This is a genomic window from Pseudoxanthomonas suwonensis (assembly GCF_010093235.1).
GTDB classification, from domain to species: domain Bacteria; phylum Pseudomonadota; class Gammaproteobacteria; order Xanthomonadales; family Xanthomonadaceae; genus Pseudoxanthomonas; species Pseudoxanthomonas suwonensis.
This window is the reverse complement of sequence record NZ_PDWP01000008.1, coordinates 54,539-111,797: the sequence shown is the minus strand read 5'-3', so window position 1 is coordinate 111,797 and position 57,259 is coordinate 54,539. Positions and strand designations below refer to the sequence as shown.

The 57,259-nt window shown below is 68.1% G+C and carries 49 protein-coding genes and 1 pseudogene (2 of these 50 cut by a window edge); 31 read left to right on the top strand and 19 right to left on the bottom strand.

The annotated features are described in order from the left end of the window. From queF to CSC68_RS05430, 4 genes are all read left to right on the top strand, one after another. A protein-coding gene (gene queF / locus CSC68_RS05445; protein WP_162202513.1) for an NADPH-dependent 7-cyano-7-deazaguanine reductase QueF crosses the window boundary here: on the top strand, positions 1-68 show its end. 751 nt of this gene lie to the left of the window's left edge; only the last 68 of its 819 coding nucleotides appear in the window; its start codon lies beyond the left edge, outside the window; the stop codon is at positions 66-68. A gap of 287 nt (positions 69-355) precedes the next feature. Beyond that, entirely contained in the window at positions 356-1,129 is a 774-nt protein-coding gene (locus CSC68_RS05440; protein WP_162202512.1) for a rhomboid family intramembrane serine protease, read from the top strand. A gap of 74 nt (positions 1,130-1,203) precedes the next feature. Continuing rightward, on the top strand, positions 1,204-2,058 hold the full coding sequence (locus CSC68_RS05435) for an acid phosphatase (protein WP_162202511.1): 855 nt from the start codon (positions 1,204-1,206) through the stop codon (positions 2,056-2,058). A gap of 98 nt (positions 2,059-2,156) precedes the next feature. Next, a complete protein-coding gene (locus CSC68_RS05430; protein WP_162202510.1) occupies positions 2,157-3,179 on the top strand; it encodes a TIGR00266 family protein in 1,023 nt (340 codons plus the stop codon). A gap of 52 nt (positions 3,180-3,231) precedes the next feature. Here CSC68_RS05430 and CSC68_RS05425 read toward each other — a convergent pair whose 3' ends face one another. The 3 genes from CSC68_RS05425 to CSC68_RS05415 all read right to left on the bottom strand — a co-directional run bounded on the left by CSC68_RS05425 (position 3,232) and on the right by CSC68_RS05415 (position 4,896). Continuing rightward, positions 3,232-3,636, bottom strand: coding sequence for a GFA family protein (locus tag CSC68_RS05425; RefSeq protein WP_162202509.1), 405 nt, complete (start codon positions 3,634-3,636; stop codon positions 3,232-3,234). Between the two features lie 242 nt (positions 3,637-3,878). Continuing rightward, a complete protein-coding gene (locus CSC68_RS05420) occupies positions 3,879-4,274 on the bottom strand; it encodes a cupin domain-containing protein (RefSeq protein ID WP_162202508.1) in 396 nt (131 codons plus the stop codon). A 142-nt stretch (positions 4,275-4,416) separates the two neighbouring features. After that, positions 4,417-4,896 (bottom strand): Lrp/AsnC family transcriptional regulator, encoded by a 480-nt coding sequence (locus tag CSC68_RS05415; protein ID WP_162202507.1) that lies wholly within the window; start codon positions 4,894-4,896, stop codon positions 4,417-4,419. 128 nt (positions 4,897-5,024) lie between these two features. Between CSC68_RS05415 and phhA the strand changes: the two genes are divergently transcribed. After that, on the top strand, positions 5,025-5,921 hold the full coding sequence (gene phhA, locus CSC68_RS05410) for a phenylalanine 4-monooxygenase (protein ID WP_162202506.1): 897 nt from the start codon (positions 5,025-5,027) through the stop codon (positions 5,919-5,921). A 14-nt stretch (positions 5,922-5,935) separates the two neighbouring features. On the opposite strand, the gene CSC68_RS05405 is transcribed toward phhA, so the two are convergent. Beyond that, a complete protein-coding gene (locus tag CSC68_RS05405; RefSeq protein ID WP_162202505.1) occupies positions 5,936-7,366 on the bottom strand; it encodes an FAD/NAD(P)-binding protein in 1,431 nt (476 codons plus the stop codon). A gap of 203 nt (positions 7,367-7,569) precedes the next feature. Between CSC68_RS05405 and CSC68_RS05400 the strand changes: the two genes are divergently transcribed. Both CSC68_RS05400 and CSC68_RS05395 read left to right on the top strand, forming a co-directional pair. After that, positions 7,570-9,663, top strand: coding sequence for a TonB-dependent receptor family protein (locus CSC68_RS05400; protein ID WP_162202504.1), 2,094 nt, complete (start codon positions 7,570-7,572; stop codon positions 9,661-9,663). Between the two features lie 124 nt (positions 9,664-9,787). After that, the gene (locus CSC68_RS05395; protein ID WP_162202503.1) at positions 9,788-10,987 is read left to right on the top strand and encodes an amino acid aminotransferase; all 1,200 of its coding nucleotides are present in this window, start codon (positions 9,788-9,790) and stop codon (positions 10,985-10,987) included. A 76-nt stretch (positions 10,988-11,063) separates the two neighbouring features. Here CSC68_RS05395 and CSC68_RS05390 read toward each other — a convergent pair whose 3' ends face one another. Next, complete coding sequence (locus CSC68_RS05390; protein ID WP_162202502.1) at positions 11,064-11,243, bottom strand: hypothetical protein; 180 nt, start codon at positions 11,241-11,243, stop codon at positions 11,064-11,066. A 157-nt stretch (positions 11,244-11,400) separates the two neighbouring features. Between CSC68_RS05390 and ku the strand changes: the two genes are divergently transcribed. The 3 genes from ku (at position 11,401) to CSC68_RS05375 (ending at position 14,133) form a co-directional block, all read left to right on the top strand. After that, on the top strand, positions 11,401-12,315 hold the full coding sequence (gene ku, locus CSC68_RS05385) for a non-homologous end joining protein Ku (RefSeq protein ID WP_162202501.1): 915 nt from the start codon (positions 11,401-11,403) through the stop codon (positions 12,313-12,315). 85 nt (positions 12,316-12,400) lie between these two features. Further along, a complete protein-coding gene (locus CSC68_RS05380; protein WP_162202500.1) occupies positions 12,401-13,498 on the top strand; it encodes a sensor histidine kinase in 1,098 nt (365 codons plus the stop codon). After that, a complete protein-coding gene (locus CSC68_RS05375; RefSeq protein ID WP_019397414.1) occupies positions 13,495-14,133 on the top strand; it encodes a response regulator in 639 nt (212 codons plus the stop codon). The genes CSC68_RS05380 and CSC68_RS05375 overlap by 4 nt, the downstream gene beginning before the upstream one ends. A gap of 72 nt (positions 14,134-14,205) precedes the next feature. Here the strand turns inward: CSC68_RS05375 and CSC68_RS05370 are convergent, their stop codons facing one another. Beyond that, positions 14,206-15,225 (bottom strand): sugar kinase, encoded by a 1,020-nt coding sequence (locus CSC68_RS05370; protein ID WP_162202499.1) that lies wholly within the window; start codon positions 15,223-15,225, stop codon positions 14,206-14,208. A gap of 300 nt (positions 15,226-15,525) precedes the next feature. Between CSC68_RS05370 and CSC68_RS05365 the strand changes: the two genes are divergently transcribed. The 4 genes from CSC68_RS05365 (at position 15,526) to CSC68_RS05350 (ending at position 26,770) form a co-directional block, all read left to right on the top strand. Next, positions 15,526-18,270, top strand: coding sequence for a TonB-dependent receptor (locus CSC68_RS05365; protein WP_162202498.1), 2,745 nt, complete (start codon positions 15,526-15,528; stop codon positions 18,268-18,270). Positions 18,271-18,569: 299 nt separating this feature from the next. After that, complete coding sequence (locus CSC68_RS05360; RefSeq protein WP_246193452.1) at positions 18,570-21,728, top strand: TonB-dependent receptor; 3,159 nt, start codon at positions 18,570-18,572, stop codon at positions 21,726-21,728. A gap of 120 nt (positions 21,729-21,848) precedes the next feature. Next, complete coding sequence (gene pelA, locus CSC68_RS05355; protein WP_013533724.1) at positions 21,849-22,898, top strand: pectate lyase; 1,050 nt, start codon at positions 21,849-21,851, stop codon at positions 22,896-22,898. 62 nt (positions 22,899-22,960) lie between these two features. Continuing rightward, entirely contained in the window at positions 22,961-26,770 is a 3,810-nt protein-coding gene (locus CSC68_RS05350) for a LamG-like jellyroll fold domain-containing protein (protein ID WP_162202496.1), read from the top strand. A gap of 193 nt (positions 26,771-26,963) precedes the next feature. Here CSC68_RS05350 and CSC68_RS05345 read toward each other — a convergent pair whose 3' ends face one another. Beyond that, positions 26,964-27,851 carry a rhamnogalacturonan acetylesterase gene (locus CSC68_RS05345; protein WP_162202495.1) on the bottom strand — a complete coding sequence of 296 codons (888 nt, stop codon included), beginning with the start codon at positions 27,849-27,851 and terminating at the stop codon, positions 26,964-26,966. A 227-nt stretch (positions 27,852-28,078) separates the two neighbouring features. Between CSC68_RS05345 and CSC68_RS05340 the strand changes: the two genes are divergently transcribed. Then, positions 28,079-29,683, top strand: a complete 1,605-nt coding sequence (locus tag CSC68_RS05340; RefSeq protein WP_013533721.1) for a family 43 glycosylhydrolase — start codon at positions 28,079-28,081, stop codon at positions 29,681-29,683. 14 nt (positions 29,684-29,697) lie between these two features. Further along, entirely contained in the window at positions 29,698-30,924 is a 1,227-nt protein-coding gene (locus CSC68_RS05335) for a sialidase family protein (RefSeq protein WP_162202494.1), read from the top strand. Between the two features lie 17 nt (positions 30,925-30,941). Here the strand turns inward: CSC68_RS05335 and CSC68_RS05330 are convergent, their stop codons facing one another. Beyond that, positions 30,942-32,588 (bottom strand): carboxylesterase/lipase family protein, encoded by a 1,647-nt coding sequence (locus tag CSC68_RS05330; RefSeq protein WP_013533719.1) that lies wholly within the window; start codon positions 32,586-32,588, stop codon positions 30,942-30,944. 26 nt (positions 32,589-32,614) lie between these two features. Next, the gene (locus CSC68_RS05325; RefSeq protein ID WP_162202493.1) at positions 32,615-33,586 is read right to left on the bottom strand and encodes an alpha/beta hydrolase; all 972 of its coding nucleotides are present in this window, start codon (positions 33,584-33,586) and stop codon (positions 32,615-32,617) included. Between the two features lie 156 nt (positions 33,587-33,742). On the opposite strand from CSC68_RS05325, the gene CSC68_RS05320 reads away from it, so the two are divergent. The 8 genes from CSC68_RS05320 (at position 33,743) to CSC68_RS05285 (ending at position 41,768) form a co-directional block, all read left to right on the top strand. After that, positions 33,743-34,582 carry a 2-keto-4-pentenoate hydratase gene (locus CSC68_RS05320; protein ID WP_211365689.1) on the top strand — a complete coding sequence of 280 codons (840 nt, stop codon included), beginning with the start codon at positions 33,743-33,745 and terminating at the stop codon, positions 34,580-34,582. After that, positions 34,579-35,595 (top strand): TRAP transporter substrate-binding protein, encoded by a 1,017-nt coding sequence (locus CSC68_RS05315; RefSeq protein WP_162202492.1) that lies wholly within the window; start codon positions 34,579-34,581, stop codon positions 35,593-35,595. Before CSC68_RS05320 ends, CSC68_RS05315 begins: the two co-directional genes overlap by 4 nt. 20 nt (positions 35,596-35,615) lie before the next feature. Further along, entirely contained in the window at positions 35,616-36,140 is a 525-nt protein-coding gene (locus tag CSC68_RS05310) for a TRAP transporter small permease (protein ID WP_013533715.1), read from the top strand. After that, entirely contained in the window at positions 36,140-37,423 is a 1,284-nt protein-coding gene (locus CSC68_RS05305; protein WP_162202491.1) for a TRAP transporter large permease, read from the top strand. Before CSC68_RS05310 ends, CSC68_RS05305 begins: the two co-directional genes overlap by 1 nt. A 115-nt stretch (positions 37,424-37,538) precedes the next feature. Further along, positions 37,539-38,591, top strand: a complete 1,053-nt coding sequence (locus CSC68_RS05300) for a LacI family DNA-binding transcriptional regulator (protein ID WP_125165261.1) — start codon at positions 37,539-37,541, stop codon at positions 38,589-38,591. Between the two features lie 136 nt (positions 38,592-38,727). Continuing rightward, positions 38,728-39,576 (top strand): 5-dehydro-4-deoxy-D-glucuronate isomerase, encoded by an 849-nt coding sequence (kduI, locus tag CSC68_RS05295; protein WP_013533712.1) that lies wholly within the window; start codon positions 38,728-38,730, stop codon positions 39,574-39,576. A 134-nt stretch (positions 39,577-39,710) separates the two neighbouring features. Further along, entirely contained in the window at positions 39,711-40,469 is a 759-nt protein-coding gene (gene kduD / locus CSC68_RS05290) for a 2-dehydro-3-deoxy-D-gluconate 5-dehydrogenase KduD (protein ID WP_162202490.1), read from the top strand. A gap of 168 nt (positions 40,470-40,637) precedes the next feature. Then, a complete protein-coding gene (locus tag CSC68_RS05285) occupies positions 40,638-41,768 on the top strand; it encodes a GDSL-type esterase/lipase family protein (RefSeq protein ID WP_162202489.1) in 1,131 nt (376 codons plus the stop codon). Between the two features lie 16 nt (positions 41,769-41,784). Here the strand turns inward: CSC68_RS05285 and CSC68_RS05280 are convergent. Continuing rightward, a pseudogene (locus CSC68_RS05280) lies at positions 41,785-42,624 on the bottom strand (PA0069 family radical SAM protein); the annotation flags it as partial. 263 nt (positions 42,625-42,887) lie between these two features. Between CSC68_RS05280 and CSC68_RS05275 the strand changes: the two are divergent. The 5 genes from CSC68_RS05275 to CSC68_RS05255 are packed head-to-tail and all read left to right on the top strand — an operon-like array spanning position 42,888 to position 46,004. Beyond that, on the top strand, positions 42,888-43,169 hold the full coding sequence (locus tag CSC68_RS05275; protein WP_162202488.1) for a hypothetical protein: 282 nt from the start codon (positions 42,888-42,890) through the stop codon (positions 43,167-43,169). After that, positions 43,138-43,524: a helix-turn-helix domain-containing protein gene (locus tag CSC68_RS05270; protein ID WP_211365688.1), complete on the top strand. Its 387-nt coding sequence runs from the start codon at positions 43,138-43,140 to the stop codon at positions 43,522-43,524. The genes CSC68_RS05275 and CSC68_RS05270 overlap by 32 nt, the downstream gene beginning before the upstream one ends. A gap of 3 nt (positions 43,525-43,527) precedes the next feature. Continuing rightward, positions 43,528-44,532: an ImmA/IrrE family metallo-endopeptidase gene (locus tag CSC68_RS05265; RefSeq protein WP_162202487.1), complete on the top strand. Its 1,005-nt coding sequence runs from the start codon at positions 43,528-43,530 to the stop codon at positions 44,530-44,532. Then, the gene (locus tag CSC68_RS16150; RefSeq protein WP_425501205.1) at positions 44,529-45,164 is read left to right on the top strand and encodes a C1 family peptidase; all 636 of its coding nucleotides are present in this window, start codon (positions 44,529-44,531) and stop codon (positions 45,162-45,164) included. The genes CSC68_RS05265 and CSC68_RS16150 overlap by 4 nt, the downstream gene beginning before the upstream one ends. Positions 45,165-45,167: 3 nt before the next feature. After that, the gene (locus CSC68_RS05255; RefSeq protein WP_162202485.1) at positions 45,168-46,004 is read left to right on the top strand and encodes a thymidylate synthase family protein; all 837 of its coding nucleotides are present in this window, start codon (positions 45,168-45,170) and stop codon (positions 46,002-46,004) included. Positions 46,005-46,668: 664 nt separating this feature from the next. On the opposite strand, the gene CSC68_RS05250 is transcribed toward CSC68_RS05255, so the two are convergent. Next, positions 46,669-47,871: a nucleoside triphosphate pyrophosphohydrolase family protein gene (locus CSC68_RS05250; protein ID WP_162202484.1), complete on the bottom strand. Its 1,203-nt coding sequence runs from the start codon at positions 47,869-47,871 to the stop codon at positions 46,669-46,671. Between the two features lie 32 nt (positions 47,872-47,903). Beyond that, positions 47,904-48,167: a DUF4031 domain-containing protein gene (locus CSC68_RS05245; protein ID WP_162202483.1), complete on the bottom strand. Its 264-nt coding sequence runs from the start codon at positions 48,165-48,167 to the stop codon at positions 47,904-47,906. A gap of 41 nt (positions 48,168-48,208) precedes the next feature. Here CSC68_RS05245 and CSC68_RS16145 point away from each other — a divergent pair, with 41 nt between their 5' ends. Continuing rightward, entirely contained in the window at positions 48,209-48,577 is a 369-nt protein-coding gene (locus CSC68_RS16145; RefSeq protein WP_162202482.1) for a helix-turn-helix domain-containing protein, read from the top strand. A 201-nt stretch (positions 48,578-48,778) separates the two neighbouring features. Here the strand turns inward: CSC68_RS16145 and CSC68_RS05235 are convergent, their stop codons facing one another. The 4 genes from CSC68_RS05235 to CSC68_RS05220 form a co-directional block, all read right to left on the bottom strand. Continuing rightward, the gene (locus CSC68_RS05235; RefSeq protein WP_281353807.1) at positions 48,779-49,360 is read right to left on the bottom strand and encodes an HAD family hydrolase; all 582 of its coding nucleotides are present in this window, start codon (positions 49,358-49,360) and stop codon (positions 48,779-48,781) included. Positions 49,361-49,727: 367 nt separating this feature from the next. Continuing rightward, positions 49,728-50,195 (bottom strand): antitoxin Xre/MbcA/ParS toxin-binding domain-containing protein, encoded by a 468-nt coding sequence (locus tag CSC68_RS05230; RefSeq protein WP_162202480.1) that lies wholly within the window; start codon positions 50,193-50,195, stop codon positions 49,728-49,730. Between the two features lie 254 nt (positions 50,196-50,449). Then, positions 50,450-51,370 carry an SOS response-associated peptidase family protein gene (locus CSC68_RS05225; protein WP_162202479.1) on the bottom strand — a complete coding sequence of 307 codons (921 nt, stop codon included), beginning with the start codon at positions 51,368-51,370 and terminating at the stop codon, positions 50,450-50,452. 422 nt (positions 51,371-51,792) lie between these two features. Beyond that, positions 51,793-52,050 carry a helix-turn-helix domain-containing protein gene (locus tag CSC68_RS05220; RefSeq protein WP_162202478.1) on the bottom strand — a complete coding sequence of 86 codons (258 nt, stop codon included), beginning with the start codon at positions 52,048-52,050 and terminating at the stop codon, positions 51,793-51,795. 115 nt (positions 52,051-52,165) lie between these two features. Between CSC68_RS05220 and CSC68_RS05215 the strand changes: the two genes are divergently transcribed. Next, on the top strand, positions 52,166-52,594 hold the full coding sequence (locus tag CSC68_RS05215; RefSeq protein ID WP_162202477.1) for a hypothetical protein: 429 nt from the start codon (positions 52,166-52,168) through the stop codon (positions 52,592-52,594). Positions 52,595-53,073: 479 nt separating this feature from the next. Here the strand turns inward: CSC68_RS05215 and CSC68_RS05210 are convergent, their stop codons facing one another. The 3 genes in view from CSC68_RS05210 to CSC68_RS05200 are tightly spaced (at most 38 nt apart) and all read right to left on the bottom strand, a layout consistent with a single transcriptional unit that may run on beyond the window. Next, on the bottom strand, positions 53,074-55,104 hold the full coding sequence (locus tag CSC68_RS05210; RefSeq protein WP_162202476.1) for an integrase: 2,031 nt from the start codon (positions 55,102-55,104) through the stop codon (positions 53,074-53,076). Between the two features lies 1 nt (position 55,105). After that, complete coding sequence (locus CSC68_RS05205; protein ID WP_162202475.1) at positions 55,106-56,917, bottom strand: hypothetical protein; 1,812 nt, start codon at positions 56,915-56,917, stop codon at positions 55,106-55,108. Between the two features lie 38 nt (positions 56,918-56,955). Beyond that, positions 56,956-57,259: the 3' portion of a tyrosine-type recombinase/integrase gene (locus CSC68_RS05200; protein ID WP_162202474.1), read on the bottom strand. The gene runs 959 nt beyond the window's last position; 304 of the gene's 1,263 nt are visible here — the last part of the coding sequence; the start codon falls outside the window, past its right edge; its stop codon occupies positions 56,956-56,958.

Below are 57,259 nucleotides of genomic sequence, written 5' to 3'. Positions count from 1 at the left end.
ACATCAATCCGTGGCGGGCCACTCCCGGCCAGCCGGCCCCGGCGCCGGCCCGCGACCTGCGCCAGTAGGCCGCCCACGACGTCCAAATGCGCGCTTCACGGCGCGAAGATGGAACGTTAACAGCCGATGTGACAACGTTCGGGCCGTAGTCTCGGCCGGCCTGCGCTTCGCCGCGCAAGCCTGGCCAACCGGCCCGGCCGGGCTTCTCAGGTCGGCCCTGGCACGGACCGGTGTTTTGTTTATTACCTGTCTCTCTCTCCCGGCAGGGTGAGCAATCCTTGGGCGCGCCCTCCCGCGCCCATCTTTTTTTGTCCGCCCGGTTGATTCGCCTGGGCGCAGGCGCCATGCAGGGGCAATGGACGCCTCTACCCATCCCGCACCCCAGCCCGACCGCGGCCGGGTGCTGCGTGCCTTCAATGCCAGCCTGGCCTTCGTGTTCCTGCTGCTGGTGGTGTTCGTCTCCCAGCCCACGCTGGACGTGGGCGCGCTGGCGGTATCGCCACGCGACTTCGGCCAGTGGCTTGGCCTGATCGCCGCACCGTTGCTGCACGGATCGGCCGAACACCTGGCGGCCAATGCCGGCGCGATCCTGATCCTGGGCACCCTTGCCGGTGCGGTGTATCCACGCGCCACCCTGCGTGCCCTGCCGCTGCTGTGGCTCGGCTCGGGCCTGGGCGCGTGGCTGCTGGGCGAAGCCGGCAGTCGCCACCTGGGCGCCAGCGGACTGACCCACGGCCTGATGTTCATGATCGCGGTGCTGGGCCTGCGCCGCCGCGACCGTGCCTCGATCGCGGCCGGCATGATCGGCTTCCTGTTCTACGGCGGCATGCTGTTGACCGTGCTGCCGCACGAGCCCGGGATTTCCTGGCAGTCGCACCTCGGTGGCGGGCTGGCCGGCGTGCTTGCCGGCCTGCTGTGGTGGCGTGCCGATCCGCTGCCGCCGCGCCAGCGCTACAGCTGGGAGGACGAGGAGGAGGAAGCCATGACCCTGGCGGCGCGCGATGCCGGCGAGCTGGAACCGGTCGCCCCGCGCGAGGTGCCGGTGCTGTGGCAGCGCCCGCAGCCGCCCAGCCGCGGGGTGGTACTGCGCTTCACCCCGCGGCCGCGCCCAGGCCCGCCGGAGGAATAGGCGGACCGACGCTTCGTTGCTGGCGCATGGCGCGCGGATAATGGCGGCAGCTCCCGTGTCCGCAGGACCCCCTCATGCACCGCACCGCGCTGGCGCCTCGCCGCCCCGTCCTTGTCCTCGTCCTGCTGGCCACGGCACTGGCCGGCTGCAGCTCGCGCCCCACCCCTCCGGCGCCCGGCCTTGCCGCCGACGGCGTGCCCGAAAGCCGCCCCGGCCGCGCGATCGGTTACCTGGCCAACGATGCCATCCCCGACAGCGCCGCCCTGCTGCCGCCGCCGCCCGCAGGCGATGCCGCGGGCCTGGACCAGGCGCGGATGCGCGCCGCCCTGGCGCTGCGCGATACCCCACGCTTCGCCCAGGCCACCGTCGATGCCGGACTCGACTTCCCGCAGGCCGCCCCCCTGTTCGCCTGCGCGCTGGGCGTGGAGATCGACCTGGAACACACCCCGGCGACCTGGCGCCTGCTGCGTCGCACCCTGGCCGATGCCGCGCGCTCGACCCGCAGCGCCAAGGACCTCTACAGGCGCCCGCGCCCGTTCCTGGCCAACGGCGCGCCCACCTGCACCCCCGGGGACGAGCCGCAACTGGCCCACAGCGGGTCCTATCCGTCCGGGCATACCGCGATCGGCACGCTGTGGTCGCTGGTGCTGGCCTCGGCCGCGCCCGAACGCAGCCAGGCGCTGCTGGCGCGCGGCCGCGCCTTCGGCGAAAGCCGGGTGGTGTGCAATGTCCATTGGACCAGCGACGTGGCCGAAGGCCAGTTCATGGGCATGGCGACCTTCGCCCGCCTGCAGTCCGACCCGGCCTCCCTCGCCGACCGGGAGGCCGCCCGCCGGGAGCTGGCCGCGGCGCGCGCCGCGGGCCGCGCGCCTGCGCGCGACTGCGACGCAGAGGCTGCCGCCCTGGCCTGGCCCGCCCCCGCCAGCTGAACAGGGCGCGCTACCGCCGGGCGCACCAACCTCCGGCACCCCCGCGGCGTGCCGATACGCCCCTAGACTCGGCCTGCCGATTCCCCCCGGAGGCCGCCATGACCCAGTGGTACCTGCACGACCCCGCCAGCAACGTCCGCCTCGGCCCGCTCGATACCGATACCGCCCGCCTGGAGGCCGCGCGCAATCCCGACCTCCTCGCCTGGCGCGAGGGCATGGGCGACTGGTTGCCGGTACGCAACATCGCCGAGCTGTTCGATGGTGCCGTCGCCGGCGGACCGGCCGCGGTGCCCCCGCCGGTTCCGCGCCAGGCGCGCGGCAGCGCCGACGACATCGATTTCCGCATCCACGGCCAGGAGATGCAGTTCGTCGAGATCGAACTGGACCCGGGCGAGAGCGCGATCGCCGAGGCCGGCGCGCTGATGTTCAAGGACGCGTCGGTGCAGATGGACACCATCTTCGGCGACGGCTCGCACCAGGGACAGGGCGGCTTCATGGACAAGCTGCTGTCGGCCGGCAAGCGCGTGATCACCGGCGAGAGCCTGTTCACCACCATGTTCACCCATACCGGCGCGGGCAAGGCCAGGGTCGCCTTCGCCGCGCCCTATCCGGGCACGGTGCTGGCGATGAAGCTGGACGAGCACGGCGGCCGCATCATCTGCCAGAAGGACAGTTTCCTGGCCGGCGCGCGCGGCGTGCAGATCGGGGTGCACTTCCAGCGCCGCATCCTCACCGGCCTGTTCGGCGGCGAGGGCTTCATCATGCAGAAGCTCGAAGGCGACGGCTGGGTGTTCATCCACGCTGGCGGCTGCGTGGTCGAGCGCGAACTGGCCGCGGGCGAGCGCATTGACGTGGATACCGGCTGCGTGGTCGGCTACCACGCCAGCGTGAGCATGGACGTGCGTCCGGTCGGCGGCATCAAGAGCATGCTGTTCGGCGGCGAGGGCGTGTTCCTGGCCACCCTGACCGGGCCGGGCAAGGTGTGGCTGCAGTCGCTGCCGTTCTCGCGCCTGGCCGGGCGCATGCTCGCGGCCGCGCCACAGGCCGGCGGCCAGAACCGCGGCGAAGGCTCGGTGCTGGGCGGGCTCGGCCGCCTGCTCGATGGCGACAACCGGTTCTGACCGGCCTTGCGGCGACGCGGAGGTTCCGCGTCGCCGCCTCTCCGGCCGTGGATCAGGCCTGCCTGCGGTCGGAAGGATGGTTCACGCCGTCGCTGGTCGGCACCTCGCCCAGGTCGAAGGGATTGATCCCTTCCAGGCAGGCGACATTGAGGCCGTATTCGTTTGGATCCGAGCGCCGCTGGTGGTGGGTGTGGATGCCGCAGGTACCGCAGAACCAGTGGCGCGCGGTCATGGTGTTGAACTGGTAAAGGCGCAGCTGGTCCTGGCCCGCGACCACGCGCAGCCGGCCAAGCGGCACCGAGGCGACGATCGTGCCCTTGCGCCGGCATAGCGAGCAGTCGCAGCGGCGCGGATCGACCACGCCGTCAGGCAGCTCCACTTCCAGCCGCACCGCGCCACAGTGGCAGCTGGCGCGATGCACCGGCTGGATGGGTACGCCTCCGATGGTCTTGAACATCAGGCCTCCTTCCTCGCGGCCTGCACGCCGCCGTTTGCGAAAGATGCGGCCGGCTTGGATGCTGGCCGGTGCGCGGCGCCAGTCCCGGATACACGCGGATGTCCCGCCGGGCGGTGCCACGCACCCAGGGGGCCTGCCTTCGCACGCCCGGCAATGCCGGTGGCCGGCGGCCGCTCCGTCTCCATGGTGTCCGCGGGTGCGGTGCACGCGCGCAACGGAACCAGTCGCGCCGTGGGCGTGGGTCAGGCCGGGCCATCGACGAACACGGTTTCCGCCGCCTGCCGCTCGAAGGTCAGGTTGACGGTGCGGCCCACTGCGCGGGTGCGGTGCACGGTGCCGGCGGGCACGACCGCGCATTGCGAGGGATGCAGGACCGGTTCGGCGCCGTCGTCGAATTCGATGTGCAGTTGCCCTGCCACCACCAGGAACAGTTCGTCGGTGGCGGGGTGGTGGTGCCAGCGGTACTGCCCTTCGAACACCGCCATGCGCAGGCAGGCGTCGTTGCAGTCGAGCACGACCTCGTTGCGGTACGCCTCCGTGGCCTCGCGCTGCAGCGCCTGCAGGTCCACCACCTGGCGCGCGGGAAAGCGGGCGCGTTCGGCCGCGTACGCCTGCGCCGTGGGAAACGCCTTGTCCATCGCGGCCTGCCTGCGGGAGCTGATGCGGTGGTTTTACGCCTCCGCTGCGGCCGCGTGCAAACCGGGACAGGGCTGGACTGGTACGCGGGCTTCCTTCGACACACCAGACCGGGAATACGGTAGCCCAGGCCCGGAACGCCGCTCAGCCCCCGGGCAACGGCAGCCCGGCATGGGCCTTGACCGTTCGCAGGACGAAGCTGGAGTTGACGTCGGCCACGCCGGAATCGTTGAGCAGGCGGTCGAGCAGGAAACGGGAAAAGTGCTCCAGGTCCTCGACGTAGACGTGGAGCAGGTAATCCATGTCGCCGGTCAGGGCGTGGCACGCCACCACCTCGTCCCAGCCCTGCACGCGCTCGACGAAGCGCTCGATCACGGCGCCGCCGTGCTTTTCCAGCTGTACGCGCACGAAGGCCTGCAGTCCCAGGCCCAGCGCCTGCGGCTGCAGGCGCGCGCCGTAGCCGGCAATCACGCCGGTGGCCTCCAGCCGCTGGATGCGGCGCAGGCAGGCCGACGGACTGAGGTTCACCCGTGCGGCGAGCTCGGCATTGGGCGCGCGGCCCTCCCGCTGGAGCAGGGCGAGCAGGCGCAGGTCGGTGCGGTCGAGCTGGACGGAGGCGGCCATCGTTGCGGTGCACCATGGTTTCGACGCAACAACATTGCGCCATAAGCCGGGCGGCCGGCAACTTCGCAACCCGGTTGCGTGGCATCGGCCCTAGTCTGGCCATTGCCCTGCCAGCCTGGAGACCCGCCATGGCCACGCCCCGCCGAGTCGAATCCGAACGCCTGCAGACCGACAAGGGCTACGTGCCGGTCTACACCACCGCGATCGTCGAGCAGCCGTGGGACGACTACAGCGCCGACGACCACGCCACCTGGGGCACGCTCTACGAGCGCCAGCGCAGGCTGCTGGTGGGCCGCGCCTGCGACGAGTTCCTGCAGGCGCAGGACGCGATGGGCATGGACGCGCGCGCGATCCCGCGCTTCGACCAGCTCAACGAAGTGCTGGGCGCGGCCACCGGCTGGACCCTGGTCGGCGTGGAAGGCCTGCTGCCGGAACTGGACTTCTTCGAGCACCTGGCCAATCGCCGCTTCCCGGTGACCTGGTGGATCCGGCGCCCGGAGCAGATCGACTACATCGCCGAACCGGACCTGTTCCACGACCTGTTCGGACACGTCCCGCTGCTGATGAACCCGTTGTTCGCCGACTACATGGAGGCCTACGGACGCGGCGGGGTGAAGGCGCATGGCATCGGCCCGGAAGCGCTGCAGAACCTGACCCGGCTGTACTGGTACACGGTCGAATTCGGCCTGATCCGCCAGGCCGACGGCCTGCGCATCTACGGCGCCGGCATCGTGTCCTCGGCCGGCGAGTCGAAGTATTCGCTGGAGTCGGACGCGCCCAACCGGATCGGCTTCGACCTGGAGCGGATCATGCGTACCCGCTACCGGATCGACACCTTCCAGAAGACCTACTTCGTGATCGACAGCTTCCAGCAGCTGATGGAAGCCACCGCCCCGGACTTCACCCCGATCTACGCGCGCCTGGCCGGGCTGCCGGCGCTGCCGGCCGGCGAGGTGCGCGACGGCGACCGGGTCCTGCACCGCGGCAGTGGCGAAGGCTGGGCGGCGGAGGACGGCGACGTCTGAGCGCGTGCGGCGCCTCAGTGCGCCGCACGCATCGTCCGCGCGGTCCGTGGCAGGCCACCTTCGCGCGCTACCCGCGCCGAATGCGAAGGCGCCCGCAGCAACTGCTGGGCCAGGTCGCGCGCCGCCACCCGCAGTTCCGGCACCGCGGTGATCTCCCACAGCCGCCCGCGCAGCAGCGGACCGATGCAGTAGAGCCCGCGCACCGCCGCGCCCTTGCGGTCCAGCACCTCGAACTGGGCGGTGGTACGCAGGCCCAGCCCGAACGGATCGGCGCTGATGATGCCGGCATCGCGCAGCTGCCCGACCAGTGGATGGCTGGTGCGCTCGGCGTCGGTGTCCAGGCCGGTGGCGCGCACCAGCACGTCGTACTGCTCGGCCAGGGCATGGCTCTGGCCGCGTTCGCGGATCACCACCTCCACCGCCTCGTGGCCGCGGCTGGCACGCAGCAGGCGGCCGGCGCGGATGGCCAGCCTCCCTTCGCTGCGCAGCTGTTCCAGCTCCTCGTGCAGGCTCGGCGCCAGGCGATGCCGCACCACCTCCCAGTACGCACGCAGGTGGCGCAGGAAGCGGCCACGCTGCACCTGCGACAGGCTCTGCCAGTAGCCCTGCAGGAACGGCCGCAGCGCATCCACCAGGCTGCGCCAGTCCGGGACGATCGGCGCCAGGCTGCGCAGCGCGCGCAGCAGCAGGCGCACGTCGCCGCTGTTGAGCGCGTGCAGCACGGTCGGCGGCAGAGCGATCGCGGGACTGGGCTCGGCCAGGTGCGGGCGGGGCAACAGGCCGTGGCGCGAGATCGCGGTGATCGGGCCCTGGTGGCCGCGACGCACCAGGGTCACCACGGTATCGGCCATGGTCAGCCCGGTGCCGACGATCAGCACCCGTGCCTGCGTCGGCACCCGCGCCAGCGCATCCTCGCCACGCAGGTTCTTCTGCCACGGCCAGGCGATGTAGGCCGGATCCACCAGCAGCCGCGGGCCCACGCCCTGCAGCCGCTGCGGCGGCAGGGTACCCACCGCCAGGACCACGCGGTCGGTGAGGAAGTCGGTGCCGTCGGCCAGCAGCACGCGGAAGGCGTCGCCCTCGCGCTCGACCGCCACCGCCTCCTGCTGCACCTGGCTGAAGCCGGCCAGCGAGACCTGGGCGGCCGACTGCAGGCGCGAATAGAGGTACTCGCCATAGACCAGCCGCGGCAGGAAGCTGTCCTCGGCGCGCCGGGTGAGGTTGAGCCAGCGCGCGAACTCCGCCGGCTGGTCCACGGTCGCGCCCATCTCCCGGGCACGCACGTTGAGGAGGTGCTCGGGCCGGGCTTCGCCGTAGGCCACGCCGCGGCCGAAGCCATCGGCATTGCCGACCAGGCACAGGTCCACGCCGGTGGGGGCGACGCGGGCCAGTTCGGTGGCCAGGACGCTGCCGGTGAAGCCGGCCCCGATGATGGTGATGCGCATGGCGTTGCCTCCCGTGGATCGTCCGCCGTCGAGTAGAACGGCCACTGGCCGCACGAGGGTAAAGATGCGGTTATCCCGGCATCACCGGCTCGCTACGGTTCGGCACAAGCACATGGCGCATCGGCATGAGCGGCCCATGGCGGACGCCTAACGCGCCTGCGCCTAGACTTGCGCCACCCGCCTTCCCCCACGCGACTGGCTCGATGAAATCCGCCTCCCTGTTCCTGGCCGGTGCCACCGGCGCGATCGTCCCCGCCACCGTCCTCGCCGCGCCGGAACCGGCGGGCGCGGCCGTGGAACTGCCGGGCGTGGTCGTCACCGCGCGGGTGGAATCGGCGCCGGCTTTCGACCTGCCCGCCTCGCTGGACGTGGTCGACCTGCAGGCAGATTCGGCGCGTGCGCGCACCGATGTGTCGGACGTGCTTGCCGGCATCCCCGGGCTGCTGGCGCGCGACCGCCAGAACCGCGCGCAGGACACCCAGCTTTCGATCCGCGGTTTCGGCGCGCGTTCGACCTTCGGCGTGCGCGGCGTACGCCTGTACGCCGACGGGATTCCGGCGACCATGCCCGACGGTCAGGGCCAGGTCTCGCATTTCGCCCTGGCCGCCGGCGACCGCATCGAGGTGATGCGCGGGCCGTTCTCGGCGCTTTACGGCAATTCCTCCGGCGGCGTGGTCCAGCTGTGGAGCGCCGACGGCACGCCCGCGCCAAGCCTGGACCTGCGTGCCACCGCGGGCCGCTACGGCCATCTGGCCGGCAGCGCGCGCCTGCGCGGCACCGCCGGCGGCAACGGCTACAACGTCTCGGCACAGGTGCTCGACAGCGATGGCTACCGCGAGCACAGCGATGCCCGGCGTACCTCGCTCAACGCGCGGGTGCATCGCGAGCTGGAGGGCGGCGGCCGGATCGAGCTGGTCGGCAACCACTTCGACGCGCCTGACGCGCAGGATCCGCTGGGCCTGACCCGCGCGCAGATGGACGCCGATCCGCGCCAGGCGACGGCGGTCGCGCATACCTACGACACCCGCAAGTCGGTGCGCCAGGACCAGCTGGGCCTGCACTGGCGCCAGCCTCTGGGCGGCGGCTGGAACCTGCGGGCCAGCGGCTGGGCCGGACAGCGCGAGGTGGTGCAGTACCTGGCGGTGCCGGCGGCGGCGCAGGCCAATCCGCTCCATTCCGGTGGCGTGATCGACCTCGATGGCGCCTACGGCGGCGTCGACGCGCGCGTGGCCTGGCAGGACGCTGAAGGCCGGCTCGAAGTCACCGCCGGCGCCAGCGTCGAACGCCAGCGCCAGGACCGCCTCGGCTACGAGAACTTCCTGCCCGGCGACGGCGGCCCGCGCCTGGGCGTGCGCGGTGCCCTGCGCCGCAATGAGCTCAACACCACCCGCAGCCTCGACCAGTACCTGCAGGCCTGGTGGAAGCTGGCGCCGCGGTGGGCACTGCAGGCCGGCGCCCGCCACAGCCAGGTGCGCTTCGAGGCCGACGACCGCTACATCACCGCCACCAACCCCGACGACAGCGGTTCGGTGCGCTATTCGGCCTTCACCCCGGTGGCGGGCGTGGTGTTCAGCCCGGCCGAGGACCTGCGGATCTACCTGTCGGCCGGGCGCGGCTTCGAGACGCCGACCTTCAACGAGCTGTCCTACCGCGCCGATGGCGGGCCCGGCCCGGCCTTCGACCTGCGTCCGGCGCGCAGCGACACCCTGGAGCTGGGCCTGAAGTGGCGCGCCGATGGCGGCGCCGCGCTCGAGGCGGCGCTGTTCCGGGTCGATACCGACGACGAGCTGGCGGTGGCCAGCAACAGCGGCGGCCGCCCCCGCTTCCGCAACGTGGGCGGGGCGCGGCGCGAGGGTGCCGAAATTTCGGCGCGGCCGCCGCTGTCGGCGGCCTGGTCGCTGCAGGTCGCCGCGACCTGGCTGGATGCGCACTTCACCGACGGCTTCGGCCAGGTGGCGGCCGGTGCGGCGATCCCGGGCGTGGCCCGGCGCCAGGGCTGGGCGCGGCTGCAGTGGCGGGGCCAGGCATGGGAGGCGGCGCTGGAAGGCCTGGCCCTGGGTGGGGTCCCCGTCAACGACGCCGGCACCGAATCGGCCCCGGGCCATGGCCTGCTGCACCTGGAGACCGCGCGCACCTGGGCCGCCGGCGGCGACACCCGGCTGCGCGCGTTCGCCCGGGTCGACAACCTGCTCGACCGCCAGTACGCAGGCTCGGTGATCGTCAACGAATCCAACGGGCGCTACTACGAACCGGGCCCCGGCCGGGGGGTGCTGCTGGGACTGGAGCTGCGGCGCTAGGAAGCCGGACCGTCTCCGCGGAAACGGTCGAGCCGCCGCCGGCACCCTGCTACGATTGGGCGGTTTTTGCGGGCGCCGTGCCGCGCGCGCCGCAAACCGTCTCCCTCCATCGCAGAGCCAAGCCGTGTCCTTCTTCTCGAACGTCGAACTGGTCCCCGGCGACCCGATCCTGGGCCTGACCGAGGCGTACAACGCCGATACCCGTGCCACCAAGGTCAACCTGGGCGTCGGCATCTACTACGACGAACAGGGACGGATTCCGCTGCTCAAGGCGGTGCAGCAGGTCGAGCAGACCCTGGCCGCCGCGGCGCGGCCGCGCGGCTACCTGCCGATCGACGGCCTGCCGGCCTACACCCAGGCCACCCGCGAGCTGCTGTTCGGCAAGGACTCGCCGCTGCTGGCCGCCGGCCGGGTCGCCACCACCCAGACCGTGGGCGGTTCCGGCGCGCTGCGCGTGGGCGCCGAACTGCTGCGCAAGGTGCTGCCGCACGCCACCGTGGCGCTGAGCAACCCGAGCTGGGAGAACCACCGCGCGGTGTTCTCCGCCGCCGGCTTCGAGGTCAAGGACTACACCTACTTCGACGCGGCGACGCACGGCGTGGACTTCGCCGGCATGCTGGCCGACCTGCAGCAGCTGCAGCCGGGTACCACCGTGCTGCTGCACGCCTGCTGCCACAATCCCACCGGCGCCGACCTGACCGTCGAGCAGTGGAAGCAGGTGGCACAGGTGCTCAAGGAGCGCCAGCTGTTCCCGTTCGTGGACATGGCCTACCAGGGCTTCGACAAGGGCATCGCCGAGGACGCGGCCGCGATCGGCGTGCTGGTCGATGCCGGCATCGACAGCTTCGTCGTCGCCAGTTCCTACTCCAAGTCGTTCTCGCTGTACGGCGAGCGCGTCGGTGCCCTGTCGGTGGTCGCCGCCACCGCCGAGCAGGCCAGGGCGGTGCAGTCGCAGATCAAGCGCATCATCCGCACCATCTACTCCAGCCCCTCGGCGCACGGCGCCTCGCTGGTGGCCGGCGTGCTCACCAGCCCCGAGCTGCGCGGCCTGTGGGAAGAGGAGCTGCGGCAGATGCGCGAGCGCATCCACGCCCTGCGTGCCGGCCTGGTGTCCAAGCTGGCCGAGCTGGGCCGGCCGGAGTTCGGCTTCATCTCCCAGCAGGCGGGCATGTTCTCGTACTCGGGCCTGAGCAAGGCCCAGGTCGACCGCCTGCGCGACGAGTACGGCATCTATGCGGTGGGCACCGGCCGCATCTGCGTGGCCGCGCTCAACCAGGGCAACCTGGAATACGTCGCCAGGGCGGTGGCGGCGGTCAGCGCCTGACCCAGCCCCTGCCGGGAGTGCACGAAGGCCCCGCGATGCGGGGCCTTCTGCGTTGCGGCCCGGGCGCCGCGGGTGGTTATTCGGGCACCTTGGCCGGCACGAACGGCGATACCGGGTCGCTGGCCGGGAAGGTCTCCTCCAGCGCCTCGTCCTGGTTCTGGTCCTCGTGCCGCTTGCGCTTCTGCTCCTCGGCGGGCGTGGGCGGCTGCCGCTCCTTGCCGGGCGGCGGCGGGTCCTTGCGGTCTCGGTTGGACATGCTCTGCCTCGTGGGTCTGTCCGGCGGGAACGCCCATGCTTGCGCCACGCCGCTAAAGGGCGCGTGAGGAGCCGCGCGCGCCTGCTTTGCGCATTGCTCACGATCGCGCCACGGGCGGCGTGCTAACGGTTCATTCCCCGTCGCCCGAGGCTCCGCCATGGCCCGCCCGATCTGGACCGGCACCCTTTCCTTCGGCCTGCTCAACGTGCCGGTCTCGCTGATGTCCGGCGAGCGCCGCACCGACCTGCACTTCCGCATGCTCGACTCGCGCGACCACAAGCCGGTGCGCTACGAGCGGGTCAACGCCGACACCGGCGAGGAAGTGCCGTGGAAGGAGGTGGTCAAGGCGTTCGAGTACGACAAGGGCAGCTACGTGGTTCTGGAGGAATCGGACATCAAGGCCGCCGCCCCGGAAAGCCACGAGACGGTGGAGGTGGAGACCTTCATCGATGCGGCCGAGATCGATCCGCGCTACTACGAGAAGCCGTACATCCTGGTGCCCGGCAAGAAGGCGGAAAAAGGTTACGTGCTGCTGCGCGAGACCCTGCGCAACAGCGGTCGCGCCGGCATCGCCCGGGTGGTGATCCGCACCCGCGAATACCTGGCCGCGGTGCTCCCGCACGGCGATGCGCTGATCCTGATGCTGCTGCGCTATCCGCAGGAACTGGTGGATCCAGCCGAGCACAAGCTGCCGGAGGGTTCGGCCTCCGACTACCGGATCAGCGCCAAGGAACTGCAGATGGCCGAGCAGCTGATCGACTCGATGAGCGGCAAGTGGACCCCGGACGACTACCGCGACGAGTTCCGCGAGCGGCTGCAGGCCATCATCCGCAAGCGGATCAAGAGCGCCGGCGGCACCACCCAGGTGGACGACGAGCCCGATGCGCCGGAGGAGACCACCACCAACGTGGTCGACTTCATGTCCCTGCTGGAGCAGAGCCTGAAGGCAAAGAAGCGCACCCCGGCGAAGAAGGCTTCGCCGGCCAAGAAGGCGCCGGCGAAGAAGGCTGCGCGCAAGTCCACCGCCAAGAAGGCGGCGAAGAAGGCCCCGGCGCGGCGCAAGGCCGGCTGAGCCGCCCCCACCTGCCGGAAGTCACTTCCTGCGCCGGGACCATTGCCTCGGCGCCGGGCAGGACCGAGCATGCGCCCATGCGCGCATGCTCGAACCCCTGCTGCGCCCGCTGCCGTTGGCCGGGTTGCTGACCATCCTCACCGTGGGCTACGCGCTGCGCTTCGCCACGCCGGAGCAACAGCCGCTGGCGCTGGCGCTGCTGGGCGCGTTCCTGCTGCTGTTCCTCGCCCTGCAGCTGCTGCCCGAGCACTGGCGCCGCAGCCGCGACCTGGTGCTGGTGGCGATGGCGCCGGTGATCCTGGCGCTGGGCGGGCTCAGCTACCGGGTCAATGCCTCGCAGGTACTGCTGGTGATCTGGGTGGCGTGCATGTTTTCGGCCTGGCCGGCTCGCACCTGCCTGGCCGCGGCGGCGGTGGCCAACATCGCCTTCTGCATCGCCCTGCGCCGCGCCGGCTTCCAGGAGCCGGAGCCGATGGTCCTGATCAACATGGGGTTCCAGGCCCTGGCCGCGATCTGCGTGCACTACGCCACCTCGGCCGAGCGCTCGCGCGACGCCCTGGCCCGGGTCAATGCCGACCTGCTGGCCACCCGCGCCCTGCTGGCAGACAGCGCGCGCGACGCCGAGCGCCTGCGCATGGCCCGCGAGCTGCACGACGTGGCCGGCCACAAGCTGACCGCGATGCGCCTCAACCTGCGCTCGCTGCTGGCCGATCCGCAGCTGGCCGGCCGCCACGAGCTGGCGGTGGCCGAGCGGCTGTCGGGGGAGCTGATGGCCGACATCCGCCAGGTGGTGCAGTCGCTGCGCGACGACCGTGGCCTGGACCTGGCCACCGCGCTGCGCGCGCTTGCCGCGCCGTTCCCGCGCCCGCGGCTGGAGCTGGAGATCGACCCGGGCGTGCGGGTGGCCGATCCGGCCGTGGCCGAGACCCTGCTGCGCGTGGTGCAGGAGGCGCTGACCAATGCCGCCCGCCATTCCGGCGCCGGCACGGTGCGGGTCCGGCTGCAGCGCGAGGACGGCGGGCTGGCCATCGACATCCACGACGACGGCCAGTGCCGCGGCCCGGTGCGCGAGGGCAACGGCCTGTCCGGCATGCGCGAACGCCTGGCCGCGCTGGGCGGGCGGCTGGACGTCGGCCTGACCCCGGGCGGCAGCCTGCGCCTGCAGGCGAGGCTGCCGGCATGAGCGGATCCGCGCTGCGCCTGGCCCTGGCCGACGACCAGGCCCTGGTCCGCGCCGGCCTGCGCGCCCTGCTGGAGCGGCTGGACCTGGTCGTGGCGCTGGAGGCCGAGGACGGCCATGCCCTGCTCGAGGCGGTGGCCGCGCAGCCGGTGGACGTGATCCTCAGCGACGTGCGCATGCCCGGCCTGGACGGCATCGCCATGGTCCACGCCCTGCGCGGGCGCGGCGACCCCACCCCGGTGCTGCTGCTGACCACCTTCGACGAGGCCGACCTGCTGCTGCACGCGCGCGAGGCCGGGGCCCAGGGTTTCCTGCTCAAGGACGCCGCGCCGGAGCAACTGCACGAGGCGATCCGGCATGTGGCCGCCGGCGGCACCCTGCTGGCGCCGGTCTCCACCGAGCCGGTGCGCGCGCGCTTCCGCTTCCGCGACGACACCCCTCCTGAGGAGGGCTTCAGCCCGCGCGAGGTGGCGATCCTGCGGCTGCTGGCCGGCGGCTATTCCAACAAGGAAATCGCGCGCAGCCTGTTCCTGGCCGAGGGCACGGTGAAGAACTACGTCTCCGCCATCCTCGACAAGCTCGGCACCCGCGACCGCACCCGCGCGGTGCTGAAGGCCATCACCCTGCGCATCATCTGAAGCCGGGCCCAGCAGGTCCGGCCCGCCCTGCGGTACCCGGAAGGGCCCGGCCCACGCCCGCGCCGGCGCCGCTCAGCGCCTGACGTCGTAGCGGCCTTCGCCGACCAGGGCCTCGACCTCGGCCTCCGACACCAGGTTGAAGTCGCCCGGGATCGAATGCTTGAGGCAGCCGGCGGCCAGGCCGAAGCGGATCGTGCGCTGCGGCTCCCAGCCGCGCAGCAGGCCGTGCAGCACCCCGGCGGCGAAGGCGTCGCCGCCACCGATGCGGTCCACGATCGGCCCCACTTCCTCCTGCGGCGCCAGCGCGGTGCCGGACTGGCGGCCGACCAGCACGCCGGCCAGGGCGTGGTGGTCGACGTTGCGCGGGGTGCGCAGGGTGCAGGCCAGCCATTGCAGGTGCGGGAAGGCGGCAAAGGCGTCGGCCGCGGCCGCCTGCACCCGCTGCAGCGGTTCGGCCTGCGCGTACTGCCCGCCCAGCACCACGCCCATGTCGCGGTGGTCGGCAAACAGCACGTCGGCCTCGGCCATCAGCTCGCGCAGGATCGACGGTGCATCGCCCTGCCAGGCCTCCCACAGCTTCGGCCGGAAGTTGCCATCGAAGGACACCCTGGCCCCCGCGGCACGCGCGGCACGCGCGGCGGCCAGCGCCGCGGCGGCGGTATTGGCGCCCAGCGCCGGGGTCACGCCCGACAGGTGCAGCCAGTCGGCGCCGGCCAGCAGCGCCGGCCAGTCGTAGGCATCGGCCGGGGCCAGGGCGAAGGCCGAGCCGGCGCGGTCGTACAGGACCTCGGCCGGCCGGTGGATGGCGCCGGGGGCCAGGAAGTACAGGCCCATGCGCCCGGGCACGTGGCGCACGGCGGAGGTGCCGACCCCATGGCGCCGCAGCTCGCCGGCGACGGCCTCGCCCAGGGCGTTGTCGGCCACGGTGCTGACCATGTCGACGCGGTGGCCGAACCGGGCCAGCGACACCCCGACGTTGGCCTCCGCGCCGCCTACCCGGACTTCCAGCTGCGGGCTCTGCAGCAGCTTCTCGCGGCCAGGCGCGCTCAGGCGCAGCAACAGTTCACCGAAACACACGACACGCGCGGACATCGCGACTCCTTGGCTCTGGCTGGGGGACCGCCCGGCGGGCGGGGGGATGGATGGTGGCATGGGCGGCGGCGCAGGCGCGGCCGTTGGCCGGAAATAGTGGCTATCGGTGTCATTGTAATGCTGGCGCGGGTTTCGGCGTATCCGCGGATGTGACCGCTACCAAGGTTGATCGTGCTGCGGCGCAAGATGCCCCATGCCCGGACGCGGTGTTAGCGTCCCGTTTGACCAGCGGTGTCATGCCGCTTGGCCCCTTAGTCCAACGCACAACGCATTCCGAGATAGTCAGCCCTGGGAGGGGATATGCACACTCGTAGCAACCGCCGTAAGACACCGGTTACCTTGCTGGCCGCATCCATCGGCCTCGCGCTGCATGCACCTGTGTTCGCGCAAGAGACCGGGCAGGCGGTGGAACTGGACACCATCGTGGTGACCGGCTATCGCGCCAGCCTCGAGCGCGCCATCGACATCAAGCGTGGCGAGGCCGGCGTGGTCGACGCCATCGTCGCCGAGGACGTGGGCAAGTTCCCCGACCTCAACCTGGCCGAATCGCTGCAGCGCATTCCCGGCGTGGTCATCACCCGTGACGCCGGCGAGGGCCGCAACATCTCCGTCCGCGGCCTGGGCCCGGACTTCACCCGCGTGCGCATCAACGGCATGGAGGCGCTGACCACGGTCGGCTCCACCGACCAGAACGGCGGCACCAACCGCACCCGCGGCTTCGACTTCAACGTCTTCGCCTCGGACCTGTTCTCGCAGATGATCGTGCGCAAGACCGCGCAGGCCGACGTCGAGGAGGGCTCGCTGGGCGCCACGGTCGACCTGGTCACCGCGCGTCCGTTCGACTACAGCGGCTTCACCGTCGCCGCCAGCGCGCAGGCCTCCTACAACGACATGTCCGGCGACGCCACCCCGCGCGTGGCCGGCCTGATCGCCAACACCTGGGCCGACGGCAGGTTCGGCGCCCTGCTGTCGGTGGCCCACACCAAGCGCAAGGCGCTGGAGCAGGGCACCGGCACCGGCCGCTGGGCCAACGGCACCAGCAACGGCGGCTTCAATCCGGCCTCGACCTTCACCGATGCCATGTCCGCCGACGTGTTCCACCCGCGCTTCCCGCGCTACACCTGGATGGAGCACGACCAGGACCGCACCGGCGTGACCGCCTCGCTGCAGTTCAAGCCCGGCGACAACACCCAGTTCTCGCTGGACGGCCTGTACTCGAAGATCGACGCGACCCGCCGCGAGCACTACATCGAGGCGATCTCCTTCAGCCGCTCGGCCTCGCAGGGCGGCAAGCCCGAGACCATCGTCCGCGACGGCTACATCGACCCGGCCACGGGTGCGCTGCTGTACGGCCGCTTCGACGACGTCGACGTGCGCGCCGAGCACCGCTACGACGAGTGGGATACGGTCTTCAAGCAGGTCAGCCTGTCCGGCGAGCACGAGTTCAGCGACAGCTTCAAGCTGACCGGCAAGCTCGGCACCTCCTCGTCCCGGCACGACAATCCCGTGCAGGCGACGATCATGATGGACAAGCTCAACGTCGACGGCTACAGCTACGACTACCGCGGCGACAAGTGGGCGCCGGTAATCGACTACGGCATCGACCCGACCGATCCGGAAGGCTGGACCCTGTCCACCATCCGCATGCGCGCCAACAAGGTCGAGAACGACTTCGACGTCGGCCAGCTCGACTTCAACTGGAGCATCAGCCCCGGCTTCCGCCTCAAGGGCGGCGTGCTGGCCAAGGACTACGGCTTCAAGTCGATGGAGTGGCGCCGCACCGCCACCGAGACCATCGTGCCGGCGTTCTCGGACGGCACCCGGATCGTGCCGGTGGACATGGTGCAGATGGCGCGCCTGAGCGGCATGTCCGGTTCGCCGGGCCAGTGGGTGGTGCCGGACTTCGACGCCATCGCCGACCACTTCGACATCTTCAGCGGCGACGGCACCTTCGCCCTGTCGCCGTACGCGGCCAGCAACCGCAGCGTCGAGGAGAAGGACCGCGGCGCCTACCTGATGGGCGAGTTCTCCACCGACCTGGGCAACATCCCGTTCTCGGGCAACTTCGGCGTGCGCTACGTCAAGACCAAGCAGGCCTCGACCGGCATCGCCACCATCGCCGGCACGCCCACCCCGTTGACCGTCTCGCGCGAGTACAGCGACACCCTGCCGTCGCTGAACCTGGTCGCCGAGGTCGCGCCCGACCTGCTGGTCCGCTTCGGCGCGGCCAAGGTCATGAGCCGCCCGGGACTGGGCAGCCTGACCCCGGGCGTGACCGTCAGCGTCAGCGGCGGCTCGCGCAACGTCACCGGCGGCAACCCGGGCCTCGACCCGATCCGCGCCGAGACCTACGACCTGTCGGCCGAGTGGTACTTCCAGGACAGCGCGATGCTGAGCCTGGGGCTGTTCTACAAGGACATCGAGAGCTTCGTGCAGACCACCCGCGAGGTGCGGCCGTTCTACACCAGCGGCCTGCCGGCCAGCGTCGCCGAGGGCTTCGGCGTCAGCGCGAACGACGACTTCGTGTTCTCGGTGCCGGTCAACACCCCGGGCGGCCCGCTCAAGGGCGTGGAGGCGAACTTCATCCAGCCGTTCACCTTCCTGCCGGGCAACTGGGCCAACCTGGGCGTGCAGCTGAACTACACCTTCGTCGATTCGAAGATCCAGTACCTGACCAGCTCCGGCGCCGCTTCGCTGCGCACCGACCTGACCGGCCTGTCGCGGCACTCGTGGAACGCCACCCTGTTCTACGAAGGCCAGACCTTCTCCGGCCGCGTCTCGGCGACCAACCGCGACAACTACCTGATCCAGGTCCCGGGCACCGAGCAGGGCTTCACCAGCGACGTGCATGGCCAGAACGGCATCACCTACGTCGACGCCTCGCTGCGCTACAAGGTCAGCGAGCAGATCGAGCTGAGCCTGGAAGGCATCAACCTCACCAACGAGCCGTCGCTGCAGTCCTGGGTCGGCGCCGCCTCGCAGCTGCCGCTGGATTACAGCCTGACCGGACGCCAGTACCTGATGGGCATCCGCTACAAGTTCTGAGCATCCACGCCTGGACCCTGGAACCGGGGCGGCCCTGCCGCCCCGGTTTTCTTTTGCGTGCGGCCGACGCTTCCGCGGCACGCCTCCGCCGGTGCGCTCGACGGCGTCCACGGGAGACCCAGGCACCGCGTGCATCCAGGCCCCGCCTGCCTGCATGCGCTGTTGCGGCGCACGATGCGGGGCCGTGCAGGGGCTGCTACCTTCGGTTTGACTATCGGTGTCATCCGCATCGCCATGCGGTTCCCGACGACGGCGCCGACGGTTCCAAGCCACCACTGCATATGTCTTGGGAGGGACCCATGTCGCCGTACGTCCGTTTCGGAAAGACACCGGTTACCATGCTTGCCGCGGCCATCGGCCTTGCCCTGTCCGCGCCGCTCGCCGCACAGCAGGCTTCGCCCGATCCGACCGAGCTCGACGCGGTCACCGTCACCGGCTATCGCCAGAGCCTGCAGAAGTCGCTGGACGAGAAGCGCTACTCGACCGAGCAGGTCGACGCGATCTACGCCGAGGACATCGGCAAGTTCCCCGACCAGAACCTGGCCGAATCGATGCAGCGCATCGCCGGCGTGTCGATCGACCGCGAAGGCGGCGAGGGCCAGCGCATCTCCATCCGCGGCCTGGGTTCGGACTTCACCCGGGTCCGCCTCAACGGCCTGGAGGCGCTGGCCACCGCCGGCACCGGCACCGGCGGCGTGAACCGCAGCCGCGGCTTCGACTTCAACACCTTCGCCTCCGAGCTCTTCAGCCAGGTCAAGGTCAACAAGACCCAGTCGGCGCAGATGGACGAGGGTTCGCTGGGCTCGACCGTGGACCTGCGCGGTTCGCGCCCGTTCGACTTCGACGGCTTCCGCGCCTCGGCCAGCGCCCAGGCCGGTTACGGCGAGCTGGCGCGCGAGGTCGACCCGCGCGTCTCCGGCCTGGTGTCCAACACCTGGAACGACGGCCGCTTCGGCGCCCTGCTGTCGGCCTCCTACAGCCGCCGCAACGTGTACGAGGAAGGCTACAACCCGGTGCGCTGGGAACACGGCAACCACCGCAACTCCAACCAGTCCAACGCCAACAACAACGGTACCTACGGCTTCTGCTCGCCGGTCGGCTACGACCCGCAGACCCCGCGCAACCCGCTGCCCAACGAGACCCCGGCCGGCACCGGCTCGCAGGCCAACCAGGACCGCAACAGCGGCTGGGGCAGCTACGGCATCGACGCGGAGAACTGCGGCACCGGGCTGCCGCGCCCGGCGGCCACCCCGGAGAACATCGCCGCCTACGAGACCGCGACCAACGCCTGGATCCCGCGTTACCCGCGCTATATCCGCACCGCCAGCGAGATCGAGCGGCTGGGCCTGACCGGCGCCCTGCAGTGGCGCGCCAGCGACGACACCATCGTCAGCTTCGACGCCATGTACTCGGAACTGTCCAAGGACCAGCGCGAGGACTCGCTCGGCGCCAACCTGCACCGCGCCGCCAACCTCGGCGGCAAGACCCAGATCGTGGTGCGCGAGGCCGAGGTCGACGACCGCAACCGCCTGACCTATGGCGTGTTCGACAACGTCGACTTCCGCACCGAGGCCACCAGCATCGAGGAGACGACCAGGTTCCAGCAGTACAGCCTGTCGCTGGAGCACCACTTCAACGATGCGGTGCGGCTGGACGCGCAGCTGGGCCACTCCAGCTCCGACTACGAGCGTCCGGTGTTCTCGCTGGTCAGCTTCGACAATTCCAACCTCGACGGCTTCGTCCTGGACCTGCGCGGCAACCCGGACATGCCGCGCATGGGCTTCCCGTTCGCGCTCAACGATCCGGCGGCCTGGTCCTGGCGCGGATACGGTGTGGTACCGGTCAACAGCAACGGGACCGCGCGCGGGGCCAACATCAGCGAGGTCCGCCTCAACCCGCAGTCAGTCGAGAACACGTTCGACACCGCCAAGGTCGACCTGCAGTTCATCCTCAACCCGACGTTCTCCCTGCGCGCCGGCCTGGCGTACAAGGACTACGACATGCGCTCGGAGGAATACCGGCACATCAGCTACGGCCGCCTGGCCCAGGCCCTGCCGGACGGGGTGGGCGTCGGCGACCTCAGCACCACCCTGGACGGCTTCGGCCGCAACCTGTCCGGCGCGCCTTCGAGCTGGCTGACGCCGGACTTCGGCAAGGTCGCCGAGCTGCTGGACATCTACTGCAACTGCGACAACGGCCTGCAGGGCGGCGATTACCGCCTGGCGGGGGTCGGCCACTTCGGCTCCTCGAACAACAACTTCGAGGTCAACGAGCGCAGCATGGCCGGCTACCTGCAGCTGGATTTCAATACCGACCTGCTGGACCGCCCGCTGCGCGGCAACATCGGCGCGCGCCTGGTGGAAACGAAGATCACCGCCTCCGGCTGGGCGCCGTGCGCGGCTTCGGACCCGGCGCTCAACGCGTCCAACTGCGAGGCCTTCTTCGGCGTGGCCAACGCCACCTCGGCGCCGGGCGAGCGCTACCTGGTGCGCAGCGTCGTGAACCACAGCTACCAGGACGTGCTGCCCTCGCTGAACGTCGCCTGGGACCTCACCGACGAGCTGGTCCTGCGCTTCGGCGCGGCCAAGACCATGGCCCGCCCGACGCTGACCTACCTATCGCCCAGCGTCAGCGGCGGCCCGACCCAGTACTTCGATGACGGCCGGGTGTTCTCGATCAACCTCGGCAACCCGAAGCTGGACCCGTACCGCTCCACCAACTACGACCTCGGCCTGGAGTGGTACTTCGCCGAGGGCGCGCTGCTGTCCGGCGCGCTGTTCTACAAGGACATCGACAGCTACATCCAGCGCACCCGCCTGATCTCCACCTGGGGCGGCACGGGCTACTCGCTGGACCTGCTGCCGGCCGGTTTCGGCCCGGACACGCTGTTCAACGTGCAGAGCTACTACAACACCCCGGGCGGGCCGCTGAAGGGCTACGAGCTGACCTACCAGCAGCCCTTCACCTTCCTGCCCGGCATCTGGAGCAAGTTCGGCGTGCAGCTGAACTACACCCACGTGGAGTCCAGCATCAAGTACTGGTTCAGCACCTCGTCCAACGGCAACGCCACCGTGGTCACCACGGTCACCGAGAACGACCTGCTCAACCTGTCGCCGAATTCGTACAACGCCACCCTGTACTACGACGACGGCCGCTTCAGCGCGCGCGTTTCAACCAGCTACCGCGACGGCTACATCAGCGAGATCCTCAGCCGCGAGAACGTGTGGGACCTGGACGGCAACCAGCTGGCCACCGCCGACGTCACCGGCAAGCACTCGGTGGAGAACGTGGACTTCAACATGTCCTACCGCATCAACCCGCGCCTGACCGCGACCTTCGAGGCGATCAACCTGCTCGATACCCCCGACAGCCGCTACGTCGACTCCTCGCTCGAGCTGCCGGACCGCTACACCGTCAACGGCCGCCAGTACTACGTCGGCCTGCGCTACAGGTTTTGAGCCGTGCCACTCCGGTCGCCCTGCCCCTCCCGACTGAACGCGTGCGACCGGAACTTCCGGCCGCGCCCGGCCGCCATGGTTCCGCATGGCGACCGGGCGCCGGCCGGCTTTCGGCGACGGATGGCCCGCTGCCTGCGCGTGGCGGCGCTCGCCCTGGGGCTGGCGACCGCGCTGCCGGCCGGAGCGGCCACGGCCACCGTGCGCAGCGATCCGGTCGCGGAGAACATGCTGCGGCTGCAGACCGCCTCCGGAGGCTGGTCCAAGCATTACCGCGGGCGCGCGGTCGACTACCGCCAGCCGCTCGACGAAGCGGCGCTGCGCCAGCTGCGCGATCCGGCGCGGGTGGACGACGCCACCATCGACAACAACGCCACCACCAGCGAGATCGCCTACCTGGCCCGGGCGTACCGCGACACCGGCAACCCGGCCTACCTGGAGGCGGCGCGGCGCGGCGTCGATTACCTGCTCGCCGCGCAGTACCCGGGTGGCGGCTGGCCGCAGTTCCATCCGGACCACAGCGGCTACCGCAGCCAGGTCACGCTCAACGACGACGCCATGGTGCACGTGGTCGGCCTGCTGCAGGACGTGGCCGAAGGCCGCGATGGGCTTGATGCGCTGGGCCCGGACCATGCCCGCCGCGCGGCGCAGGCCGCCACCCGCGGCCTGGACTGCCTGTTGCGGCTGCAGGTCGTGCTGGATGGCCGCCCGACGATATGGGCCGCGCAGTACGACCGCGACACCCTGCAGCCGGCGCGTGCGCGCAGCTACGAGCTGCCGTCGCTGGCCTCGGCCGAGTCGGTCGGCGTGCTGCGCCTGCTGATGCGCCAGCCACGGCCGGATGCGCGCATCGTCGCCGCGGTCGAGGCCGGCGCGGCCTGGCTGCAGGCGCACCGCATCGACGGCCTGGCGCTGGAGCGCTTCGACGGTCCGGACGGACGCGACGCGCGCCTGGTGCCACGGCCGGGGGCCGGCCTGTGGGCGCGGTTCTACGACCTGCAGCGGCAGCAGCCCCTGGTGGTGGAACGCGACGGCAGCATCGTGCCGTTCGAGCAGCTGTCCCGTGAACGCCGCGCCGGTTATGCCTGGTATGGCACATGGCCGCAGCGCCTGCTGGAATCCGAGCTGCCGCAGTGGCGTCGTCGCCACGGGCTGCCCGCGCCCGGCCGTTGACCCGTGCGGCCTCCGGGCCCGGCAACGGGGATACTTCGATCCATCGTGGAAACGCACAACGCATGAACAAACCCAGCCGTCCGCTCCTGCTCGCCACCGCCGTCGCCCTGGCCCTCGCCCTGCCGCCGGCCCTCGCCCATGCACAGGAAGCACGACTGCTGTTCCGGGTCGCCGCCGACGAAGGCTTCGTCGCCGACCAGGCCGCCGGCGACCCGGTGCCCAACTTCCAGGACCGGGTGGAAATCGTGCCCGACGGCGTGCACGGCGGCGCGATCGAATGGGCCGACGACGGCGTGCTGTCATGGAATGCGCCGGGCAACATCCAGGCCCAGCGCGGCACCCTGTCGTTCTTCTGGCGCCCGCGCTACGCGGTGGGCGAGGCGCCGTTCGTGATCTTCCGCGTCGGCTACGCCGACCACAGCAGCTGGGACATGGCCTGGCTGCGCATCGACTGGAACGGCCACGGCTTCGATGCCTTCGTCACCGATGCCAACCTGGCGCGCACGCGGGTGTCGTTCCGCCTGGACGCGTTGCCGGACGCGGCCTCGTGGACGCACCTGGCCTTCGCCTGGGACGAGACCGCCGGCGTGCGCCTGTTCGTCGACGGCCGTGAAGTGGCTCGCCAGGACGCCACGGCCGACTACGACGCCGCACTGGACCAGTTGGGCCTGGCCGGCCGGGTGCTGGCGCCCTACCAGGGGCAGAGCCGCTACAACTTCCTGCGCGGCAGCGACTTCGACGAGATCCGCGTGTACGACCGCATGCTGCGCCCGGCCGCGGTGGCGGCGCTGGCGCGCGGCCAGGACCCGCCGCGCGCCGGCGGCGAGGCCCTGCCGGCGGCGCGTCGCCGCGCCGCCTGGCTGCACCGCCACGGCTGGGACCACGCCGCCCCGCCGGCGCTGGAGGCGCCGGTGACCACCATCCGCAAGCTCGAGTTCGCCGACGTGCGCGACAAGAAGCAGTGGATGTGGAAGGGCACCGACGGCATCCCCGAGACCACCTGGCCGGGCGTGTACAACCGCTCGCGCCTGCCGGGGCGCAACGACTACTTCCAGCTGCCGGACTGGAACACCTATGCCGAGGGCGGCTGGAACCTGGACCTGGCCCTGCCCGACGAGCCCTGGAACCGCGTCGAGATCCGCGGCGCCGCCTGGGGCCAGGCCAGCGCCGGCCCCTCGGCCGGGGCGCTGGAGCCGCTGTTCACCCGGCCGCAGGGCGTGGTGCGCAGCGTGCACACCTTCGGCGAGCGCCACGGCGGCCACCTGCGCTTCTCCAACGCCGAGCAGGAGACGCCGATCCAGGAGATCTGGGCCTACCACGTCAGCGACGCGCCCGAGCCGGAGGGCACGGTCAAGCAGCGCTACCTGGTGGACAGCCGGGTGCTGCCGGACTACGGCAACGTGCAGGGGCTGCTGGACTACATCCGCGGCCGCTACCCGGAAGGCGAGCGCAGCACGGTGATGGCCCTGCCGCGCGGCGCCGGGTCGCGCCGGCGCGACCCGGCCAGCCTGCCGGCCGATCCGGACCCCATCGTGCACATCCTAGTCCCGTCCGGCGTGGGCGACGCGCCGCCGGCGCAGCCGCTGATCCGCAGCTGGGCCTACAGCTGGGAGAACATGCACGACGGCCTGGACGGCATCGCCCTGGACATCCCCGCGCTGGACCTGCCGGCCACCCACGACGGGCTGATCCCGCTCAACATCCGGGTCAAGGACCCGATCTGGCCGGCGCGCGACATGATCGACGTGTCGGTGTCGGTGCGCCCGGGCCAGGCCCGCACGGTGTACCTGGACCTGCGCGACCGCATCCTCACCGCCGACAGCCTGTGGATCAGCGTGGCCAGCGCCGCGCCCGGCTTCAACGCCGCCTCGCTGGACGGCGCCGAGGTGCGCCTGGTGTTCAAGGCGCGCGAGGAGGCGAAGCGGGAGCACCTGGCCGACCGCTTCAACCAGGTGCGCGACAACTGGGGCTTCCTGGTCGAGGAGCACACCACCTCCAAGCGCCAGCGCCTGTACGCGCGGGTGTACGCCGACATCTCCGACCTGCTGCGGGTGGACCCGGACCACGAGCTGGGCCGCCTGTACTGGACCTACATCAGCTACGCCAGCCAGGGCCGGCCCCCGTTCAAGCAGCCCGAGCCGCCCAAGGGCGTGCCGCTGTGGGCCTTCCGCCAGCTGGAGGACCTGAAGTACGTGCGCCGCTTCGTGCAGTGGTGGATCGAGCAGCGCCAGGTCGAGTACGGCGACTTCGGCGGCGGCATCTCCGACGACAGCGACCTGGTGCAGCAGTGGCCGGGCCTGGCACTGATGGGCGTGATGCCGGACCGGATCAACGCCTCGCTGACCGCGCTGGCCGAGGCGGTGTACCGCAACGGCATGTTCACCGATGGCCTGAGCACCATCGAGACCGACGAGCTGCACGCCTACGAGGAGGGCATCAACTCCAACAGCGCGATGCTCTACCTCAACTGGGGCGATCCGCTGACCGTCGAACGGCTGATGGAGACGGTAAAGGCCTTCGACGAGCGCATCATCCTGCCCAACCCGCAGGGCCACCTGCTGTTCTCCAGCAACTGGTTCGGCGGCAACAAGGTCTACCGCGACCCCAACTGGCAGTGGCAGAAGCCGTATTCCTTCCCGGCGCTGCACCCGGCCTTCCTGGTGGGCCAGTGGAACGCCGATCCGACCAGCCGCAAGCTGATCACCGGCTTGGCGGACGGCTACCTCGCACACGCCTATTCCGCCGCGGACGGGCAATGGGTGCTGCCCAACGAGATCCACTGGGCCACCGGCCGGACGCGTGGCGGCGAGCTCAACAAGGGCTCCGGCGCCGGCGACGTGATGCACCTGTTCTGGGCGGCGTGGCGCTGGACCGGCGACGAGCGCTACCTGCGGGCGCTGAACTACCGGGTCGCCCGCGGCGGCCCGGCCGCGCTGTCCAACCTGGGCGAGAACTTCGTCCAGGTGCTGGGCCGCGAGCAGGACTGGGGCAAGGCCCTGGTCGAGGCCGCCGACCGCGGCAGCACCGGCTTTCCCGGGGTCACCGCCTGGCAGTTGACCGGCGACCGCCGTTACCTCGAGGAACTGCACGCCGAAGGGATCCGCGCCAAGGCCCAGCGCGAGTACATGAACACCGAGGGCCACTGGTGGTCCGACCGGGTCGAGGCGCCCTCGGAATTCCTGCAGCGCGCGCGCCTGGGCGGCATCGCGCTCAAGCGCAACCAGAGCTGGCCGGGGCATACCGTCAGCTGGCGCTTCGAGCGCGACGAGGCGGCGGAGGAAGTCGCGCTGCTGGTCGACGCGCCCTCGCGCGAGCGCTTCACCGTCACCGCGTTCAACACCGGCAAGCGTCCGGCGTCCGCGGAAATGACCACCTGGAACGTGGCGCCCGGCCTGTGGCGGGTGCGCAGCGGCGTGGACCGCGACGGCGACGGCAAGATCGACGGCAGGCGGAGCGAGCGCCAGGTAAGGCTGGAGAAGAGCCGCTCCACCGGACTGGTGTTCACCCCGGGCCGGCACCAGGTGTTCGAGTTCGAGCTGGTGGAGGCCGGCACCCCGGTTGAGACCCGTCCGGACCTGGGCATCGGCCGCGGCGACGTGCGCGTGCAGGGCGACCTGGTCGAACTGACCGTGCACAGCCTGGGCCATGTCGCCACGCCGGCCGGTTACGCGGTGCTGGAAGACGCGCGCGGACGCGAGCTGGCACGCGTCGCGCTACCGGCCCTGGCTGCGCCGCTGGATCTGGAACCGAAGACGGCGCAGGTACGGCTGCCGCTGGGAGGCCGCGATCCGCACGGCCTGAGGGTGCGGGTGGCCCTTGATGGCGAAGCCGCGGAAGTGACCCTGCTCAACAACCTGAGGCCGCTGCACTGAGCAGCAGCCGGCCGCCCCGCACGGGGCGGCGGCCGGCCTGCATGTCGCCGGGGACGCGACGCCAACGCGCCGCCATGGCGCCCGCGCATGCAGGCGGTTCCCCTGGTCGCACGGGAGGTGTAGCTGGCCCGTGCAGACCAGGGAGCGGCCTCTGCGCAGTGGCCCGACCTCGTCGGGGACCGGGCCTGTTGCCTCAGGGAATCAGGTTGCGGCGCAGTTCCGGCACGGCGCGGGCCAGCTCGTCGGCCACGATCGCGGCGAAGAACCCGGCACCCTCCGTGCCGAGATGGGTGTAGTCGAAGGCTTCCTTGGGCGTGCCCATGGGTTCGGCCGCGGCGTTGGCCTGCACGGTGGCGGCCGCTGGCGTGGCCGCTGGCGTCACCGGCGCCATGCCGATGGTGCTTCCGGCCTGGGCCGCGACCACCTGCTGCGGCGCCGGTCGCGCCTGGGCGAACCGCATCGCCTGCACCGGGCCCATCCCCTGCACCGCCGCGGTGCTGCGCGCGTGCAGGTCCACCAGCGGCACCTGCAGCTCGGCGGCAACCCGGCGGGTGGCCTCGGCCCAGGGCGCCAGGTCGTCGACCAGGCGGCCGTCGCTGAACTGGCGGCGGGTCAGCGGCGTCAGCAACACCGGCCTGGCGCCCGCGGCACGGATCTCGCGCACGTAGGCACGCAGGTTGCCGGGGAACTCGCGTTGCAGGTCGGTGGAACGCCCGGGCTTGCCCGGCTGGTCGTTGTGGCCGAACTGCACCAGCACGTACACGTCCTGGTAGGGCCCCGGCCGCATCTCGTGCAGGGCGATGTCCCAGGAGCCCTCGGCGCGGTAGTTGTAGGTGCTGCGTCCGCCGCGGGCGAGGTTCACGCAGGCCAGGAAGGAGCTGACGTGGCGCGCGCAGAACGCCGGGCCCCAGCCACCCTGCACCGCGGTGGTGGAATCGCCGACCAGCACGATCTTGCTCGCGCGTATCGGGCTGACGGGCGGACGCTTGCTGATCGAAGGATCCGGCGCCGCCAGGGCCGGCAGCGACAGGCCCAGCAGAAGCAGCAGGGTTCCGGACCTGGAAAACTCTCCCTTGCGCATCAGTCACCTGTAGGTCGAGGGTGGGCCGGAAGCGGCGTCGCGCGGCTGACTGTCGGTGTCATTCTGTGACGTCCCGGACCGCCTCCGGAGGCGTCCAATGTAGCCGCGGATGCCGCGCAAACCTTGCTGCAACGCAGGATGCCCCACCGGCGAATGCTCTGGTACGGTCCGTTTGACCATCGGTGTCATCCGAATTGCGGTCCACCCTGTTTCCCGAAAGGAGCACCATGCCGACGTCCTTCCTCCCGAGATTCCCCGTGCTCGCCGCCCTGCTGCTGGCCGGCGCCGTCTCCACGGCTGCCGCGGCCGGACCGGCCAGCCCGTGGAAGCGCGGCATCGAGAACCAGCGCCAGGCGGACCTGGGCGATGGCACCTTCCTCAACCCGGTCTTCCCGGGTGACCGCCCCGACCCCTCCGTGCTCAAGGACGGCGACGACTACTACCTGACCCTGTCCTCGTTCGACGCCTATCCCGGCCTGCCGATCTGGCATTCGCGCGACCTGGTCAACTGGGTGCCGCTGGGCCATGCGATCACCAGGAACGTCGGTTCGATCTGGGCGCCGGACATCGTCAGGCACGAGGGCCGCTACTACATCTACTTCCCGGCACGCACCGGCGGCACCGAGGGCAGCGTGCGCAGCAACTGGGTGGTGTGGGCCGACGACATCCGCGGCCCGTGGAGCGAGCCGGTGGAGCTGGGCCTGGGCAAGTACATCGACCCGGGCCACGCGGTCGGCGAGGACGGGAAGCGCTACCTGTTCCTCAGCGGGGGCGACTACGTGCAGCTGTCCGACGACGGGCTGCGCGTGGTCGGCGAACCGAAGCACGTCTACGACGGCTGGAAGTACCCCGAGAGCTGGGACGTCGAGGGCTACGCCCAGGAAGGCCCGAAGATCCACAAGCGCGGGCAGTGGTACTACATGACCACCGCGGTGGGCGGCACCGCCGGCCCGCCGACCGGACACATGGTGATCACCGCGCGCTCCAAGTCGATCCACGGGCCGTGGGAGAACTCGCCGCACAATCCGATCACCCGCACCCGGAGCCGCGACGAACCGTGGTGGTCGCGCGGCCACGCCACCGTGGTCGAAGGTACCGACGGCCGCTGGTGGATGATCTACCACGGCTACGAGAACGGATACTGGACCCTTGGCCGGCAGGCGCTGCTGGAGCCGATCGAGTGGACCGACGACGGCTGGTTCCTGGCCCGCGGCGGCGACCTCGGCAAGCCGCTGCGCAAGCCCAGCGGCGAGGCCATCGGTGCGCATGGCATGGCGCTGTCCGACACCTTCGACGGCACGTCCCTCGGGCACCAGTGGTCGTTTTACGACCCTGGCCGGGACGAGTACGACCGCCTGTCCTTCGGCAACGGCGCGATGGGCGTGCAGGGCAAGGGCCGCACCCCGGCCGACAGCTCGCCGCTGACCGTGATCGCCGGCGACAAGGCCTACCAGTTCGAAGTGGAACTGGAGATCGAGCCGGGCGCGGTCGGCGGCGCGCTGCTGTTCTACAGCGACCGCCTCTACGTCGGCGTGGGCAGCAACGGCGAGCGCTTCATCATGCACCGCTACGGCCAGGAGCGTCCGGTGGAAGGCCTGCCGCCGGGCAAGGGCGGCAAGCTGTGGCTGCGGGTGACCAACAACCAGCACATCGTCACCTTCCACACCAGCCGCGACGGCAAGCGCTGGGAAAAGTACCCCGTGCAGATGGAGGTGTCCGGCTACCACCACAACGTGGCCGGGCAGTTCCTGGCGCTGAAGCCGGCGATCTATGCCGCGGGTAGCGGCAAGGTGCACTTCCGCGACTTCCGCTACCGCGCGCTCGATTACTGAGCGCGGCCGGCGGAATGCGACGCACGCGTGCATGCCTGGCGCTGGTGCTGGCCACGGCCAGCGCCATCGCCGCGGCCACCGATCCGGCGACGCCGGCATCGCCTCCCTACGCGTTGGCCACCGGCCTGTTCGATGCGCAGGCCCCTGACCTGGGGCTGCGCCCGGCGGCCGGCACCACCAGCGCCACCGTGTTCCGGGCGGATCCGGCGAGCGGCATGTTCAACAACGGCGCGGTGCCGGTGGTATTCGGGGGCCGGCTCTACGTGCAGTGGCAGAACTCCGCGCGCGACGAGGACTCGCCCGACACCCGCGTGCTCTACAGCCGCAGCGACGACGGCGTGCACTGGAGCCGGCCCGAGGTGCTGATGGAGGCAGGCAGTGGCGGCGCCATGCATTCCGGTGGCGGCTGGTGGAGCGATGGCCGGACCCTGGTCGCGTACATCAACGTCTGGCCGTCCGGCTTCCAGTCCGGCGCAGGTGGCTGGACCGGCTACCGGCTCAGCACCGACGGCGTGCAGTGGACGCCGCTGCGGCCCGTGCTTGGGACCGGTGGCGCCCCCGTGCCGGGCGTGATCGAACAGGACCCCCACGCGCTTTCCGACGGCCGCATCCTCGCCGCCTTCCACCTCCGGCCGGGGATCCTCGCCGCGCCGTTCTTCAGCGACGATCCGCTGGGCCTGGCCGGCTGGCAGCGCGGCGCGATGCGCAACCTGCCGCATGCAGGCCCCGCCAGCCGCGAGCTGGAACCGAGCCTGTTCCTGCGCCGCGCCAAAGACGGCGGGGAGTGCGCGGTGATGGTGTTCCGCGACCAGGGCGACAGCTACCGCCAGCTGGCCAGCGAGAGCTGCGATCGCGGCGGCACCTGGACCGTGCCGGCGCTCACCCCGATGCCGGATTCGCGCGCCAAGCAGAGCGCCGGCAACCTGCCCGACGGCAGCGCCTTCCTGGTCAACGCACCCAGCGGGCAGCGCGAGCGCATGCCGCTGGCCGTGACGCTGTCGGCCGACGGCCGCTGCTTCGACCGTTCCTTCCTGCCGCGCGGCCGCGACGCGCTGCCGCCGTTGCGCGCCGGGGGCCGCTACAAGCGCCCCGGCTACCACTATCCCAAGAGCGTGCTGTGGGACGATCGCCTGGTCGTGGCCTACGCGGTGAACAAGGAGGACGTGGCCGTGACCTGGGTGCCGCTGCGATCGCTGGCTGCCGGCGCTGCCGGTACGGATCGCTGCCCGGCACCGTCCTGAGCACGGCGCCGGCCGGGCTACATCGTCCCGCGCTGCACGAACGGCGCCTGCTGCCAGAACGCGCGTTCGCCGCCGCGGGGATCGTCGGCCAGCGATGGCGGCACGTCGAACAGCAGGGTCTGCCGCCGCGGCAAGGTATAGGGCTCCCAGTGCGGGAGGCCGGGATGGTTGGGATCGCCATGCCGGGCCAGCGCCAGCAGCGCGCCGGACATGGCCTCGGCCACCTGCTGCGCGGCCGCGCCCTCGCCGGTGCGCGAGCCGGGCTGGCGGATGTTGTCGAACACCAGCGGGATGTCCAGGGTGTGGAAGGCGCGGAATTTCCCGCCGTCCAGCGGAGAACCCCAGTCCAGCTGGTAGGCCCAGGTCGGCGCCGCGCCACGCGCCTGGCGCGCGCGCGCTTCCAGCTCCTCCACCGCGCCGCGCCAGGACCGCCCGGCGGTGGTGGCGGCGAAGAACACCTCCGACGGCGTGTAGTGCGGGTACAGCGCGCGGTAATGCGCGACCACCAGGTCGGCGCGGATGTCCACGTACTGCTGCTTCTCCAGCCGCGCCGGCAGTTCTTCCCAGCCCAGCTCGAAGTTCGCCGGATCGCCGCCGAGGAAGGCGCGGGTCTCGTCGCGGGTATTGCCGACCACCATCGGGATCGCGGCCGACTGCGCCGGCGCGTCGGGCCAGAACGGATGCCGCGGCAGAACCTCCCCGTCCATCACCGGGCCGAAGTAGAGGCGCGTGTCCTCGACCCGGGAGAAGTCGCGCGCGGTCGTGCCCTCCACGATGCGTTGCGCCGGCAACGCCTGCAGGCGGGCCAGGGCGTCGCCGGCGTCCGGATCGATGCCCACGGTGCGCAGGAACAGTTGCGCACGCTGGGTCGCCGCGCGCGGGCCGGCGGCGGTGACCTGCTGCCCGCTCATGGTCCAGGCCTTGTGGAACAGGCCGCGCGCGGCGGGCATGGCCATCAGGGTCGCGATCTTGGCGCCGCCACCGGACTGGCCGAACACGGTGACGTTTCCCGGGTCGCCGCCGAAGCGGGCGATGTTGTCGCGCACCCACTGCAGCGCCAGCACCAGGTCCAGCTGCCCGGCGTTGCCGGAGCTGCCGTAGCCCGCGGCGAGCAGGCCGAGGTAGAGGTAGCCGAATGCGTTGAGGCGATGGTTCACGGTCACCACCACCACGTCGCCGCGCGTGCACAGGCGCGTGCCGTCGTACAGCGGGTCGCTGCCGTTGCCGGCGTCATAGCCGCCACCGTGGATGTAGAACAGCACCGGCCGCCTGGCCCTCGGGTCGGTGTCGGGCGTCCAGACATTGAGGAACAGGCAGTCCTCGCTGCCCATGCCCTCGCGCGAGCGCTGTGGCGCCTGGGCGCCATACGCGGTGGCGTCCTGTACGCCGCGCCAGGGCGCGGGCGGCAACGGTGCGCGGAACCGCACCGGCGCGGTATCGGCGCCGTAGCGGATGCCGCGGAAAACCTGCACTCCGTGCTCGCGCAGGCCACGCACGCGGCCATGGACGGTGGCCACGACCGGCGCGGGCGGCGCCGCGAACGCCGGCAGGGAGGTGCCGGCTGCAAGCGCCAGCGTCGACGCGGCGGCGCCGGCCCGGAGCAGGCGTCGGCGACCGGCATCGACCTGTGGCTCGGTCGGGCGGGATGGCGGTTGCTGGGTCATGCGGCCTCCACTGTCGGGATCGGGGTTCACCTGCCGGCGCCGGCATCGCGCGGCGGCGCCTGGACATCGATCCAGGCGCGCACCATCGCCGGCCACAAGGCCAGGCTGCCGTGCGCCTGGCGCACGCCGAAGCCGTGGCCGCCGTGCGCGTAGAGGTGGGTTTCGTGGTCGATGCCGGCGGTACGCAACGCCGCGTCCAGCAGCAGCGTGTTCTCCACGGGCACCGTTCCGTCATCCTGCGCGTGCAGCAGGAACACCGGCGGGGTCGTAGCGTCGACCCGGTTCTGCAGCGAGTACGCACGCACCGCCGCCGCGTCCGGCGAAAGGCCCAGCAGGCGCTCGCGCGACCCCGGGTGCGCGTGGGCACCCATGTCGATCACCGGATACACCAGGACCGCGTAGGCCGGCCGCGCCGGCTGGCGGTCGGCCTCGTCCACCGCCGGGTACACGCGCTCTGCATGGCGGGTGGCCAGGCTGGCGGCGACGTGGCCCCCGGCGGAAAAGCCCATCACGCCGACGCTGTCCGCGTCGATGCCCCACTCGGCGGCGCGCTGGCGCACCAGGCGGATGGCGCGCTGGGCATCGGCCAGCGGCACGTCGCGTGGCTCCCGGTGGCCCTCCCCCGGCAGCCGGTAGTGCAGGACGAACAGGGTCAGCCCGTCCTCGCCGGCGAAGTGCGGGACCAGGGCCGTGCCCTCCTTGTCGACCACCACCCGCTGGTAGCCGCCGCCCGGCACCACCAGCAGGCCGCGGCCGTCGGGGCGGGCAGGCCGGTACACGCTGAGGAACGGCTGGCCGATGTTGTCGACGTAGCGGTCCGGTAGCCGCGGATCGCTGCTGCGCTCCACCACGCGTTGCTCCAGGGCCAGGCCTTCGGAGCCGGGCGGCGTGCCCGGCCACAGGGGAATGTGCGGCGGCGCCCCGGCCGCCGCCGCGGGAGCGGCCGCGCCGGCGATCGCCAGCGGCAGCAGCAATCGCGCCAGGAAGGGTGGAACCATGCTCTCCTCCGATGCCCGCAACAGGTGCCTGCGCGTACAGTCCGGCGGTTTTGCCGCACTGCACATTGCTACATGACACCGGTTTACCATATACCGCTTCTCGAGCGCCGTCGTCTGGCGGCGCAGCATGCATTCGCATTGGACATCGGAGGCGCCTTGAGCACCGAGCACGGCAATGGAACCGGCGGACTGCCACCGGAACTGGCGGCGATCGCCGAACGCTTCACCACCGCCCGCAGCCGCGGCGCCTCGCTGCCGGCATTCCCCGGGGACATCCCCGCGGACCTGATGACCGCCTACCGGGTCCAGGACGCGGCCATCGCCCGCTGGCCCGACCGGGTGGTCGGCTGGAAGGTCGGCTACATCGCGCCCGAACGCCGCGACGGCTCCGGCGACGAGCGCCTGCTGGGCCCGATCTTCGCCCGCCACCTCTGGATTGCTACCGGTGGTACGGAGCAGGTCCCGGTGTTCGCCGGCGGGTTCGCGGCGATCGAGGCCGAGTACGTGCTGCGCCTGGACGCCGACGCGCCCGCCGACAAGCTGGAATGGACCCCGGACGAGGCCGCGGCGCTGCCGTCCACCCTGTTCGCCGGCATCGAGATCGCCAGCAGCCCGCTGGCCACGATCAACGAGCTCGGCCCGCGCGTGGTCGTGTGCGACTTCGGCAACAACAACGGGCTGCTGCTGGGTCCGGAAATCCCGGACTGGACGACGCTGGACGAAGCCAGCCTGCTGGCCGACACCTCGATTGACGGGCAGGCCGTCGGCAGCGGCGGCGCCAGCCGCCTGCCGGGTGGCCTGCGCGCGGCCTTCGCCTTCGCCCTGGCCCGCTCCGCGCGGCGCGGCCGGCCGCTGCGGCGCGGCGAGCTGATCGCCACCGGCAACGCAACCGGCATCCACGACATCGGCGTCGGCCAGACCGGCACGGTGGTGTTCGACGGCCATGCCACGCTGCGCTGCGTCGCCGTGGCCTCGGCGGGCGAGGATCCGGCATGAAGGGGCTGACCCGGCGCCGCCTGCTGCTGGCCGGGGCTTGGGCCTGTGCCCTGCCGCTGGCCGCGCCGGGCCGGCTGCTGGCCGCCGCCAGCGGCGCCGGCGAGGGCGCGCGGGTGCTGACCGCCACCGACGTGCATGTGTCCGACTACCCGACCGTGGAAGCGGTGCGCGGGATCGGCCAGGCCCTGCGCGAACGGACCGGTGGCCGCCTCGACATCCGCCTGTACCACTCCGGCCAGCTGGGCCGCGAGAGCGAGGCGATCGACATGGCGCGCTTCGGCGCCATCGACATCACCCGCGTGTATTCCGGCGCGCTCAACAACGCGTTCCCGCTGACCCGCGCCCTGTGCCTGCCGTACGTGTTCGACTCGGTGCAGCACATGCGCCACGCGCTGGACAACGGCGTGGCCGACGAAGTGCTGCGCGGGTTCGAGAGCCGCGACCTGGTCGGCCTGGCGGTCTACGACAGCGGCGCCCGCTGCTTCTACAACACCAAGCACCCGATCGTGGTGCCACGGGACCTGCACGGCCTCAAGCTGCGCGTGGCCTCCTCGGACATCTTCATCCAGCTGGTGCGCCTGCTCGGCGCCAACCCGACGCCGATGTCGCTCGGCGACACGTTCTCCGGCATGGAGACGCACATGATCGACGGCGCCGAGAACAACATGCGCAGCTTCCACTCCAGCCGCCACTTCGAAGCCGCGCGCTTCTGGTCGGAGACCGGGCACTCGCACGCGCCCGACATCCTGCTGGTGTCGCGCAGGACCTTCGAGGCGCTGTCGCCGCCGGACCGCCGCCTGCTGCTGGAAACCGCGCGCGCCTCGGTCGACGTCATGCGCCGGCACTGGGACGCCTCCGAGGAGCGCGCGCGCCAGGCCGTGCTGGCCGCCGGCGTGCAGGCAAACGAGGTCGACATGGATGCGTTCCGCGCCGCCGCGCGCCCGCTGCTCGAGCAGTACCTGCGCGACCCGGCCATCGCCGGCCTGCACCAGCGCATCCGCGCGCTCGCCTGAACCCCTTCCTGGAACCCGCGATGTCCGAACCCGTGACCGTCCCGCCCACCGGCGCCCAGCGCGTCCTGGACCTGATCGCCACCGTCGCCATCGGCATCGCCGCCGCCGCCCTGCTCGGGCTGGTGGTGGTGCAGGGCTGGCAGGTGTTCGCCCGCTACGTGCTCAACGACTCGCCGAGCTGGACCGAGCCGGTGACCCTGCTGCTGCTGGCCACCGCCATGAGCCTGGGCGCGGCCACCGGCGTGCACACCAACCGCCACTTCGGCTTCTTCCTGCTGCACGACCACGTGCGCCCGGGCATGCGGACCGCGATCGACGTGGTGGTGCAGCTGGTGGTGGCCACGATCGGCGCGGTGCTGGCGTGGTGGGCCTCGGTGCTGCTGCTGGACGGCCTGCACATCAAGGCTGCCGGCGCGGCCCTGCCGCAAAGCATCAACTACCTCCCGCTGGCCGCCGGCGGCGCGCTGATGGTGCTGTTCGCGCTCAACCGGCTGGCGCTGGCATTGCTGCCGCACCAGGCCGCCGCCATGGAAGGAGACCGCTGATGGCCATCGCCCTGCTGTTCCTGGTGTTCGCCGTGCTGCTGGTGATCGGCGTGCCGGTGGCGTTCGCGCTGGCCGCGGCGGCGCTGGCGACCCTGCTGTACCTGGACCTGCCCTCGGTGGTGCTGGTCCAGCAGGTGTCGGCCGGCACCGGCTCGGCCTCGCTGATCGCGATCCCGCTGTTCATCTTCGCCGGCGAGATCATGATGCGCGGCGGCATTTCCGAACGCCTGATCGCGCTGGCCGCCTCCCTGGTGGGACGCATGCGTGGTGGCCTGGGCCAGGTCTCGATCCTGTCCTCGCTGTTCTTCGGCGGCGTGTCCGGCTCGGCCATCGCCGACGTGTCCGCGGTCGGCGGCACGATGATCCCGCAGATGGTCAAGCGCGGCTACGACCGGGACTTCGCGGTCAACGTCAGCATCACCGCGGCGCTGGTCGCGCTGCTGGTGCCGCCCTCGCACAACCTGATCCTGTTCTCGGCCGCGGCCGGCGGCGGCCTGTCGATCGCCGACCTGTTCGCCGCGGGCATCGTCCCGGCGCTGATGATGACCGCCACGCTGATGACCACCGGCTACCTGGTCGCGCGCCGCCGCGGCTACGGCGTGGAGCTGTTCCCGGGCTGGCGCGCGGTGTTGCTGCGGCTGGTCGCGGCGCTGCCGGGCCTGGGCCTGGTGACCCTGATCTTCGTCGGCATCCGCGCCGGCATCTTCACCGCGGTCGAGTCGGCGGCCATCGCCGTGGTCTACGCCCTGCTGGTGACCATCGTCCTGTACCGCCAGCTGCGGCTGAAGGAGTTCCTCGAGACCGTGGTGCACGCGGCGCGCAGCACCGGCGTGATCCTGTTCGTGATCGCCACCGCGGCCGTGTTCGGCTGGCTGCTGGCCTACCTGCAGGTACCGGCGGCGGCGGTGGAGTTCCTGCAGTCGATCGCGCACAGCAAGTACGCGGTGCTGCTGATGATCGTGGTCATGCTGCTGCTGCTGGGCACCTTCATGGACCTGGCGCCGATGATCCTGATCTGCACCCCGATCTTCCTGCCGGTGGCGCGCGCCTACGGGATCGCCCCGATCCACTTCGGCCTGGTCCTGGTGCTGACCGGCGGCCTGGGCCTGGTCACCCCGCCGGTGGGCTCGGTCCTGTTCATCGGCACGGCCATCGGCAAGATCAGCGTCGGCCAGGCCATGCGCTCGATCTGGCCGTTCTGGCTGGCCGGGCTGGGCGTGCTGCTGGTGGTGGCGTTCTTCCCGCAGCTGTCGCTGTGGCTGCCGGCCCTGCTGCGGGGCTGATCCGGGCGCCCGGGACGGCGGCAAGCCCGGCCGCCGCGGGCCGCCTGGCGTGCCCCGCCCCTCGCCGGGCCGCGGCTCCGGCTAGAATCCAACCGATATTCCCGTGAAGCCGAACATGCCCGCGCGCAAGAGCCCAGATACGGCCTCCCGGATTCCCTCCGGCAAGGCAGCCACCATCAACGACATCGCCCGCCTGGCGGGGGTGTCGAAGAAGACCGTTTCGCGGATCATCAACAACTCGCCCCTGGTCCGCAAGGACACCCGCGAGAAGGTCGAGGCGCTGATGCGGGAAGTCGGCTACACGCCCGACCCGCTGGCCCGCGGGCTGGCGTTCCGGCGCTCGTTCCTGATCGGCATGGTCTACGACAACCCGACCGCGCAGTACATCGTCGACATGCAGTACGGCGCGCTGGACGCGCTGCGCGATTCGGGCTTCGAGCTGGTGGTGCACCCCTGCGACAGCCGCACGCCGAATTACATCGACGGGGTGCGCCGCTTCGTCCAGCAGCAGAAGCTGCACGGGGTGATGCTGGTGCCGCGCGCCTCGGAGGACCAGAAGCTCGCGGACATGCTGGCCGAACTGGGCTGCCGCTACAGCCGCATCGTGCCGGTGGGCTTCGAGGACAACGACGGCCGCATGATCGTCACCCACGACCGCGAGGGTGCGGTCGAGGCGGCCGACTACCTGCTGACCCTCGGCCACCGCGACATCGCCCTGATCACCGGCCCGCTGACCTACCGCTCGGCCATCGAACGCACCAACGGCTTCCTCGACACCCTGGCCCAGCGCGGCGTGGAGGTGCCGAAGGCGCGCATCATCGAGGCCAGCTACACCTTCGAGTCCGGCGTGGCCGCGGCCGAGAAGCTGTTCGCGGCCAGGCAGCGCCCGACCGCGATCTTCTGCGGCAACGACGAGATGGCGGCCGGCGTGTACAAGGTCGCACTGCGCGCGGGCATCAGCATCCCGCGCGACCTGTCGGTGGTCGGCTACGACGACAGCCCGCTGGCCTCGCGCCTGTGGCCGTCGCTGACCTCGGTCCGCCGGCATACCCGCGACACCGGCCGGATCGCCGCCGGAACCCTGATCCGCACCGATACCGCCCCGCTGGCGGTTGCCAGCGTGCGCCCGCACCTGATCGTCCGCGACTCCTGCCAGCCACCGCCCTGAGGCGGCTTTCCCCCTGCCTTCCCGCGCCCCGCGCGGAATGGCGCAGCGCAGAATGACACCGGTTACCAGAAGGCCTAGAATCATCCGCGATGGATAGGGACCGCCCCCGGTCCCCCGCTTGCCAGGAGCCGTACCGATGTACCAGAAGACCTATTACGCGACTCATCCCGGCGTGATGCAGGGCGCCAGCAACGACGAGCTGCGCGACCTGTACCTGATCGGCGAGCTGTTCGCCGCCGACGAGGTCCGCCTGAACTACACCCATTACGAGCGCTTCGTGATCGGCGGTGCCGCCCCGGTTGGCAAGACCGTGTCGCTGCCGCGCCAGGTCGAGCCGGCCTCGGCCGCGGGCAAGCCGTTCCTGGAGCGCCGCGAGCTGGGCGTGATCAACGTCGGCGCCGGCACCGGCACGGTGACCGTCGACGGCACCGAGTACGTGCTTGGCCCGAAGGACGGCCTGTACGTGGCCATGGGCAGCGAGGAGGTCAGCTTCTCCTCGGCCGACGCATCCAGCCCGGCCAAGTTCTACCTCGCCTCGACCCCGGCGCACGCCCGCTTCGAGACGAAGAAGCTGTCGATCAAGGACGCCGTGGCCCTGGACCGCGGCGCGCTGGAGACCAGCAACGAGCGCACCATCTACCAGTTCATCGTGCCGTCCACCTGCCAGTCCTCGCAGCTGCTGCTGGGCCTGACCGTGCTCAAGCCGGGCAGCGTGTGGAACACCATGCCGCCGCACCTGCACGACCGCCGCAGCGAGGTCTATTTCTACTTCGACCTGGGCGCGGACGACCGCGTCTACCACTTCATGGGCCAGCCGGACCAGCAGCGGCACATCGTCATGCGCAACGACGAGGCCGTGGTCTCGCCGCCGTGGTCGATCCACATGGGATCGGGAACCTCCAACTACGCCTTCATCTGGGCGATGGGCGGCGAGAACCTGGACTACACCGACATGCACGTGCTGGACATCTGCCAGCTCAAGTAATGCCCGCGCCGCCGCCCGCCGGCGGCGCCCCTCGCCGGTGGACCGCCGGCGCAGCTCCCGATGCGCCGGGACACCCCCCGGCTTCCCATGCATCCGGCGGCCATGACGCCGCCGGCCAGAACCGAGGACCGCTCATGGCAAACAACCCGTTCAGTCTGGAAGGCAAGGTCGCGCTGGTCACCGGCGCCAACACCGGCCTGGGCCAGGGCATCGCGCTGGCGCTGGCCGAAGCCGGCGCCGACATCGCCGCCGCCGGCATCGTCGCGGCCGAGGAAACCGGCGAGAAGGTGCGTGCGCTGGGCCGCCGCTTCCTCAACCTGGAAGCCAACCTGATCTCGATCGAGCCGGTCGCGCGCCTGGTCGAGGAAACCGTCGCCGGCCTCGGCGGCCTGGACATCCTGGTCAACAACGCCGGCCTGATCCGCCGCGCCGACGCGGTGGACTTCAGCGAGAAGGACTGGGACGACGTCATGAACGTCAACATCAAGTCCGCGTTCTTCATGTCGCAGGCCGCAGGCCGACGCTTCATCGCCCAGGGCAGCGGCAAGATCATCAACATCGCCTCGATGCTGTCGTTCCAGGGCGGCATCCGCGTGGCCTCGTACACCGCTTCCAAGAGCGGCATCGCCGGCATCACCCGGCTGCTGGCCAACGAGTGGGCGGGCAAGGGCATCAACATCAACGCCATCGCCCCGGGCTACATGGCCACCGACAACACCGCGCAGCTGCGCGCCGACGAGGAGCGCAGCAAGGCGATCCTCGACCGCATCCCGGCCGGCCGCTGGGGCGTGCCGGCGGACCTGGGCGGCACGGCGGTGTTCCTGGCCAGCCGCGCCTCGGACTACGTCAACGGCGCGGTGATCCCGGGCGACGGCGGCTGGCTGGCGCGCTGAAGCCGGTGCGGACGGCCGCCGCCGTCCGCCTTCGCCCTGGCTTTGGAAGGGACCTGGCCGCGGTCGTGTGGGCGCCGCCTGGCGAGAGGCGACGTCCACCCTCTCTCTCCGCGGCCGGGCCAGGTCCCGATGCCAGGCACCGACTGCCTGGCATCCCTGGGAGGCCCCATGAGCATCCTGCCCCGCATTGCCACCCTGCTCCTGCTGGCCGTGCCGCTGCTGGCGGGCGCGGCGCCCCCGCCGCGGCGGGTGTTCATCGCCGCCGGTTCCACCGCCGCCGGGTACGGCCCCGCGCGCGCGCCGCGCAACGGCTGGGGCCAGCACCTGCAGGGTTTCCTGGACCCGGGTGCGTTCGAGGTGCGCAACCACGCCATCGGCGGGCGCAGCTCGCGCAGCTTCATCGCCGAAGGCCGGCTGGATGCCATCGCCCGCGAGCTGCGCCGCGGCGACGTGCTGCTGGTGCAGTTCGGGCACAACGACGCCAAGCAGGAAGACCCCGGCCGCTACACCGAACCGCGCGAGGAATACCCGCGCTGGCTCATGCGCTACGTGGAGCTGGCGCGCACGCGCGGTGCCACGCCGGTACTGATCACCCCGGTGACCCGGCGGATCTGGAGCTTCGGCTCGCTGCTGGACACCCACGCCCGCTACACCGATGCCATGCGCGAGCTGGCCCGGCGCGAGCAGGTGGCGCTGGTCGACCTCAACGCCAGCAGCCGCGACTGGGTCCGCGCGCTCGGCGAGGAAGCCTCGCGCGCCTATTACGAGCACGTGCCGGAACGCGGCATCGCCGACGACACCCACTTTTCGGCGGCCGGCGCGACGATGGTCGCGTGCCTGGTGGTGCGCGACTGGAAGACGCTGGATCCGGCGCTGGAACGGCACGTGGTGCGCGACACTGACTGCGGCGCCCCGGCCACCGCGCGGCAGGATGCAGCCGCCCAGCCGCGTCCTTCGCAGGTGGTGAACGAGGCGGCGCTGGCCCGCGCCCAGCCCGGTCCGCACGGCGGCGCCGGCAGCACCACCGCCTATCCGCTGTTCGCCGATGCCGACGGCCTCTCCTTCGTGATGCGCAAGCGCGTGCTGCACAAGGGCGCCGGCATCGGCCTGCACCAGCACCACAAGGACGAGATCTACTACGTGCTCGCCGGCCGTGGCCGCTACGTGCTGGACGGCAAGGTGCACGACGTGGGTCCGGGCGACGCCATGCTGACCAGGCCCGGCAGCACCCATGCGATCGAACAGGCGGGGGAGGACGACCTGGTGATCCTGCTGGCCTACCCGGTCACCAGGCCATGACCGCACGCGCGCCGCTTCAGAACAGCTCCCCCTGCGGCGAGGGCGGCCGTGGCGGCTGGAAGCCGCTGCAGTCCAGCGGGCGCTGGCGCGCGGTGGCGTAGCCGAAACGCCGCCAGGCCAGGGCGAAACGCTGCTCCAGCAGGTCGGCGTAGCGGCCCTGCCCGCGCATGCGCGTGCCAAAGCCCGGGTCGTAGTCGCGCCCACCACGCATCTGCTGCACCGTGCTCATCACGTGCTCCGCGCGGTCCGGCACGTGCGCCTGCAGCCAGTCGCGGAACAGCGGCGCGACCTCGTGGGGCAGGCGCAACAGCACGTAGCCGGCACTGCTGGCGCCGGCCTCACGCGCCGCTTCCAGTACCCGTTCCAGCTCGTGGTCGTTCACCCAGGGAATCGCCGGCGCGAACATCACCCCGACCGGTACGCCGGCCTCGTGCAGGTTCCGCATCGCCCGCAGGCGCGCATGCGGGGCCGCGGCACGTGGCTCCAGCCTGGCGCTGAGGTGCGGATCGAGCGTGGTCACCGAGAAGTGCACGTGCACCAGCTCCTGCTTCGCGGCCTCCCGCAGCAGGTCCAGGTCGCGCTCGATGAGCGCGTTCTTGGTGATCAGGGTGAAGGGATGCCGGCACTCCACCAGCACTTCCATCAGCCGCCGGGTCAGCTGCAGCTTCCGCTCCAGCGGCTGGTAGGCGTCCGTGTTGATGCCCAGGGCGATCGGACTGGGTCGGTAGCCGGGGCGCACCAGCTCCCTGCGCAGAAGGTCCGGGGCATTGGTCTTGGCGAAGATCTTCGTCTCGAAGTCCAGGCCCGGGGACAGGTTGAGGTAGGCGTGCGAGGGCCGGGCGAAGCAGTACGAACACCAGCAATATATGACACCGGAACTTTTCTGTTCATGGATGCCGCTGCGGGGTTTGTAATGCTGCCAGAGGTCACTATGGGGCAAGACCGCAACCATGAGAAGGGCCTCACTTGCCGTAAGGGGCTTCAGTTCCTGGAAAGCCCTGAGGGGCGAGCGGCATGGCGCGGCCGGCAAGATCGCCGGCCCCCTAATTTTGCGTCAGCCCCCAGCCGTGGTACGGTTTTAGTACATCCATGTACGATCACGGATCATTGGGAGGCGCCATGGGGGACCAAAAGGCAGAGATAGAGGCTGTTCTTGAGCAGTTCTGGGACGAGATGGCCATAGATGGCGGAGAAGACCCCACTAACACGTCTGGATTGGTAGGCGCGCCACTCGACTCCCTCACCGCTGTCGAGGTCTTGCTTCAGATAGACACCCTCGTGCAGCGAAAGCTTCCAGCAGACCTGCTGATTCAGAAGGGTGGGTACGCTTCCAAAGACGACTTCGTGAAGCACCTAACTTCGGCCGTACTTGGCTACCTTCAAGAGCATCCCGATGACTAGCTCAGATCTGGACAGCGACCGGGTGGAAATGGGCGAACGGCTGCGTTTGGCACGCGAGTACGTGGGCTTGACTCAGGAGGAAGTTGCCGCCGCGCTGGGCGTCTCCAGGCCTGCAGTGACCAAGATGGAAGCCGGCGCCCGCAAGGTCCAGTCTACGGAGCTCAGTGCCTTGGCACGCCTCTATCGGAGGAGCATGGAGTATCTCCTGACCGGGATCGAACCCGCTTCGAGTGCACCGGAGCAGCTCGCGTTCCTCGCTCGCGCGATCAAAGGCTTGTCGGACCGCGACTTGGACGAAGTGGCTCGCTTTGCGGAGTTCCTCAAGCAGGCACCCAGGACCGTCCATAAGGAGTAGGGAATGCTCCCACACATCAAGGATGCTACCGCTCGTGCCTTCGAGGTTTATCGGGAATCGGGAGCCAAGGAGCGGGTGGAGCAGGACGGCTACACACGCGTCGATCCGTTTCTCGTCGCCTTGAATGCGCAGGTGACCGTCCTCCTACGCCCCTTAGAAAAGCTCTTGGGTGCGTTCATCCGCGACGAACGGTCCGGAATCCTGATCAACTCCGAGCGTCCTGCGGGGCTTATTCACATGACTTGCGCCCACGAACTTGGGCACTATTTTATGGGACACAGTTCCACTGGGGATGAGTCACTCGATTACGGCTCAACTGCCAGTAGGCAGGAAATAGAGGCCGACTGGTTCTCGTATCAGTTGATGGTGCCGCGCCGTCTTCTCGCAGCCAACATGCGGCGCAGGCAATGGACGACACATACTGTTAGGCATCCAGTCGTCCTCTATCAGCTCGCTCTCCGGCTCGGCATCAGCTATTCGGCAACCATTTGGTCTTTGGTGAGGCATCAGCTTATTTCACGCACTGATGCGACCTCGTTGCTCCAGGTTCGCCCTGCGGAGATCAAGAAGGACATCCTGGAAAGCCACGACATTGACCTGCATAAGGACGTCTGGCTCATTGAAGAAGGGGATCGCAACTGCGTGCTAGAGCCTCGAATCGGCGATCAGCTGGTTGTTCGCTTGAAGCGTCACGCAAGCGCTGGTTACCTCTGGTCCATCGATGAGTTGGTCTCAGAGGGCTTCCATGTCCGACCTATCGCGGTCTCTCCGGATCCGCACCGCGATGCCGATCCGATTTTTGGAAGCGAAGGGGCGGCAGAGTTCCTTGTTTCGCATGAAGCGCCGAAGGCGGATGTGGCTGCACTCATCGCGATGAAGGAGACACGCCCCTGGGAGAACGAAGAGCCCGCTAGCCGTTTTGAAACCAAAGCGCAGTTTGAGGCGATTTCCCCGGGATTGACCAGCATCGCCAAGCGGAAACTGCTGGAGGGGAGCTTGGACGCGTGACGATCCAGGTGGAAATCGTTCTACCGCAGGCGGAGCTTGCGGCCCGTGACCAAGGGACACGCCCCACGTGTATCGCATTTGCATTGTCGGAAGTGAACCTCGGGACCCTCCGAGAGCTCATTCCGCTGAGTCCCGAGTATGCGTATGTGGGAGCGGCTCACCTCGTAGGCGACTGGAAGCCGGGGGATGGCGTGCCATTGAGTGCCGCGCTTCGCGCCGTGTCGAGGGGACAACCCGTAGAGGATGACTTTCCTTATCAGCCGCATGAACCTGAGCCCCCTGTCCTAGCGCCGCCTAGTACCCTTCCTCTGCATGGCCGGGGTGTCAGCTTGTTACCGGTGAGCACTAGCATCATATGCGACCGTTTGCGCCAACTGGTGCCGGTCGGTGTTGGTCTACGCCTGACAAGAAGCTTCTACTATCCAATCGAAGATGTGGTTGCCTTTGAGCCTGAGCCAGTCGAGCCCCTGGCACTTCATGCAGTTGCCGCAGTTGGCCTTGGCTGGGATGGCAATGAACCACATTTCCTAATCCGGAACAGTTGGGGCGCTCGGTGGGGCAAGAATGGGAGCGCCTGGGTATCGGGTCGCTACCTGGGCGTGCATGCAATCTGCGCTTTCTCGGGGTCTTAAGACATGGCGAAGTTGTTCGAATTTGAGAGGGTTGTACCCGCGTGGCTCGAGGCTACGAAGAGTTTGGCTCTTGAGTCTTCTCGGACCGCACGCAACTACGTGCTCGAGATCAAGTCACCATCCTCCCTCCGACCTGAGGATCGAGCTGTTATCAGTGCCGTTGACAACGTGCTTCGCGCGACAGGAGATGGCATTGGGGTGTACACCGTGGCCGCGACGATATTTCCCCAACGGCTCTACGCACGCCACGGGTGCCCTGCCTTTTACGATAAGTACTTGGCCCTCATGAAGAAGGGGCAGAAGCCACATACCTGGGGAACATATGCCATGCGACTCATGTCGCGCCCGCACCCCAAGAAGGCGGAGTCGATCAATCCCCTGGATACGATCGTTCAGAAGTTCAGGCGGTCTAGGACGGGTACACGGAAGATCACCTCTGCATACGAGCTCGGTGTCCACGAGCCTTCCGATCTTGTAGATGGTGAGGTTGCCGGTGAGGTCGCCGGTGAGGTCGCCGGTGAACTTGCAATCTACGCGCCGTCGAGCGATGGCGGCCTTGACACCAATATTCCCTGCCTGAGCCATCTCACCTTCAAGCTCAATCCGGCACGCGACGCCGTCGATCTAACTGCCATCTATCGGAGCCACTACTACGGCCGCCGAGCACTAGGGAATCTGATCGGCCTCAGCCAACTGCAGTCTTTCGTGGCCGCTGAGTCTGGGTACGCCGTTGGACAATTGACGTGCGTGAGTACATTGGCAAAGCTGGATGTGGAGGCTTTTGGTGGCGTTGGACGCACCAACGCACTGCTCGCGAGCTTAGGGGCGCCCCCTCCCTAAAGCAGGGACGGCTGTTCTGCTGCTGGTGTCGTTCGGTCTGGGAGCGCGTAGATGCTCCGCATTCCTTCCCGGAACTCCCGGACGCCACCGTAACTCGGGTGTCTCACGGTAAGCACCTTCACCCCGAACAGCCGCGCGTATGAGGCCGCATCTTGGCCTATCGCCACGATTCGCCGGATCCTCAGCCAGCTGATGAGCGCGCTGTTAAGGTCGCAGACGGCGTCCAACTCTCTCGTCGTGAACCGGCGATTAGTGAAGGGATTCCCAGGCTCGTGTGGATGGAAGGGGAAGACGTTCCAGAGAAGTGGCGGCGCCTCGACGGCCCGCAGAACTGACCAAACTTCCGCAGCTGTTCGCTCAGCAACCGCAGGCCCGTGCGTGGCTTGGCGCGATTGGCAGCCCGGATAGAGTTGCGCCAGTTCCGGAAGGTGATACTCGTCGGTCAACGCCAGGCCAGTGCGACGCCCGCCGCGGTAGCCAAGGTCGCGTCCCATCCATAGCGTATCCACACCCAACTCAATGGACGCCGCAAGGTACGTTCTCAGGTTCCGTCGACGTGATTCTGCGGCATCCGCGCGATCGTGGACCTCACATACGTCCCGATATGGATTGAAGACGTTTTCCAGCCGTAGCCCGGCCAACGCCTTTACGAATGCTGCAGGATTCATCGGATTGTCGGGTGCGCCTGAAAGGTGAGAGTGTGCTCTTCCATGTCAACCGTAACGACGCCACCACGATGCTGTCGCAGGAGACGGAACACTTCGAAGCCCTTAAGGATAGCGAGTTCCCACTGCCAAAGCTTGCACTTCGCAACTTCGTAGCCCTCGACCATGCTCTGGATCTGCTTCAGCAGGCTGTAGTCCAGCTTCCCTACCTCGACGTTCTCATAGAAGTCGAACCGTCGCGCGTGGTTGAAGATCCAAGTCGCGATGCCTTCTTCAATGATCATTGCCCGCGCGCCGTCTTCGTTTTCGTCGATTCGGCGTTGCGACTTCCTCTTCCTCTTCAGCAATCCTCTGAAGACCGGCGACCATCCGAGGTAGGCCACATAGGCCAAATGGAACACGTCGTGGAAGCGGTAGTCATCTTGCTCATGGCTATTGTCTGTCAGTCGGTCCCCGATGAAGACCCCCTTTAAGCTTTGGACAACGTGATCATCCCGCTCAATAAACTCAATATCAAAGCGCCTCGGGAACTGCTCATGCGCTGGAAATTTCCCCGTAGAGTCAAAGTGTTCGGGGTACTCCAACGTCTCCCCTGGCCAACGGCTACTGATCTTCTCCAAGTTTGATCGCGCGATGTCTTCGGTGCGCAAGGCGAAACAACCACAAGTGACCGCCCACTCAGAGATCAGGACGCCGAAGTGTTCGCGCAGGGCCGGGGGACTCATGGCCTGCAGCTTGGTGAGAGAGATGTTGGCCAGATTGCCAGCGGAATTCGCAAGCACCCCGAGCTGCTGGGTGCGATCAAGGTCCCAGCTTTCCTTATAGATATCGAGCAGCGCGTCGATATGCCTGAATGTGACTGGTAGTGCAGCAGGCCGGTCGTTGTCCCCAAACTTCCTCCGCAGCCGCTTTAGACAATGCTCACCGAGCTCGTCAGCCGAGATTCCCAGGAAGTGGGCAGTGCTCGTCAGATACCACAGAGCGTCACCTAGCTCTTCTGCGGCCGATGCGGTTTGCGGTTCAGACAGCTGGTCCCGGCCGGACTTCTTAACGGCGGCCAAGAGCCCACCGGTTTCGCCAAAGTAGCCAAACCGCAGGTTGTCGAATTCCTCTGGATTACTTTCGAACCTGTTGGTCCGGCGCGCCTTGAGTAGGTACTCTGCAATCGAGAGCGGCTGGGGCTGCGGAAGTGCAGGCGTCATGCACGATCCTCGTTTGACCTGGTGGCTTGAGCTCAGCTCTGCTCTGCGAGGCGATTGCGCTTGCAACAGGCGATCACGGTCGCGCGATCGGCATCAATGGCACCCAAGCGTAAAGCCCGCATGCGGACAGCCATTGTCACGTCATAGTGCGGATATCGCCCGCGATTCTGGAACCAGCGGCGCTGAAGGCCGAGGCGCGCCGCAAACTCGTGAAGCTCGTCTAGCGAATCGGCCACGATGTGGCACCACTCACGCCCTCTCCAGCGAATTGCTTCTGAATCTACGTAGACGGCCATGGCTAGCGCAAGGGCTTTGAATATGCAAATATTTAGCATATATGGCCGATCGCTTCAACTCGCCAGAAGATGCAGCGCTCCTCGGTGCGAGGATGCGCGTTGCTCGGAAGCGCCAGGGGTTTACGTTGAAACACCTGGCTGCGGCGACCAAAGTTGATGCTGGGCAGCTCTCTCGATTTGAGCGCGGACGGATGGCCACTCTGTCTCCGAACGTGCTACGTATTTGCAAATTTTTGCAAATTAATCCCGTTGTGGAGGCGGGAGCCGCAGACCGGACTCGAGCACTACTGGAACACTTGTTGGCGCAACTGCCCGGACGTGAGGCGCCAGTAGAGAGACTTCTATCCGCGATTCAAGAGATCGTACGTGGTGGATCCACATATCCGGGTCCGGGCAACCAGGGCAATTGATGCGGCAACACTCCGAAGTTGGCGGCGACGCTTGGCTCGGTGGGCGTGGGGCGACGTCGTTTACATCCAACAGCACGATGGTCGCCCCGTCGCCAGCATACGAAGGGAACTGAACTTCCTGTGTAGGAGTGTCGTCGCCTTAACCACAGTGCTTCTAGCGGTGCTCGCCGCGTAATCCACGTTGCGGCCCTGAGGGGCTCGCTATCCTCGCACCAATCCTAAGAGCGTGTCGCCTTGTGCGCGCTGAAGGTGCCATGCACGCATGCCGATGCTCGTCGGGCCGACGTAGTCCGCATCAAACGTATCTCCAACGAAGAAGGTCTCGTCTGCTGAGCATCCCAGCGAGTCCAAGGCGTGGAGGTAGATCCTCGGGTCTGGCTTGATCGCCCCAACGGCATAGCTCAGCGAGTATGCGTCCATCTCCGGTAGCAAACATTTGAGTCGCTCGCCGTACGGCAGAGCGAGGTTGGAGCAGATACCTACCTTCCATCCTCGCTCCTTGGCTGATCGAACCGTCGCCCGGGCATCCTCATAGACTGCGATCGAATCCAGCTCGTGCTTAAGATCTGATTGCAGCTCGTCCAAGAGTTGCTCGCGTATGGGGATTCCAAAGAAGGCCGCTGCCCCAGCGAGGTCGAGCGGTGAGGACATGACGTTCGCGGCGTCAGCCGCCTGCGGGCTCCGTCCCATCTCTGCTAAGCACTTCATAAGGCGGCGATACGGAGAGCGTCTGCTTCCGAATCGCACCAGTGTCCCAAACGCATCGAAAATTATGGCCTTCACGAGTGCCGCCCCCCAACGTGGAATTTGAATTGTTAGCCTTGAAGCGGCTCTGACGGATACCTGGATTCCAAGGAATATGCGAAACAGGTGTGCATCTACGTGGCTCAAAGGCGTCCCTGTCTTTTGGCACAAGGGGGCCTCGCGGCGCAGTTTCACCAACAAGTGCACGGATGCCGAAGCATTCTTACGGCTTCGCTCGCAGAAAAGGGCTTAGAAGTTAGGCCGCTGTTACCTGAACAGATGAACGAATTTGAGTGATTTTGGATAAACAGGCTAATTTCACTCAAACTCCCACCTGACGGGGGAACGCATCAATCCAGCTCTGGCAAATGCCCGCTCAACCACCTGAGTTCCCGAGTGCGCTGTCTCAGAGATAGACGCCCTCTTGGGCAGCGCGAAGAACCCTCATGACCATCTCTCTCCCCGTAGGTGTGTCCATAAGCTCATAAGGACGCATCCCGCACAGCGCTGAGACAGGATGTTGAATCCAACTCGCGATCCACTTTGCGGCATCGAATTCCTTTGCGTCCCAAGTCGGATCCCTGCGAACCATCTCCTCAACCAGGTTGATGAGGTCGATGAATCCAACGATGGAATGGCCCACTGCGCCTTGGAAGGGCTGCTGCTGCTGGAGCACCTTGGTGTAGGTGGCTTTCGGGATCCGGGTGATGGACCGGAAGACTGAGGTGCTGAGCGCCGTCTGGGCGATCAGACCTTCTACGACGTCCGCTGGTACGCCATCCCGCTCGATCTGCACGCGTTCGAGAAGACAAGCCCCGCGCAGTCTGTTTCGAAATTCAGAGAACTTCCTCTTGGCTACACGATCATGAGCCACGTGTCCTCCTTAGTGGAACATGCCCAAGTCGTCTGCGTCATCCTCGCCCTGATTGTCTCCTGAGATGACCCGGGCCGCTGAGAGCATGCCGTTGATTCTTGTAGTACGTGGTCTAGCTGTCCAGCGGACACGTCCTCTATGAGACGCTCCACCTCCGTGGCAAAGCCTCCAAGAGCTCTCCCATCCAGCACGCCACGTCCAATTCGCACAATCTAGATTCCAGCCGTACCAGGATATCGATCGCCTCCTGGTCTTCATGCCACCTCCCGATGCTCATAGTAGGGATGCCGCTTGTCGTCCAAAATGGCATACAGCGCCGCCAGGTTGCCGGGATCCGGGTCCAGCCACCCGTCCAGGTGCTCGGGCTTGAGATTGATGATCGTGCGGTCATGGCCCACGGCGGCTACCTCTGGCTCGGGTTCGTCGGTGATGGCCGCGAAGCTGAGCAGCTCAGGTTCTTCCCCCTTCGCGTCAACCCAACGTGCCCACAGGCAGGCCACCAGCATCGGCCCCCCGTCTCGCGGGCTGAACTCAAGAACCCGGTTCCTCCCGTCCGGTCCCTCAACATTCTCGTAGAAGCGGTTAGCCACCATGACCCCGTGGGAGACACCAAACAGGTCGCGCCAGAAGCCTTCCAAGTTGTCTCGCCTGGCGTTATAGGTGCCGGGGAACTTCCGGTCGTACAAGGGCGGCTTGTCCGCGGGTCGGCACTGGTAGCGCATAGGCTTCACCACGCGTTGACCGTCCTCCCAGACCATCACTGGCGCGTACATCCCTGGGAAGATCCGGTCGTCGTCGCTGGACAAGCCTTTCAGGATGTCCAGCCGTCGTCGCGCCGCCTTACCCTTGCTCGTGCCAATGCGCACGTCCTCAAGGGCTTTCTTCGTCTCCTTCACCTGCAGCGACCGCTGGGCATCCGCAACGCGCCGGCGAAGGTCAAACAGCTCGGCCTCGAGCGCCGCAATGTCGGCTTTGTCCTGGGCAACTAGCGCCTCCCGCAGCTCCGGCGGTCCCATCTCCTCCAGCTCTCGGAGCATCGCCCTCGGCGCCTTCGCGCGGGGCCACTTTTTCTCCCCGGGCCAGAAGGTGGCCACGTAGGTCTCCAAGTCCATCACGGCTCCGAACTCTCGCTGGAACCGCTTGAACTCAGCGTAGATCTGGGCGGAGTAGCACATGAGGCTGAGCGTACACCCGGCCCGTCACAAACCGTGAGACCGCATTGGGGAGAATGCCAGCCCATGCTTCCCGACGGCTTAAAACGGGCTCCCCGCTGGGAGCACGCCAAGTTTTCCAACGGCTTGTTCTTGCAGGGCGTACTGGTGGCTTACGTCGAGGAACGAGTCAATGGGACCTGGATGGCCCGCCTCTGGTGCCATTGGCCCATCGAAGCCCCACTTGTGATGCGGGACTGCCGGAGTATGGAATGCGGACGGCACGGCTGCGAGATTTGGGCCGCCCGGCACGAGTCGCGGATCAGGCGAGAAGTCGCTGCCGCGCTGTCTAGGCGGCCGCGCCATCGGGGTGTCTAACGGCATGCTCCAAATCAGGTTCGCCCCCCGGCTGCCTCTATCGACCGCCTCTAGCGCCTGGCGAATGCTCAGGACTTCTGGGGCTCAACCAGGTTGGCCACCATCTGCACGGCCTTGCTTGGCGACATGCCCAGCTGTGTCGTCAGCTCCAGAAACTCGACAACGTCGAGTCTGCGCGCGCCCGCCTCAACCGCGGACAGGCGCTGCTGTGGCCATCCCAAGGCCGCGGCTAACGCTGTCTGGGTGAGGCCCGCTTCCTCGCGCTTGACACGTAGCTGCTGAACCAGTTGCCGGTACGCGACGGAATAGATGGTCTTGCCTGACATGGTCGCACTGATGAAGGGCGACCGGGGAAGCTATGGCACGACTACCGATTACATGAAATTCATGTAGCATCGGGGTGGGCCTCTGCTTGGGCCTACTCGCGGATGAAGGTAACGCATGCCTTTGTACCTCGTTAACCCCGCTGTTGAGATGACACTCGAGTTGCATGTCTCTCTGCGTTTGGAAGAAGCCCTGTCGATTCAGTACGAGCGGATCAAAGATCGGCGAGTACGGGACACTTTCGTCCGGCGCCTGGAACACCAAGTTGAGTCATTGCTCAAGGATTGCCTGGACTGGGACCTCAAAGAGCCCACCGAAGCTCAACTGAACTACGCTAAGTTAGTGGCGGCACAGTGTGGCGTGGCGCTCCCAAGCGAGGCCCTAAAGTACCGTTTCCACGCTGCGATGTTCTTGGAGACATATGCGCCCCAGACGGCCAGGGAACAGCACGTCGATTCGGGCGGAGGCGGCGCCGAACACGCGCGTCGACTTATCTGCAAAAGACTCGGCGAGCCTCCCGACCCGCAGAACTCAGGCACCCAATGAGGACGGGGCGGCGAGATTGGCTCCCACTTCTTGTCGCCTAGCAAGGCTGCGATAATCGCCCCATGCACCTAGTCAAATTGGGGCAGCCATGAGATGCGATGTCGATATAGAACGAAAAGTTCGCGGTGCAATCGGGCGGCTACGCGCTCGTCAGCCAATCCACCCTGCCCTCAAGGCGCGTGCCGAAGCGGGCCGAAAGCTGATCAATGTATCCACCGTCGCGTTGGAAGCTTCGGTAAGCAGGACGCTGATCGGGCACGATGGATGCCCCTATCCTCATCTACGACGAGAAGTTCTTGAGGCTGCATCCGCCGAGACTCGAGGCACTCCCACTAGCAAGCTCTTAGCAGCACTCCGAGCAGAGATCCGCGATCTGCAAGAGCAGCTCGAAATGAAGGATACCTACATCGCTGAGTTGCTATTGGAGAATCAGCGGCTTGGCGGCAGCGACAATGGCGGTTCGCCAAACGTAGTCGACTTCAGGAAGAAGCGCCAGAAGGCACGTCGCCCGTAGGCTCGTGGAGCGAGTCGATAGCTCTGAGGATCGCGCGACTCTGGGCCACGCGCTTCGCTGCGATCGACCGCGATGTCCTGTGTAGGCCATCTTCTTCCTCGGCCTCAACAATCCGCAGGTTCGTGGCCAGACGATCAGTCCAGAACTCTCGGTGCTCGGGAAGGATGATGCAGCAGTTGCAACTCGCGCATACGCTTGGAGATCTGTTCGCGTAGTCTGGCGTAGCAAATCCAGGGGACAACGAAGCGTATTTGTTGCAACGTGAGGCATTCGGCAAGAGATTAATCAGACAGCTTGCATACCGTCCCGTCCAGATTCGAACGTCGTTGACCATGACGTAGGCAATGGCTCGAGCAAGATCGCCGTCACCAGGCATCTCGGATATCTCAGCCATCAGTTGTTCTTTGTGGCGCGTGATGAGTCGCTGCACAGTGCCGGCACCTAGTCGCTTTCCCGTCGCCATCTGGAGAAAGGTCCTTGCGGTCGACTGGATCCGCTCGCTTTCGAGATCATCAAGCAATGAAGCATCGCTTCCTATGTAGCCTTGATCAGTCACGAGCTCGCTTATATGTCTAAAGTGATCTCGAAGCGCGGAAATGAGCGCCGGACTCGTCCTAAACACAGCATGCGCGAACGTCGTCCTCCAGCGCTGCCCACGAATCTCCATGGACATCGCAACTGCTTCTTCTTCCCCATAGCCGGCTTCTAGCAACGCATCGAGCGCAAACTCGCGTTGAACTCGGGTCAGCGTGTCGCTAACGAACCGCCCCACGGCGTTACGGCGTCCGGGAAATGACTTCCGGGTCCTGAAGGTCAGGAGCAGGTGATCGTCACCGGCGAGCGTTCGCCACGGATCTAGTAGATCCGCCAGAACGTTCACGGCCACCACCGGTAATGGCAACTCATCTACGCCAGTTGGACGTAGACCAGCCGTCCACCGATGTGTCTCCGCTTGGCGCTTTGCAGTAATTCCGCGGAGGTAGAAAACCTCCATCAGGCCGTCGGCTGATAGCTCACTCTCGACGCATTGCAATGACCCGTCTTCTCGTCGCACAGCTCTTAGACCGATCAGCTCATGCGCGCGCATTCCAGTGGCGCCTTGTATCAGCGTAATACAAGCGGCAACCATGTCGAGAATGAGACGCCGCGTGCTCTGGAAAGGCGTCAGACGCCACCTTCCTCCGTCAGGAGTCAGTCGATTACGCGCACGAATCTGCTCCATCCACGGGTGCCCGGTGCGCACGTCCTTCTTGAACGTGTAGGCCGTGATCATCTTGGTGATCCGGCTACGCGCAGCTCTCTTGTTGAGACCGCTATCCCGCATTAGCTCGAGCACGAGGCGCTGTATCTCGACGACATCAGCTCCACCTTCAAGAACCCACGAAGCAGCGCGACTCAAGGTGGGGACAGCGATGTGGTCCGGGATCGGCTTGTGTGGTTTTGGCCTCTCGAACTTCAAGTAGTTCGTCACTACTGCAAAGGTACTCATCCCGCTATAGGGAGCTTCGGGAAGTGTCGCAAAACCTGCGTCGCGGAGAGGAATTCGAATAGCGTGGATCTGCGTCAAGCAATGCAACACCTTCAACGCTGATGCGAAAGTCACGCCACGGGGCCGCCCTACGTCTGCGCTCCCTGCCTTGTATTGAGATCGGAAGAACTCGACGAACTCCCAACTTTCCTGCGAGGTAACCTGGCTTATCGAAGTAAGGTTTCGATTCCTCATGAAACGGGCTAGCTCTACCAGTCCGCTGAACGTCGAGTAGAGCGATCCTGGCTTGACGCGAACCGCTGAAGTCGGCTTTGTGAGCGCGAGGCGCAGGAACGCCTGCAGCTCCTCTAGCAGTCTGCGATGCCTCACGTCGCCCAGCCGCTCATCCTTGCTGAGGGTGACATTCCAATCAAGCTCGACGGAGGTCCACTTCTGGCCCGGAGTTGGCTGGTCCACAACCCAAAGCAGCCCTTCTAGAACGGGCTGTATCTGCTTCTTGATGGCCATGTCATTCAATCTCGGGCAGTGGCGGAAGCAATAGCTGGCGCGCGCGCTCCAACGCTTCGGCAGAGGAGGCTCGCGGGATCCACCTATGCGACAGCTCTTCCGATTCCTTCGCAAACTTAATCTTCCACGCCGCGGCTCCCAACGTGGTACGCGCCGCCTCGAATGCCGCCTTTAGCTGGTGGAAGCGTGCGAGTGCATAGCCAATGTCCGGATCGGAAGCTGCCAACGGGCATGTAGGGCAGCGTCCGTAGGCGTCGCACATCCGGCCCTTGCGCTGGCCGAAGAGAGGGCTATCGAATGGATCCAGGCACGTGAACCCAGGGGTCGCCGCCGCTCGCTCGGAGTTTGCACGTCTATGGTCCACCTTGCCATCACTCGTGATCCAGCGCTCTCTGGCGGCTTGAACTCCCGCCAGGGCCTCCGCATCTCGGCGCTGCATTTCCGCTGTTCTGTAGTGAGTGTTAGTGGTCGACACGTCCTTATGGCCGAGTAGGACCCGAAGGGCCAACATGTCCCCGCCTGTAACTTCACTTGCACGCTCAGCGAACGCGAGGCGCATCTCCTGAAGTCCCGTGAATTTCAGCCCGTTTTCCTCACAGTATCGGAGAACGTAGGCTGTCGGATTGAGAACGGCAGATCTCAGCCTCAACGCAAGTGAGTCGACGTGCATTCTCTTATACGAGTTCCTGCCTGCGGCTGCGACGTAGTGAAGCCAAAGATCATCCCTCACCGGATCGGGCGCATTAGCCCTGAGGACTGATGTCCATCGCGTTATGAATTCAATGATCGCGTGAGGCGACAGCCGGGTACCCGTGAGCGCGAAGGAGCGCCTCACGATGGAGCCTGCACGGAGCTTCTCCGCCGAAATGGTCAGCCTCTCCGTGCCCAGGAGGGACCTCAGGACACAGTTGGATAGCCGGAGATGTGCGAGCGGCTGCTGGTTCCATCCACTGTGCGCCGCCATCAGCAGGAAGAATGGCATCAGATCATTAGCGACAGGGTTGATCAGTCGCCGAATTCTTGTGTACCCATGTGCTTCGATGGAGGACCAGATAGGCAGCTTGACTAGCTCTTTCCGCGGAGGGAGCACCCCGTCGTACTCGTCAACTAGATGAGCGACCAGGTCTTCCAGACTTTCCCAGTTGGGGCTTAGGCCAGAGTCGAGTCGTTCGATCGCGCTGTGCAGCCCAGGCAAGAACGAGTCCACCGCATCCATGGTTTGGATTGCTGCATTTGCCGCGAAGAGAAGCGTGGATGCTATGGCATCACGGTCTGGCCTCTTGGTCCTTGTCGGGGCCATGTTCATTCCTGCGAATGGCCGCGACGGGACATCGATCTCGACGGTCGGCTGACCGGACGCCACTTTTACTATTAGAGTTGCAACGTACCTCCAGTAATGCATCCTGGTGGAGTTGGCGTACGGGGTCCCGTCCTCATTAGTGCGTTCTTTCAAAAATGACAAGTAGCGCGTAAGAAGATCACGCGGGAGCTCCAGCCTGTCACTGAAGGACAGTTTTTGGTCGACAAGCCACGGCACAAAGGAGTCGCTAATCGATCTCGAAGCGGTTCGACGCGTCTGCTTGGATGACGTAGCGTGTAGTGAGGCGAAGGCATTGGCGAGTAGCGGAGCGATTCCTCCGATCTTTGTCCAATTCGTCAGGCCCAGGCAGTGAGGGACGTGATCGTTTGCAGTGCGGAAGTGAATCTCCAGCCTTCCATTGTTCTCAAGAAGCGTCCAGGGCGAAGTCGCCTCCCCGCCGTTCATCCTCGCATCGTCTGAGAACCTTGATTTTCCCGAGCCCTTTCGCGGCATGTCTGGTCGCCTTGTCGTGGAACTTCAGCCTTTCGTTGTCACAAGAGTTGCTCCATCGCTTCTGAAAGTTCGGACTCGAACACGTGTGAGCTCCTCAGGTAGATCCGCTCTGTCGTTTCTTGGTATGAATGGCCAAGGACAGCTTGCACGTACTTGCCCGGAGACGCGTCACCGAAGTTTCTGCGTTGTATGTAGGTAAGTAGTGCGAATGTATGACGTAGCGCGTGGATGGTGATTCGGATGGATTTCGCAAGCCTGTGGAGTTCGGGATCGTCACGCATCAGTCGGGCCAGCATCCGCTCGCGTGCACTTGCAAAGATCTTGTTGAAGTATTTTGGAGTG

Bases quoted from the DNA above. Each gene is read 5' to 3' on its own strand.
- CSC68_RS05440 (WP_162202512.1), top strand. From the start codon at position 356: ATGGACGCCTCTACCCATCCCGCACCCCAGCCCGACCGCGGCCGGGTG.
- CSC68_RS05435 (WP_162202511.1), top strand. From the start codon at position 1,204: ATGCACCGCACCGCGCTGGCGCCTCGCCGCCCCGTCCTTGTCCTCGTC.
- CSC68_RS05430 (WP_162202510.1), top strand. From the start codon at position 2,157: ATGACCCAGTGGTACCTGCACGACCCCGCCAGCAACGTCCGCCTCGGC.
- CSC68_RS05425 (WP_162202509.1), bottom strand. From the start codon at position 3,636: ATGTTCAAGACCATCGGAGGCGTACCCATCCAGCCGGTGCATCGCGCC.
- CSC68_RS05420 (WP_162202508.1), bottom strand. From the start codon at position 4,274: ATGGACAAGGCGTTTCCCACGGCGCAGGCGTACGCGGCCGAACGCGCC.
- CSC68_RS05415 (WP_162202507.1), bottom strand. From the start codon at position 4,896: ATGGCCGCCTCCGTCCAGCTCGACCGCACCGACCTGCGCCTGCTCGCC.
- phhA (WP_162202506.1), top strand. From the start codon at position 5,025: ATGGCCACGCCCCGCCGAGTCGAATCCGAACGCCTGCAGACCGACAAG.
- CSC68_RS05405 (WP_162202505.1), bottom strand. From the start codon at position 7,366: ATGCGCATCACCATCATCGGGGCCGGCTTCACCGGCAGCGTCCTGGCC.
- CSC68_RS05400 (WP_162202504.1), top strand. From the start codon at position 7,570: ATGAAATCCGCCTCCCTGTTCCTGGCCGGTGCCACCGGCGCGATCGTC.
- CSC68_RS05390 (WP_162202502.1), bottom strand. From the start codon at position 11,243: ATGTCCAACCGAGACCGCAAGGACCCGCCGCCGCCCGGCAAGGAGCGG.
- ku (WP_162202501.1), top strand. From the start codon at position 11,401: ATGGCCCGCCCGATCTGGACCGGCACCCTTTCCTTCGGCCTGCTCAAC.
- CSC68_RS05380 (WP_162202500.1), top strand. From the start codon at position 12,401: ATGCTCGAACCCCTGCTGCGCCCGCTGCCGTTGGCCGGGTTGCTGACC.
- CSC68_RS05375 (WP_019397414.1), top strand. From the start codon at position 13,495: ATGAGCGGATCCGCGCTGCGCCTGGCCCTGGCCGACGACCAGGCCCTG.
- CSC68_RS05370 (WP_162202499.1), bottom strand. From the start codon at position 15,225: ATGTCCGCGCGTGTCGTGTGTTTCGGTGAACTGTTGCTGCGCCTGAGC.
- CSC68_RS05365 (WP_162202498.1), top strand. From the start codon at position 15,526: ATGCACACTCGTAGCAACCGCCGTAAGACACCGGTTACCTTGCTGGCC.
- CSC68_RS05360 (WP_246193452.1), top strand. From the start codon at position 18,570: ATGTCGCCGTACGTCCGTTTCGGAAAGACACCGGTTACCATGCTTGCC.
- pelA (WP_013533724.1), top strand. From the start codon at position 21,849: ATGGCCCGCTGCCTGCGCGTGGCGGCGCTCGCCCTGGGGCTGGCGACC.
- CSC68_RS05350 (WP_162202496.1), top strand. From the start codon at position 22,961: ATGAACAAACCCAGCCGTCCGCTCCTGCTCGCCACCGCCGTCGCCCTG.
- CSC68_RS05345 (WP_162202495.1), bottom strand. From the start codon at position 27,851: ATGCGCAAGGGAGAGTTTTCCAGGTCCGGAACCCTGCTGCTTCTGCTG.
- CSC68_RS05340 (WP_013533721.1), top strand. From the start codon at position 28,079: ATGCCGACGTCCTTCCTCCCGAGATTCCCCGTGCTCGCCGCCCTGCTG.
- CSC68_RS05335 (WP_162202494.1), top strand. From the start codon at position 29,698: ATGCGACGCACGCGTGCATGCCTGGCGCTGGTGCTGGCCACGGCCAGC.
- CSC68_RS05330 (WP_013533719.1), bottom strand. From the start codon at position 32,588: ATGACCCAGCAACCGCCATCCCGCCCGACCGAGCCACAGGTCGATGCC.
- CSC68_RS05325 (WP_162202493.1), bottom strand. From the start codon at position 33,586: ATGGTTCCACCCTTCCTGGCGCGATTGCTGCTGCCGCTGGCGATCGCC.
- CSC68_RS05315 (WP_162202492.1), top strand. From the start codon at position 34,579: ATGAAGGGGCTGACCCGGCGCCGCCTGCTGCTGGCCGGGGCTTGGGCC.
- CSC68_RS05310 (WP_013533715.1), top strand. From the start codon at position 35,616: ATGTCCGAACCCGTGACCGTCCCGCCCACCGGCGCCCAGCGCGTCCTG.
- CSC68_RS05305 (WP_162202491.1), top strand. From the start codon at position 36,140: ATGGCCATCGCCCTGCTGTTCCTGGTGTTCGCCGTGCTGCTGGTGATC.
- CSC68_RS05300 (WP_125165261.1), top strand. From the start codon at position 37,539: ATGCCCGCGCGCAAGAGCCCAGATACGGCCTCCCGGATTCCCTCCGGC.
- kduI (WP_013533712.1), top strand. From the start codon at position 38,728: ATGTACCAGAAGACCTATTACGCGACTCATCCCGGCGTGATGCAGGGC.
- kduD (WP_162202490.1), top strand. From the start codon at position 39,711: ATGGCAAACAACCCGTTCAGTCTGGAAGGCAAGGTCGCGCTGGTCACC.
- CSC68_RS05285 (WP_162202489.1), top strand. From the start codon at position 40,638: ATGAGCATCCTGCCCCGCATTGCCACCCTGCTCCTGCTGGCCGTGCCG.
- CSC68_RS05275 (WP_162202488.1), top strand. From the start codon at position 42,888: ATGGGGGACCAAAAGGCAGAGATAGAGGCTGTTCTTGAGCAGTTCTGG.
- CSC68_RS05265 (WP_162202487.1), top strand. From the start codon at position 43,528: ATGCTCCCACACATCAAGGATGCTACCGCTCGTGCCTTCGAGGTTTAT.
- CSC68_RS05255 (WP_162202485.1), top strand. From the start codon at position 45,168: ATGGCGAAGTTGTTCGAATTTGAGAGGGTTGTACCCGCGTGGCTCGAG.
- CSC68_RS05250 (WP_162202484.1), bottom strand. From the start codon at position 47,871: ATGACGCCTGCACTTCCGCAGCCCCAGCCGCTCTCGATTGCAGAGTAC.
- CSC68_RS05245 (WP_162202483.1), bottom strand. From the start codon at position 48,167: ATGGCCGTCTACGTAGATTCAGAAGCAATTCGCTGGAGAGGGCGTGAG.
- CSC68_RS16145 (WP_162202482.1), top strand. From the start codon at position 48,209: ATGGCCGATCGCTTCAACTCGCCAGAAGATGCAGCGCTCCTCGGTGCG.
- CSC68_RS05225 (WP_162202479.1), bottom strand. From the start codon at position 51,370: ATGTGCTACTCCGCCCAGATCTACGCTGAGTTCAAGCGGTTCCAGCGA.
- CSC68_RS05220 (WP_162202478.1), bottom strand. From the start codon at position 52,050: ATGTCAGGCAAGACCATCTATTCCGTCGCGTACCGGCAACTGGTTCAG.
- CSC68_RS05215 (WP_162202477.1), top strand. From the start codon at position 52,166: ATGCCTTTGTACCTCGTTAACCCCGCTGTTGAGATGACACTCGAGTTG.
- CSC68_RS05210 (WP_162202476.1), bottom strand. From the start codon at position 55,104: ATGGCCATCAAGAAGCAGATACAGCCCGTTCTAGAAGGGCTGCTTTGG.
- CSC68_RS05205 (WP_162202475.1), bottom strand. From the start codon at position 56,917: ATGCCGCGAAAGGGCTCGGGAAAATCAAGGTTCTCAGACGATGCGAGG.